The sequence below is a fragment of the Coriobacteriia bacterium genome, assembly GCA_018368455.1.
GTDB lineage: Bacteria > Actinomycetota > Coriobacteriia > Coriobacteriales > UMGS124 > JAGZEG01.
Window position 1 is genome coordinate 1 of sequence record JAGZEG010000009.1, and the last position, 57,671, is coordinate 57,671.

The window sequence follows — 57,671 nt, forward strand, 5'->3', positions numbered from 1 at the left end:
GTGGAGACGGCCGTCTCGCTCGAGGCGGAGGGCTGCCACCCCGAGGCCCCCGTGCCCGACTACGCCACCGAGTGCGTGTCCTCCAAGGTCGTCAGGATCATCCAGTCCTACACCGGCGTCGTCGATAAGATGGTGTGGAGGAAGAGCCTGTAGGACGAGCCGGCCATGTGCCGACCTCCATATAAGCTGCCAGTTGAAGGCGGTGGCCCAGGAAGCGTGAACTGCGCGCCGGGGCCACCGCCTTTTGCATAGTGGGCAGACTCGAAATGGCCCTGTGTTTGAGGCCATTGGCCGATCTCTCGTTTTTGCTTTGCGACTTTTTTTCGACGGGCGAGGTTCGCCTGTTTGATGCATCTTCGATGCTGCGCTTCCCAGTGTTTGGCTCATTGAGAGATACAGCTGTATTCCGCACGTTCTTTATCGATCACGGCGTTTTATGCTGGCGTGGGGGGACATCGACATCGCGCCCGAAACGGTGTATGTCGAGAGCTATGAGTACGAGCCTGCTGGGCTCGTGGTCGGATCGGGCGCGTTGGGGCTCTGATGCCTTGGCAGGTAGTTCTGTTGCTGGGGGCATTCCCGTTCGTCTGATGTTACTCGGTCATGTCCTTTTGCAGGCATCGGGCCCAAAGCTGGCCAAGATCCGGCGTCGTGTATGTGCCGCATGTCCGATCCGGGTGTTGTCGCGGGCTGCTGCTTGAAGAAACCGCAGGTAAAGCCGGTGTGGCGTTCCTCAGCTTAGCGACATGGGGAGACGGTCGGTTGAAGGGGGGATACACGACCTCGGATTCGGGCCAGAAAGGGCGCCGATCTGAGTGATTCGGAGGTCTTCCCAACTGCTGTGGGCGTAGCCGGCCGCCGCAGCCTGGTCGGGCCCTGCGCGCGAGGCGGGTGGCCCCCGATCTCAAGCCTCTCGTGGCGATTAAGTTAACGGCTGAAAGCTTACGAGGGAATTACGGTGCGCCGCCGTCATCAGCGTGTATACTAGCGAACGTTTCTACGTGGGGGACAACTGTCCCTTTGCGAGTAGCGGAATGAAGAGGAGTCCAACATGAGCACCCTGACTTTGAGGAGGAAGCTGGTCGCCTCTGCGTGCGCCGCTGTACTCGCACTCGGCGTCCCGGCGATGGCGTTCGCTGCGCCGAGCCCCAGCAACACCGGCACCCTCACGGGCACCAACAACGTTGTCATCAACGTTGGCGGTACGACGGTCTCCGGCGAGGCCCTGCCGTCCGACTTCTTCCTGATCGAGTCCGTGAGCAAGCTCGCCCCGAACACGCCGGCTGACGCCAACGTCCTGGCTTCGTTCGAGGTTACGACAAGCTATGACCTCGACGAGCTCGGCCGCGTCGTCCTGACGTTCAACGTCGGCTCGCAGTATGCCGGCGGCACTGCCATCGTGTACGTGCAGCACGAGGATGGCTCCGAGGAGACACTCGAGGCTGTCGTTGACTCCGACGGCACCATCACCGTCACGGTCGATCGTCTCTCCGTCTTCACGGTGACCATCGACCTGACGACTGTTCCCGAGGGCACGACGCCTAACGTGGACAAGGGTGCCACGTCGCCTCAGACCGGTGTGGGCGTCATCGCCATTGCCGGTGCCACGGGTGCCATGGCTGTCGCGGCCGGCGGTGTGGGTGCTGCCCTGCGCAAGAAGGTGCGCGGCTAGTCCTTCCTGCACACTGTGCGGGACACATGATCTGACAGTGACGCAGGGGCCCGTTGAGAGACGGGCTCCTGTTGTTTAATCAGGGGGAATCCCATGTCGCAGCAACCAGACTCTGACGCCAAGCACTCCGCCTCCGCGCTTGTCGACACGACGCCTGCCCGACGCTCCGCCAAGGACAAGGTCATCATCGCCGTGCTGGCCGTCGTGCTCATCGCGCTCGTGGTCGGTGTCGTGTGGGGCGTGCGCTATGTCGTGACAGCCATGACGGCCGAGCGGCAGAACGCGCAGGAGATGGCTGATCGCCCCATCCCCGCGACGCCTGGGGAGCTTGCTGCTGCGTCGTCGCAGGCGGACGCTGCCGATGACGTGAATGTGGCAGCCAATACGCAGTCAAACGATGCTGTCTCCGCTGGTGCCCTCACTGCCGAGGCCGGACAGGCGGTTCCCGAGGCCGATCCGCAGGTTGGCGACGCTACCCAGCAGGGCGCCGTCGCCCAGGGCGAAGAGGACGCCGCGGTTGCTTCCCAGGCTGCCGATCCCACGGAGGCGTCTGTCGATCCGGCCGCCCAGGGCGATGCTGATGCGCAGGCGGTAGACGCCGAGTCTGTCGAGGGGGCATCCGACCCTGTGGTCGCTGCCGAGGGCGTCGAGGCTGATCCTACTGCTCCGATTGACCCCGCTGCCGAGGACGCGCCTGATCCCGTGGCTGATCCTGCTGCCAAGGTTGACGCTGCCGAGGCGGGGGCCGATCCTGCGCAAGACCCCGCCGCGCAGGCTGACCCTGCCGCCGGTGACGCATCCGACCCAAATGTCGCTACCCAGGCTGATCCTGCCGGTCAGGCGGCAGAGGCCATCGGTGGCGCCTCCGAAACCGCCGCGCAGGCTGACCCAGCCGTTGAGGCCGCCGACCCCGCCGCCGGTGCGTCTGATCCCGCTGCTGCGGACCTCCCGGCCGCTGGCGCTCCCTTCGCGGCGGCCTCCGCAAGCACCGACGGCATCGCGTCCACCGCATCCTCCTCGAGCAGGGATGCCTCCGCCTCTGCCGACGCCCTCGCTAACCTGCCGGACAACCCGATCGACTTCGCGGCGCTGCAGGAGGACAACGAGGACATCTACGCATGGCTCTACATCCCGAACACGAGCATCAACCTGCCGGTTCTCCAGAGCCCGTTCGATGATGCCTACTACCTCACGCACGATCCCGACCGCAACGAGGACGTGTACGGCTCCGTGTTCTCGCAACTCGCCAACAAGAAGGACTTCACGGATCCCGTGACGGTGCTCTACGGCCACGATGGCGAGGGCCAGTTCAAGAACCTGCACTACTTCGAGGATGAGGAGTTCTTCGCTCAGAACGAGCTCCTGTACGTGTACACGCCGGGCCACATCCTGACGTATCGCGTCGTCGCGGCCTACAAGTACGACAACCGCCACATCCTGAACTCGTTCGACTTCGCCGACCCCGTCGTGCTCCAACAGTACTACGACTCCGTGCTCAATCCCGACTCACTGCTGCTCAACGTGCGCGAGGGGGCGACGCTCGACGCGACGAAGGACAAGATCATCCAGTTGAGTACATGCATGCTCGACGAGTTCCATGGCAGCAGCCGCTACGTCGTGACGGGGGTGCTTGTCGATGACGAGCTCACCAAATAGGCCGGGACGCCACTTCGCGAACGTGTCCTCGGACGACTCGTTCGACCCACCCGAGGGCCAGGCGGAGCGCGACGCTGCAAAGCGTGCTGCTTCCGAAGCCCCCCGTCATTTCGGGGGTGTGCCCGCGGCGTCGCAGGGAGTGGCGGATCCGGCATGGGCGGGAGAAGACAAGGCGGAACGTGAGGAGCGGGTGTCGGAGGCTCCAGAGGACGAGCCGCTGCTCCGGCCCCAACCGGGTGCTGCCTTGCCGTTTTCTGCTATTCCCGAGTGCGTGCCTGGTTCCGAGGGCCCCGAGAAGCCCGGGAAGTCTAAGAAGCCCAAGAAGCAGCGCTCGACCGGCGCAAAGATCGTCCGGGGCATTCTCATTGCCCTACTTGTCATCGTGCTGCTGCTCGTCATCGCGGCCGGCGTCCTCTTGCTGTGGCTGAATCGCTCCATGAGCGCGGGCGAGAAGAAGATTCTCGACGCGTCGCGTCCCTCCGCCGCTGCCAACAGCGCGCTGGCGGACAGTGCGACGGCTGATGCGAGCGCGCAGGCCGACGCCCCCTACGTACCGACGCTCGACAACACGATCACGTACAAGGGTCAGAAGTACGCGCCGAACGAGAAGATGATTTCCGTCGCGTTCATCGGCTTCGACAACGCGGAGACGGGTGGCACGGTGGGCCAGGCTGACACCGTCATCGTGCTCACGCTGAACCTCGAGACGGGCGCTGTCAAGGCTATCTCTATCCCGCGCGACACGATGGTCGACGTCGACGAGTACGTGGGCGACGCCTACATCGGTCAGCAGACGATGCAGCTGTGCCTGGCGTACAGCTATGGTGACGGCTCGTGGACGAGCTCGGAGCACGTGACGTCGCTTGCCTCGCGCATCCTGTACGACATCCCGATCTCGTACTTCTTCACGCTCAACCTCGAGGGCATCGGCCCCATCAACGACGCCATGGGCGGCGTGACGCTGACGCCGCTGCAGACGATCCCCAACACGGAGGTCTATGAGGGCGTCGAGACGACGCTGTACGGCGACGATGCCCTGCGCTACGTGCGCTGGCGCGACAGCGCGAACCCCGAGGCGGAAACGACGTCGTCGCTCGATCGCCAGAACCGCCAGCTTCAGTATCTGCAGGCCTTTGCGTCGCGGGTCATGCAGTATGCGGCGAGCGACCCCGCCGCGCTCGTGAACCTGTACAACACGGCCGTTCAGTATGCGTGGACGAACTTGGGCGTCGACGAGTTCACGTATCTGGCGACGCAGGTGCTCCAGACGGGCCTGAGCTCGCTCACGATGACGTCGCTGCCGGGCGAGATGGTTATGGGCTCCCAGTATGCCGAGTTCTACCTCGACAGGGACGGCGTGCGCCAGACGGTCATCGACACGTTCTACCACCCGGTGAGCGCCGGTTCCGCGGCGTCCGCCTCGTCGAGTGCTGATGCCTCTGCCGCATCGGCGGGCGCGACAGTGGAGGCGGATCCCGCTGTGGCTCAGCTTGCGGAAGCCGCTCCTGCGAATGAGGCTGTGCCGGCGGAGGGTGACGTCACAACCGAAGAGGTGGTGCCTCCCACCGAGGAGGCTATGCCGGTCGACGAGGGGGCGCTTCCGGCGGAGGAGCCCGTCGACGATGGCGGGGGAGAAGCGCTGCCTGCCGAGGGCGTCGCGGCGTAGTCGCTCGCGCCCCGGAAATCACCCCCAAAGGAAAAGAAGGCCTCGGCGGACCCCGGGGCCTTTTTCGTGCGAGGCTCTGGCGGGACGCTGCTCGTTCAGAGAAGCCGCCCTGCTTACGCGAGCCCCTCCCACCCGTCGATCGTGAGGTCGGCGGCGCCGCGAATGGCGTCGAGCCGCTGGTGCGACGAGCCGGTCGCCACGCCGATGGCCCGCATGCCGGCGCGCTTCGCCGTCTCCACGGCGGGCAGGATGTCCTCGAACACGGCGCAGCGTCCCCGTGCCTCGGCGGAGCCGGCGTCCATGCCGAGTCGGCGCATCGCCTCCAGGTAGATGTCGGGATCCTCTTTCGTGTGGCGCTCCACCTCGCAGCCGTGGATCCGCACGGGGAACAGCTCGCTCATGGGGATGCGCGGCTCTAGGGCGAGCACGACCTCGGGCGCGTTTGTCGTCGCCAGCGCGTAGGGGACGCCCGCTTCTTGCAACGCTCGCAGGTAGGCGGGCACTCCGGGGCGCAGCTGCACGCGCTCCCGATAGAGCTCGCGTCCCAGCTCGTTCCACTCGTCGCAGATGGCCTGCACGGAGTCGGTCAGGCCATACTCCTCGATCGTATAGCGAGCGCCTTCTTCGAAGCCCAGCACGGAGAGCCGCTCGGCATAGTCGGGCCCGTACGTGAGGCCGCGCCGCTCGAAGAAGATGCGGTCGACCTCCTTCCAGATGCCCGAGCTTTCGGCGAGCGTCCCGTCGAAGTCGAGGATGACCGCCTCGATGCCGGCTGCCCGCAGGTTTGCGGGCCGCAGGTCGCCGAGCGAGAGGGGGCGCATGTCTCCTGTCGTGCTGCTCATGGGGCTCCATCGGGTCGGGGCGAGCCGTTTGGGGCGCCGGCTTCTCGCGGGGCGTCGCCCGGCGCGTCGGGACACCATGGTATCAGGCGGGCGGTAGTGTGCGGGCGGCTGATTTGCTCTATCTTGGGAGAGATGAGACTATGCGATGTGGCATTCGGCCCACCTCTCAAGAGGGCTTGGGACCCGTCTGCCGCTCTCGCCCGATTGTGGAAAGGACGCACCATGAGCTGCGAACACGCGCAGAACGACGCTCCGACTGCCGTCATCGGTCCCGACAACGCCATCGCTCAGGTCCTGCCCGACATGCCGTCGCGCCAGGAGGTCATCGCCGAGATTGCCCGTCGCTGGCATCCGAGCCCGGCAGTCGAGACCATTCCCGTCGACGCCGCACTTGGCCGCGTCCTGGCGCGCGACGTCACGGCCGCCTTCGACTTCCCTCCAGCCCAGACATCGGGACGCGACGGCATCGCCGTGCGCTTCGACGACTTCGCGAACGGCATCCCCGACACTTCCGCCTGGGTGCGCGACCGGGACTATGCCACGGCTGACACCGGCGACGACGTGCCTGACGCTTTCGACACGGTCATCCAGGTTGAGGACCTGGTCTTCGCCGGCGCCACCGGCCTCAAGGACGGCGGCACGCCTGGCGGCCACAGCTTCGAGGACGGCTTTGCGATCTCCGTGGCGCCCGAGCAGCGTGGCCAGCACGTCAACGCCGCAGGCTCGGCTTTCCGCGCCGGCGATGTCATCGTCCCCACGGGCGTGCGCCTGACGCCTGAGCGCCTGTCGGCCGCTGTCGCCTGCGGCGCTACCCAGCTCGACGTTCTCGCACGCCCGCGCGTCGGCATCATCCCGACGGGCGACGAGCTCGTGCCCGCTGGCACGACGCCCGGGCGCGGCAAGACCGTCAACTCGAACGCTACGCTGCTCGCGGCCTACGTGCGCCTGCTCGGCGGCGAGCCCGTCGTTCACGACATCGTGCTCGACCGCCATGACCTGCTTGCCGAGGCGGTGGACGAGGCCCTGGCCTGCTGCGACATCGTGCTCGTCAATGCCGGCTCCTCCAAGGGCAGCGAGGACTGCGGGCCGCTCGTGCTTGCCGAGCGTGCCGAGTGCGTCATCCACCACAGCCAGCGCTGCGCTCCTGGCAAGCCCGCGATGTCGGCCCTGACGCCGGCCGGCCAGGTCATGTGCGTTATCCCCGGGCCTCCCATCGCCTGCGACTCCGCGATGCACTGGCTCGTGTTCTCGCTCGTGGCCCAGTGGTTCGGCCTCGACGCCCACGAGCGCCTGGCGAAGGCCGTTGTCGAGCAGGACATGCCGGCCAAGCCGTTCGAGGTCTGGCGTCGCTGCACGCTCGAGCGCGGGGAGGACGGCCGTCTCACGGCGCACCTCATGCCGATGGGCGGGGCGCCGGTGCTCGGACGCGCTGACGGCGTTCTGCGCACGCCGACCGTTGAGGACTACCACGCCGGCGACGAGGTGGACGTCCTGCTGCTCGACGACGGCTTCTCTTTGTAGGATTCGCCTGCTGCCCACCGGATCGGCGTGGCCTTTTCGAGGCTGTTAACCGTTTGGTACGCATGGGGCGCTACACTGCCCACGATGTATTGCACCCGATGTCGGGCCGTCCCGCTCCCGGGCGAGGTGGCCCGCACGACGACAAGGAGGCTTCTGCACATGGTTGACGAAGCGCTGCTCAAGGAGGTCGACGCCTACATCGACGAGGTGTGGCCCGACGTCCTCGACGACATGGCCGCCCTCATCAAGCACGACAGCGTCGCTGACGAGAAGAAGGCCGAGGAGGGCGCGCCGTTCGGCCCCGCCGCCCACGAGGCGCTGCTCTGCGGCCTGGGCATCGCCGAGAAGCTCGGCCTCGAGCCGCACGATTTCAAGGGCTACATGGGCTACGCCGACCTCAAGGGCGCCTCTGACAAGCAGATCGCCACGATCGCCCACGTCGACATCGTGCCCGTGGGCACCGGCTGGACGACCGACCCCTTCACGCTGACGAAGAAGGACGGCTACCTGCTGGGCCGCGGCGTCCTCGACGACAAGGGCCCGGCTGTCCTGACGCTGTATGCCGCCCACTTCTTCGCGCGCCGCGGCGAGCAGCTTCCCTACACGCTGCGCTGCATGCTCGGCAGCGACGAGGAAGTCGGCATGAGCGATATCAAGCACTACCTCGCCGAGAACCCCGAGCCGGACTTCCTGTTCACGCCCGACGCGGAGTTCCCCGTGTGCTGCGGCGAGAAGGGCCACTTCGGCGCGACGTTCACCTCGCCCAAGTTCACGAACGGCAACGTCGTAAAGTTCCAGGGCGGCACCGTCTCCAACGCCATCCCTGGTGAGGCGTCCATCACGCTGCGCGCCGACGCCTCTGCGCTGCCTGCGGCCGAGGGTATCGACATCGCCGCGGGCCCCAAGGGCACGGCCATCCTCGTCGCCCACGGCAAGGGCGGCCACGCCTCCCTGCCTGCGGGGACGAAGAACGCCATCGGCATGCTCGTCGACTACGTGCGCGCCAATGACTTGCTCGCTGACGAGGAGAAGCCGTTCTTCGAGCTGATGGCGGCCATCCACGGCTCGACGGACGGCTCGACGCTGGGCATCGCGGCAACGGACGACGTGTTCGAGCCGCTGACGTGCATCGGCGGTACCGTCTCGATGCGCTGTGGCAAGATCTCGCAGACGATCGACTCGCGCTATCCCAAGTCCATCACGTCGGACGAGATCGGCGAGCGCGTTACGAAGCTGGCGCAGGAGTGGGGCGCTACCGTCAAGATCGGCCGTTGCTCCGTGCCGTTCTTCATCGACCCCGACTCCGAGTGCGTCAAGGTGCTCATCGACTGCTACAACGAGGTGACCGGCAAGGACGCCAAGCCGTTCACGATCGGCGGCGGCACGTACGCGCGCAACTTCAAGAACGCCGTCAGCTTTGGCCCCGAGGAGCCCAGCGAGAAGAACCCCGACTGGGTCGGCATCATGCACGGCCCGGACGAGGGCGTGAGCGAGGAGCTCATGCGCCGCTCGCTCAAGATCTACATCCTGGCGATCGACAAGCTCATGGGCGTAAAGTTCTAGACGAGCCGCACATCTGAGGCACCCGACGCCGCGAAATCTCGCATGAGGTTTCGCGGCGTCTTTTTTAGATGCCCTCAGTTATTTTTTGATATGGCGAGATTGTTCTGATGGTAGCTGTCATCCCTTTGCGCAGATCACGGCGAGGGCTGAGGCGTAATCTACGCCGTTAACCTTGCGGCTAAGTGGGCTATGCGGCCGCGGCGGGGCTCTTCTGCCGGCCTGAGTGGCTGGCGAGCGCGGTGATAGCGGTACGCGAAAGGGAGTGACGTGCAGGCATGGGCGGTGCAGCAACAAACGTGCAGGCAGATACAGGGAGGGCCGCGGAGCTTATCCGGCGCATGGACTCCCTGCGGCCAACGGGAACGCTTCACAAAGTAATGGCGCTGACATGCGGTGGTCTGTTCCTTGACGCCATGGACGTCTATCTGGCCGGCGGCGTCAAGTCGACGCTCGTGGAGACCGGCTTCACGACGAGTGCTCAGGCGGCGGCGTTCCTCTCGGCAGGCTTTCTCGGCCTGTTTCTGGGCGCCCTCATCGCCGGCGTGACGGGCGATCTGCTCGGGCGCAAGAAGGCATTCCAGTACAACCTGCTGCTGTTCGGCATTGCAACGATTCTGGGCGCCTGTGCTCCCAACGCGACGTTCTTCGTTATCATGCGCTTCTTCAGCGGCCTGGGTCTGGGCTCGGAGATCGTGACGAGCTTCGCGATGATCAACGAGTTCGCGCCGGTCAAGCGCCGCGGGCGCTGGTGTGGCGTGGCCTCGGCGATTGCTAACTGTGGCTCGCCGCTCGGGATGTTCCTCTGCCTGCTGTTCATCAGCCTGTGGTCGCCGCTGGGGGATAACTCCTGGCGCCTGGTGTTCGGCGTCATTGGCGTGCTTGCCATCGTCGTGTGCATCGCGCGCCGCGAGATGCCCGAGTCGCCGCGCTGGGCTATCCAGCACGGCAAACTCGACCTCGCCGAGAAGATCATCGCCCAGTGCGAGGCGGAGATGAAGGCCAGGGGCCTCGAGCCCGCGATGGACGTCGTTGAGAAGGCCGAGGTCGTCCAGTCCGACAGGCACCTTGCGCGCAACCTTGCGCTCGCCATCGTCATCACGACGATCGTGTCGCTGTGCCAGTACACGTACACGACGTTTGGCCCCTCCATCCTCAAGGAGGTCGGTCTGGCAACGTCGACGTCGCTGGCCTCGACGACGGTCACGATGCTCGGTGCCCCTCTCGGTGCTCTGTTCGGTGCGCTCATGGTCGAGCGCGTTGGGCGCCGCGTCAGCATCACGGGCGCCTTCCTGTGGGTTGCCGTGTTCGCCGTCGCATATCTCCTTGCCCTTGGCACGATGAGCGTGCAGCTCGTGACCGTGCTCGGCTTTTTGCTGACCATCGGCTTCTACGTGTTGAACGCCACGGTCATCGCCGTGTATGTCAACGAGCTGTTCTCGACGCGCTTCCGCTTCCGCGGGGCGGGCATCGCGAACGGCGTGGCGAAGTCCGTCAACGTGGTCATGCCGTTTGCGGTGACGTGGGTGCTGGCGACGTTTGCGCCGACGGTCATCTTTGGCGCGATGGCTGTCCTCGCCGTGATAGCCGCCGCGCTCATGCTGGCCGTCGGGCCGGAGACGAAGGCCAAGCGCATCGGGTAGTGCCCGATGGGGCGAGGGTTTCAGGGGCGCGTGCCGTAGTCGGTGCCGTCCAGGACGTGTGCCGGGTGACGCGAGATGCCGTTTGGGCAGGCGTCGTCCGGCACGCTGCGCAGGTAAGGAGGTCTGTGTGGCATGGCGGGAATGAAGATGCTGCTCACTAGGCTGTTCTCGGGTCGCGGTGCCGCCGTAGAGGGCGGAGACGAGGTTGGGACGATGCCCGGCGTGCTCGTGGTGCCTGGCGTGGGTGATGCCCGGGGTAGGCTCGCCGCGCAGAAGGCCGGCTTTCCCGCCGTGTACCTGGCGGGTACGAAAGTTGCCGAGCGCATGCTGGGGGAGGCCGATGAGGGTCTCGTAAGCCCCTCGGAGATGGCGTGGGTGACGAGGCACGTCAAGGAGGCCTCTGGGAGCGTGCCCGTGCTTGCTGACGCCCAGTCGGGCTTTGGCAACCAGCTGACGGCGCACTTCGCGGTTCTGGATCTCGTGCGCGCCGGTGCCGACGGCGTCGTGGTGAGCGACCAGGCGTTCCCTGCGCACACGGACGTCGCGCGGGTGAGCGTGGGTGGTGCGGACGAGTTTGCCGCACGCCTTCGCGCAGCTCGTGACGCCTGCGAAAGCGCCGGAGAGTGCGCGGACCTGGCCCTTGTGGCCAAACTCGACGGCCTGGGCGCTGAAGGCGGATATGACCCCGTCGGTGCTGTCAACCGCGCGATGGACGTGTGCACACGGGGGCTGGCCGATGCCGTGCTTGTGAGCGTCCCCGCCGAGCAGTCGGTGCTTGACCAGTTGGGCGAACTTGTCGGAAGGCTTGGCCTGCCAGTGGGCGCTGCCGTACGCGGGGGAGTCACGGCCCGGGCAGATGAGCTCGTGGCGGCCGCGCGAGATGCGGGCCTGCGCTTCGTGGTGATGCCCAACGTGTGCACGGCGCGCGTTCCCGCGGGCGCGCTGGGTGCCGGGGACGCGGCCCTTTTGCTGTCGGATCCGGACGAGGCGTCCCGCTGTGGTGGCACAGGTGCGAAAGGCCCGGCAGATGCTCCGACCGCCCCGAACATCGTCTTGGGCCGCGACCCGAGCGACGCCGACAAGCCCGCGCGCATGCGCGCTGCGTTCAGGAAGATGTGCTTCTCAGGCGATCTCGTGCGCATGGTCGTCGCGCCGGACGCGCTGGCGGCGCGCATTGCCGAAAGCGTTGGCTTCAAGGCTATTTTCGCCGCGGGCTATGCCACCTCTGCCAGCCGCCTGGCCCTGCCCGACCGAGGCATAGCCGACTTCGGGCTGCTCGCCGACAACGCGCGCGCCATCATCGATGCTGTGGACATCCCTGTCTTCCTTGACGGTGACACCGGCTATGGCGACGAGGCCAACATCGCCCGCATGGTGCGCGTTTACGAGGACATGGGCGCCGCTGGCCTGTTCATCGAGGACCAGGTGTGGCCCAAGCGCTGCGGCCACATGGATGGCAAGGCTGTCGTGAGCCGCGAGGAGGGCGTCGCTCGCGTGGCCGCCGCCGCAGCGGCCCGTCGACACGATGACTTCCTCATCATGTCACGTACGGACGCCTACGCGAGCTATGGGCTGGACGAGGCTATCGAGCGTACGAAGGCGTATCATGAGGCAGGTGCTGACCTGTGCTTCATCGAGGCGCCCAAGACCGTCGAGGACATGTGCCGCATCCCCCAGCTCTTCCATGATGCACCCCTGATGGCCAATATGATAGAAAGCGGCAAGACGCCGCTGATGAGCGACGAGGAGATTCACGAGGCCGGCTTCACGATCGCCGTCCATCCCTGCGGGGTCGTCTACACAGAGGCGTTCGCCGAGCATCGCCTGCTGTCGGACATGGTGCGCTCCGGCGGAGACATGCAGGCCGATATAGACCAGATGATCACGTTTCCGCAGTTCAACGAGTTCGTGGGGCTCGACAAGATTAACGCGATGGAGCGGAGCTACGCCCAGGGGGAGTAACTGGGCGCAGGCCGAACCCGTGGCGCCGGGGTATATGCGAAACGCGCGTGATATGCACGAACGAGAACGGCCCCTCATTGCTGTGGTTGAGGCGATGCGGGGCCGCTGCGTGACGAGTCGACGAGGTGCTGGAACGTGAAGTTGTCGGCGCTGCGCCAGTTCGGGTCGGTGATGTCCTTGTGGCTTGCGCCGTCGTTCTAAGGTCTGCGTGATCTTTCTTGGCCCGAGCGACCTTCTGTGCATGGCGGCAGGTCGCTCGGGCCGTTTTTGTGTCGGGGTTTGCCAACCCTAGATGCGGTGGATGAACAGACCGCTGCGGAGCTTTGGCTCGAACCAGGTGGACTTGGGTGGCATGAGCAGGCCGGCGTCAGCGACGGCGAGCAGCTCGTCCATGCTCGTGGGGCGCATCGAGAACGCGACGCCTCCCGTCTCGGTGGCGCGGCGCTCGAGCTCGCCGAGGCCGCGGATGCCGCCGACGAAGGCGATGCGCTCGCTCGTGCGGGGATCGTCGATGCCCAGTACCGGCCCGAGCAGACGCTCCTGCAAGATGGAGACGTCGAGGCTCGCGACGGGGTCGGCCGCCTCCTTGGCGCCCAGCTCGGGTGCGTAGATGCGCCACCAGTTGCCGGCGAGGAACATGCCGACCGTACCCTTGGCGTCGGAGTCGCCCGGCTGCACGGGGTCGTCACTGGCCTGCACGGTGAACCCGTCGGTGCAGATGTCGGCCAGGAAGCGCTCGGGCGTGCGTGGCGCTCCCGTGACGACGTCGGTCCCCAGGTCGCGCACGACACGGTTGTACGGCAGGATGGCGAGCTGGTCAGCCGGGAACAGCACGCTCATGAAAAAGTTGAACGGCTCTTCGCCCGTGAGCTGCCGCCCGGCCGCCTGGGCAGCCTCGCGTCGCGCGATGCCCACCTTGACGGCGGAGGCGGCGCGATGATGCCCATCGGCGATGTAGGCGCACGGAACCTCGGCAAACGCCGCGCGGATGGCCTCGACTTCTGCCGGGTCAGCTACGCGCCAGACGGTGTGGCGCACGCCGTCGTCGGCCTCGAAGTCGTAGAGCGGTGCCTCGGAGCAGGCCCGCGCCGCGAGCGCGTCCAGCTCCGGTGTCGGACGGAACGCCAGGAAGATGGGACCGGTCTGCGCATCGAGCGCCTCGATGTGCCGGATGCGGTCGAGCTCCTTCTCGGCGCGCGTGTTCTCGTGGCGCTTGATGGTTCCGTCGAGATACTCGTCTATGGCGCAGCAGCTCACGAAGCCCGTCTGCGCATGCTCTCCCATCGTCAGTCGATAGAGGTAGTAGCAGGGTGCCTCGTCATCGACGAACGTCCCGTCCTCGACGCGAGCATCAAGCAGCTCGCGCGCCTTGGCGTACACCTCAGGCGCGTACATGTCTTGCTCGGGCGGGAACTGCGTCTCGGGCCGATCGATGTTCAGAAACGACAGCGGGTGCCCCTCGACGGCGGCCGCGGCCTCCTCGCGGTCATACACGTCATACGGCAACGCCGCGACCTCGCCCGCCACCCTCGCGGCCGGCCTCACGCACGCAAACGGACGAGCCTCCATAGGAATCTCCCTTATTTCCGAAGGGGCGCCCTGCCCCCAAAAGAACGATGTCGGTTAGTGCTCCCGTAATCTTACCCTGCTCTTTTCCCTCGATTGTCACGTGAGGGCAAGCCCTCTGACACGGCAAGGAACTCCTGTGCCCATGCGCCTGCTCTTTTCCGCCCGCGAGCGCAGCGAGAGAGACCCCGAGACGCCCCCAACCCGGCCCTGCCCTTCCTCCGTCCTCCGTGCGCCCGCAGGTAGAGGCCCCGCAGCGCAGCGCCCGGGGCCGCCCTCCCGGTGCCCGCGCTGGGCTCGGCCCTATGCCTCGGGCGCAGTTCTGCAGTGCTCGGGGCGGTCGGGGTGGCCGGCTCTTCTCCCGTATGTCCATCCCGACCGCCCCGAGCGGGACGAAGCTGTTTGAGCACCGAGGCATAGGGCCGAGCCCCCTACGCGACGCCCCCAACCCAGGCCAGCCCAAGGAAGCCTCCCAAGAGGGGCACCCTCCTACCTGATGACGCGCACCCTCCACATGCCGTCGATCCCCTTGAGCTTCTCGATCGCCGCTTCGTCGAGCTCCTCGTCCGTGTCGAACAGCGTGTACGCGTTCTCGCCGGCCGCGTCGTTGGCCATGCGTTGGATGTTGACGTGCGCCTCGGCGAGCACGGCCGTGAGCTGGCCGATCATGTTCGGAACGTTGGCGTGCAGTGCGGCGATGCGGCAGGCCCCGCGGCAGACGCCCAGGTTGACGGCCGGGTAGTTGACCGAGTTCGTGATGTTGCCGTTCTCCAGGTAGTCGCGCAGCTGATCGAGGGCCATGTGCGCGCAGTTCTCCTCGGCTTCGGCCGTGCCGGCGCCGGCGTGGGGCGTCACGATCGTGTTGGGCATCTTCATGACGCCGGGCGTGGCGAAGTCCGTGACGTAGAGGCGCACCTTGCCGCTCGCGAGCGCGTCGGCGATGGCCTGCTCCTGCACGAGCGTCTCGCGCGAGTAGTTGAAGAACGTGATGCCGTCCTTCATCTCGGCAAACTGCTCGGGCCCGATCATGCCCACCGTGTCGGGTTCGCTCGGCACGTGGATCGTGATGTAGTCGCACTCGCGGCACAGCTCGTCGAGATCGTCGACGCGCTGGACCTGGCCCGAGAGCGCCCAGGCGTCCTTGACCGCGATGTAGGGGTCGTAGCCGTATACGGTCATGCCGAGGTCCACGAGGGCGTTTGCCACCTTGGAGCCGACGTTGCCCAGGCCGATGACGCCGACGGTCTTGCCCTTGATCTCCCAGCCGACGAACGCCTTCTTGGCCTTTTCGACGTCCTTGTAGATATCGGGGTCATCCGCGTGGTCACGGCACCACTTGATGCCGCCGAGCACGTCGCGGCTGGCCAGCAGGAACATGCAGACCATGAGCTCCTTGACGGCGTTGCTGTTCGCGCCGGGCGTGTTGAACACGACGACGCCCTGCTGGGCAAAGCGCTCGATCGGAATGTTGTTGAAGCCGGCGCCGGCACGGGCGACGGCGCAGATGCCCTCGGGCAGCTCCATGTCGTGCATGCTCGAGCTGCGGATGAGGATGGCGTCGGCGGCGTTGACGTCGTCGACGAGCTGCAGGTTCTCGCCCAGGTCGGTGAGGCCCCTCTTCGTGATGTTGTCGATGGTCTTCACAAGGTGCATGGTGGTGTCCTTTCGGGCTAGCTTCTCGAGGTGCCGAGAGCGCGTGGGGGAGGGTAAACGACGCGTGGGGCACCCGCCCTTAGCGAATGTCCCACGGAAGGAGGCGCCGGTGCCGTGCCTGCGCGGGGTTGCCGTGCCGAGAAGGCGCGGGCGTCGCGGGCCGGGGCACCGGCTAGATAGACTGAGAGGAAGACGAGCAGGAAGGATTCTCGTGCTGGCTCTCGCCGGCATGCTCCTTCTCGAACGCGTCCATATAGCTGACGAGCTGGCGCACGCCGTCAAGCGCGACGGCGTTATAGAGGCTCGCGCGCATGCCGCCGACGCTGCGGTGGCCCTTGAGGCCCGTCATGCCCTGCTGGGCGGCGCCGGCCACGAAGGCGGCGTCGAGTTCGGCGTTGCCGGTCGTGAACGTCACGTTCATGAATGAGCGACTCCCGCGCTGGGCCGTGCCGTGGAAGAGCGCGCTGGCGTCGAGGCGGTCGTAGAGCAGCGCTGCCTTCTCGTGGTTGCGGGCGCCGATCTCCTCGAGGCCGCCCTGTTCGCGCAGCCACTTGAAGACGAGACCGCACACGTAGATGTTCCAGCACGGAGGCGTGTTGTACAGCGAGCCGTTCTTGGCAGCGACCTGGTAGGAGAGCACGGTGGGGCAGATGGGCAGCGGCTCGGTCACGAGGTCGTCGCGCACGACGACGATGACGACGCCGGCGGGACCCACGTTTTTCTGCACGCCGCCATAGAACAGACCGTAGCGCGTGACGTCCATGGGCTCGGACAGCAGACACGAGCTGACGTCGGCCACGAGGGGAGTGCCGCCTGTGTCGGGAAGCTCGCGGAAGGCCGTGCCGTTGACGGTCTCGTTCTGGCAGAGGTAGACGTAGTCGGCGCCGGTGTCCAGGGTCAGGCTGGCGCAGTCGGGGATGCGGTCGTAGCCGGTGTCCTTTGACGTTGCGACGATGCGGGCCTCGCCGTACTTGGCGGCCTCCTCCTGAGCCTTGAGCGCCCAGCGGCCCGAAACGATGTAGTCTGCAACGCCGTGGCGCATGAGGTTGAGGGGGACGGCGGCGAACTGGCCCGTACCACCGCCCTGCATGAACAGGACGCGGTAGGTGTCCGGTATGCCTGCCAGCACGCGCAGGTCGGCCTCGGCTGTCTCGATGATGTCCTTGAAGGCGGCGCTGCGGTGGCTCATCTCCATGACGGACATGCCGCAGCCGTGGTAGTCGAGCATCTCGGAGGCGGCGGTGCGCAACACACTTTCGGGCAGAGCCGCGGGCCCCGCATTGAAGTTGACGATGCGCATGCAAGCCACCTCCTCTCACGTGCTGCCCAGGCGTGTGCCCGGGCGAGGCAGGAACGTTGCTCGCGTACTCTAGCACGATAAAGTATGCCAGGGAAGTGTCCGCGGGTGCGGAGCGCGGCCTCCACGTAATGCGAAAAGTCGGGCGGTGCACTTTGGCCCGCGAACGGAGGCGCTGAGGTCTTACTCGCGAGTGGGGTGATCGGCCGATGACCCTGCCGGGCGCGGCCCCTCTGTACGCCGAGCGGGGAAAACTGGCCAGGAATCCGAGCCGTGTATGGCCTCTTCTCCGCGAGACGGGACAGAGGGCCGCATCCCTCCAGGCTACCGCTGCTCCCGACGTCGGACGAGGCGGCGTGGGCCTGTGGGGGCATACACGACCCGGATTCTCGTCCAGATTCGACGCCTTCCCGTGCGAAGAGGCGTCGGCGACTGCTGTCGCGGGCGCCTGCGGAGCGGCGATGGCGTGTGGGCGGCAGTTTCTCGGGCTGGGGATCGCTCGCTTTGTCGGGGGACGCGTCGCCTCCCGGGCGTGGCGGCCATGATCCGCAGGCGCCTGCGCACGAGCCCTCACCTGCGCCAATACTAAAGCGCGGCCCCGCGTCATCGGGCGAGCCAGACGACGCGGGGCCGCGTGCGTGCCGCCAGCCTACAAAGGCCGGTCGAGACTTACTTGTGATCGGCGACGAGCGTGTCGGCGGAGAGCTTGCCGAACACGACGGTGTCGACAACCGCGTTGCCGCCGAGGCGGTTGCCACCGTGAATGCCGCCCGTGACCTCGCCGGCTGCGTACAGGCCCGCGATCGGGGCACCGGACTCGTCGAGGACACGAGCCTCCGTGTCGATCGTCAGGCCGCCCATCGTGTGGTGCACGCACGCCTGGCGTCCCGTCACCACCCACGGGCCGTTCTCGAGCTTCGTGGAGAACAGCGTGCGCCCGAACTCGTCGCTACCCGCGTCGACGGCGGCGTTGAACGCATCAACGGTTGCTTGCAGCGTCGCTGGATCCATCTCGAGCTTGCCGGCCAGGCCCTCGAGCGTGTCGTCCCACACGATGTAGCCGTTCTCCTCGAGATACTGGAACGAGAAACCGTCGGCGCTCTGCCACTCGGGGCTCTTGATGTCGACGTAGCCCGCACCGTCGCCGGACTCAAGCATGTAGAAGTAGGCGCCGGGCTGCTCGATGACTGCGAGGCAGATCTGGTCGCGGCGCCCGTCCTCCTGCACGAAGCGCTCGCCATTCTTGTTGACGAAGATGAGCTGGTCGACGCCGTTTGCGCAGCGCGGTGGATACTTCGTCAGCTGGTCATCTACGAGGTTGCCCAGGTAAAGCAACTGAATCTGATCCATGTCCGTCGTGGAGGCGCCGACGGCCTTCGCCATCGTGATGCCGTCGCCCTGCGAGCAGGTGAAGCGGTTCGTCGAGGCGGTGTCGGAAAGGTCCGGCCACTTGCCGGTGTCGTTGTTCTCCTGCACCATCTTGCTGTTGGCTGCAAAGCCGCCCGTGGAGAGGATGACGCCGTCGGTCGCGCTGACCGTGAACGTCGATCCGCTGTGGTTGTCCGTGGCGACGACGCCGACGACCTTGCCGTCCTCGACGACGAGCTCCGTGCCGGTAGCTTCGGTGTACACCGCAATCTGGTCAGCGAACTTGCCGAGCTGTGCGCTGTACGTGCTGATGAAACCGGTGCCCATCTGCATCTTGGAGGTGTGCGTGCGCTGCCACAGGGAGCCGGCACCCTGGCTGATCGAGTCGGCGAACTCCATGTCGACGTCCTCGAGCCACTGCAGACCGTCGTAGGCGTTGTACGTGAGCACCTTGACGAGCTCGGGGTTGGCCACCATGTCGCCGTTGATCCACGTCTGGAGGGCGTACCACTCCTTCGTGTCGAACAGGTCGGTGCGGCCGGAGGCCTTGTACTCCTCCCACTGCTCCCTGACGGGGGCCTGCATCTCCTCGAGCGCCTTCTGCTTGTCGGGATCGTCGCTCGTCATCTCGAGCGCCTTCTCGATGGTCGTCTTGACGGCGTCCGTCATCTCGACGACGGACTGCAGGGCCTCGTCGGGGCAGTTGTAGATGGCGCCGCACACGAGCGTGTCGCCGCCGCACTCGCCGTTCTTCTCGAGGATGACGACGTTCTTGCCCTGCTGGGCTGCCACGATGGCCGCCGCGAGGCCTGCACCGCCGCCACCGACGACCACGACGTCTGCCGTGGTGTCCTCGCGAGTGGGATAGCTGACCTCTGCGGCGAAGTCGTCGGGGTTGCCGCCTGCCTGTTCGATGCAGTCCTTGACGGCGGAAACGATGGAGGCTGAGGTGATGGTCGCGCCGGTGACCATATCGACGGCCAGCGAGTTGTTCTCGACGATGAGCTGCGGGATGAGCTCGACGGGCGAGGCGCCGACCTCGGTGACGACCGTGCCGTTCTTGTCAGCAAGCGGGCCGCCGATGCCCCTCGTCTCCTCGTGACTTGTGACCTGCACGTCGGCAATCTTTCCGTCGGTAATGGTGACGGAGACGGTGATGCCGGCGTTCATACCTGGCTTCGTCGCCTCGTAGGTGCCGTCGGCGGCCGCGGAGGCGCCGGCCTTGTCGGAGGCGAATGCGCGACTGTTAAGGCTGAACAGCGAGGCGGTCGCCGCTGCGGCGAGCGCTCCGCCGATGACCTGACGCCTGGAGAGTGACGAGCCGAGTGCCGTGAGCTTCCGTTCCATGTGTGTCCCCTTTTCCCTGTGAGATGACTTGCACGGGCGTGTTCGCCGTGCGGGCGCGACGACGGGCGAGCCGGGTTCCCCCTCCGGCCCGTTGCTCTGCATCGCATCGCCGCTACCAATCATCACGATTTCTCGGGCAAGAACCATTTCTCAAAAGGGTTATGCCGCCTGTCGATCGGGGAACCAGAGGCTAAGCCTTTGGGGTATAGACAGATAAACTGCTGCTTGGACGCCTCACGGCTGTCCCCGTGAGATGGGGCCGGGACCGCAGGGCGCTCCATTGCGGTTTCGGAAGTCCGAAGGGGGAGGCTTCGCCGTGGGGCAGCGAAAAGGCGTGGAGGTATGGCTTGCGGTGGGGGCGAGCCTGTACTGGGCGGCCTACGCGTTCAGGATCATGGAGATGACGCCCGTGTATGCGTCGGCGATTGGGCCCGCCTGGCCCGTGGTGGCGAACTGCTTCATGCTGGCGTGGGTCATCCTCGCCTATCTGCTGTGTCGTCGGCGCGGCGTTAGCGGTGCGCGGGTGCCTATCGCCGTCATCGCCATCGTTTCGGCGACTGTCGTGCTCGTCTGTGACCTCGCGCGGGCCCCGATGGGGATCGCCGGTTCGCTCATCGTGTGCTGCCTCGACTACTTCACGCTCGCATCTTGCATGGTGCTATGGGGCTTGGCCTTCGCATCGCTTGAGAAGCACTTGGCGGCCGTCAACGTGACGAGCGCGGCGTTTATGGCCGTTACGCTTATCCTGGTGGGCATGGCGATTTCGGATTTCGCTCGCCTCTCGTGGCTGATGTGCGGCTGCACGATAGCATCGTCCGCCATCATGCTGAACGGCAGGGTCACCCTGCGCAACTGTGGCCGCCGCCAGCGACCGCGGCCTATTCGCGCTGTCGTCGCGTTCGTGGTGCAGCGCCTTGCGTATGGGATTGCCCTGGGCTTCTTCCCCGCGCTGGTCGGCGCATCTGTCGCGCTTGAGATGGACGGCGCGCTGCTCGCGTTTACGCTTGCGGGAATCGTCGTAGCTGCCGTGATGGCCGTGCGATCCGACGTGCCGCTCTACACGATTCTCCCGGCGCTCGTGTTCGTTGCCGCCATGGCTCTGTGCCTGCCCTTTGCGCATAGCGGCCTGTCTTCTCTGATGGTTGTGCTCATCGTTGACGTGTGGCTGGCGTGGCAGACGCTCTCTTCCGTGCAGCTCTCCGACCTCAAGGAGCGCTTTGGCCTGAGTGAGCTCGACATCTCGCTTGTTGACAAGGTTGCCATCGCGGTTTCGTTGCTGGTGGGGTTGACGCTGTGCCACGCGGTCGGAAGTGATGTGTGGCGCGACGTCCTATCGCCTGACTTCGTGCAGACGTCTCTGCTTGTCGTGTTCTGCGTGTTGATGCCGACGGCGGCATTCTCGTTGGCGCAGCTCGTGGGCGTCCATCAGGAGAGCGCGTTCAGTGATCGTGTGACACGCGAAGGCGAAGAGCGTCGCGAGCGGCTCTACGCGGGTATTGCGAGGGAGTTCAACTTGTCGCCGCGCGAGCGCGAGGTGTTCGAGATGCTCGCGCAAGGGTATTCTAGCGCGTTCATAGCCGACGAGATCGGCACGACGCGTGGTACGGCAAAGGCGCACGTTGCCCACATCTACCAAAAGATGGGCATCCATTGCAAAGATGACGTTCTCAACCTGGTAGAGTCTCGCTCTGCCCAACAGTGAGCGAGGGGAGGGGCCCATGCTGATCGGAGCTCACGTCCCGACGATGGGGGACTACCGCAAGATGGCTGCGTATGCCGCGCAGGTCGGCTGCGAGTGCGTGCAGGTGTTCAGCTGCTCTCCGCGCTCGTACGCCGTGCCGCCGGCGCCTGAGAAGGTGCTGCGCCAGCTTGAGGCCCTGCGCGCGCCCGGGGCTGATCCTGCGTGCCCGCCGATGCTCGTGCACGCGGGCTACCTCATCAACCTGGCGTCTGACAATCCCGAGCAGCTGGCGAAGTCGCGCGACTCGTTTGCCGGCGAGATCGTGCGCGCCCATGCGATGGGTGCTGCGGCGCTCAACGTGCATACCGGCTCGTCGAAGGAGCTGCCGCGCGAGGAGGTCGCGGGCCGTATCGCGCACGTGGTCGTCGAGGCGCGCGGACTCGCCGCGGAGATGGCAGGCCCGCAGGTCAACGAGCTGCCGGTCGTGTTCGAGGACACGGCGGGTGCTGGTGACACGTATGGCACGACCGTCGGGGAGCTTGCGGCCATTCTGCGCGAGCTGGCGGAGCTCGGTCGGCCTGACGCCGAGGCAGGCATCTGCATCGATACGTGCCACGCCTGGGCGGCCGGGTACGACCTCTCTTCGCATGCAGGCTGGGATGAGCTGTTGGGGGAGATTGATGGGCTCTGTGGGCTGGCTGGGGGTACTGGCGGCCTGGCTCGCCTGCGTTGGATCCACGCCAACGACTGCAAGTACGAGCGGGGGTCGCGCAAAGACCGCCACGAGTGGATCGGCCGGGGCTGCGTCGGTCTTGACGGCTTTGCTGACATGGTGCGCAGACCCGAGCTGAGTCACGTGAACGTTGTCGTGGAGATGCCGGGGGAGATGCCCGAAAAGGACGAAGTGAACGTGCGTTTGCTGCAGCGACTGCGTGACGAGCGCTAGGGGACGGGGCGCGGGATGGTGAGATTTGCCCGTGCATCCCGCCCCTAGCTGGCGTGGCGCCTACTCTTGGGTTGGCCCGGGATCGTCGGTGGACGAGGGAGCGTCCTCTTCGCTGGGCGCGTTCGACATGAACAGGACGTTGTCGGCGGCGAGCTCGTCGGGGCCGAGGCAGTCGACGCCTTCCTGCTTGCACAGGTTGGCGAGCGCCCTGTCGAGCGTGACGAGCGTGGCAGCGTTGTGCCGGGCGAGCACGAAGTAGAACATGTCGTACGGGGAGTGATCGAGCCTCAGCGACTCGGCGAAGGCCTCGGTGCGATCTTGTGCGATGCCGGCGTATGTATCTATGAGGGTGCTTGCGAGCTCCATTTTTGCTAGAGCTTCACGTTTGCTCATAAGTCCGGCGCGTACATATTTCCGAAGGGCGCTCGGCAGCTCTGCGTGGATAAGCGAGGAGCTGATGATGGGCTCACCGGTGGTGATGCGCTCGATGAGGAGCGCGCCATTCGGTGTATGCCGAACGATATCGATCAGGGCGCTACAGTCCAAAACGATCATCGGTTATCACGATCCTCCCGCACGAGTTCAACGGAGCTGGGAAAGTCTTTGGGATCAATGACGATGGGCTGTGCCCTCAGAGTGGCAAGAACTTCCGCCTGGCGCCGCTTCCGACTGTGTTCGGGGAGGTCCTTTACGTGACATGCGCTGTACTGGATCGTGTAGTAACTGTTTTGTGGCGCTTTCTGCTTGTCATCGGACGCCCCTTCCTTGGCGCCCTCCTCAAGATCAAGAAGTTTGAACGTATTCCCGGAGAGCAGATATTGCTTCACCGCGACGATGGTCTCTTGGGTGATGCTGCGGTGGTTCTCCTTGGCTTTTGCGCGAAGATCCTCGTAGAGGTCCTCGGGAAAATCGCGCACCTGCAGGGCTGGCATGGATGGCCTCCTTGTCTGTGGAGTGCAACTTTTCATGCACTATACATGTAGTATACATGCCATAAGCAAGCTATGCCACAGCAGAGGCCTATTTACTTTTTGTCGGCGAGACGCTTTCCCAGAAGAACGAACCACAGAAATATGCCGGCAGCCAGATCGGCCACGGGTATGAGGGCGCAGACCGTGAGCGCGCGTGACCAGCCGAGCGAGATAACGTGGGCTTCGCACGCCTCTCGTGCCGCGCCGATGACATGGACCGAACCGCCGAGAATGCCCAGGTAGAGTAGGGCGAGCAGGATGACCCACGTGCCGACCTGCACCTCGTAAGAGCCCATGGTTAGCAACGTGGCATACACCATGATGACGAGCACCTCAAGCGGCAGCGTCAGCGCTTTGATGATGAAGCCCTGCAGTGCTAGGTGATCGGCCCGCCGTTCGTCGGCCATGCGCATGCTGGCAAAGAACCAGGCGCACGAACCGACGAACAGCAGGCCCATGACGAGCGACGCGACCTGCGTGGGCAAAAAGAACGTGCAGGCATAGAAGCCGGCAACGTATAGCAGCGGAATGGCGATGCGGGCAACGGGCAGGGCAATCTCTCGCATGGGGCTCTACTTCTTGAACTGGCTCGGGTGCCTCTCGAAGAAGTCCGTGCGGGGCGGCAGCTCCTTCACGAGGTGCTCGCCGGGAGCCTCGCCGAGTTTCTCCGTGAGCTCGTCGAGCGTGAGCAGGGCGTTGTCCCAGCTGAAGAACGAGTCCTGGTCGAAGCCGAAGTAGTCGCACACCATCTCGCAGCCCTGGGGCACGGCGGGGTGCATGAGCAGGGTGGCAGCGCGCAGCGAGTGGAATGCGTCGCGCAGGGCTGCGATGTACGCCGCGTCGTCGCCGGCGTTCTTCGCCTCCTTGCTGGCGTCGCTCCAGCGCTTGTTCGCCGAGCGGATGAGCTCCTCGGCCACGCGCATGGCACCGGGGAAGTCGAGCACGTACATGCACTGCTCAAACGCCAGGATGGCCTTGCTCGCTTCTTCGACGACCTCGGGGGCCGCAGAGCCTGCCGGCAGGTGCAGCTCGCACGTCTGGGCGGCACCGTAGAAGCAGGAGCGCGCCAGGCGGTTGAAGACGTTCGTGAGCAGTGCCGACTCCTTGAGCGCGGGGTCGGGCACGCCGGGGTTGTCCTTTGTCTTGGGGTCGAGCGGCTTGGGCGAGAAGCTCGCGGGGCGCTCGCCGAGGCCCAGGCTCAGCCAGTGGGCGCGCAGCTGCTCGGGCATGTAGTAGTCGAGCAGCTCGTGGGCCATGGGCGGCTTGACGGCGCCGGAGCTCGACGCCTTCTTCCCCATGAACAGGATGTGGTGGTTGGCGACGGGTACGCTCTGGTCGAGGCCCCAGTCGAGTGCTTCCCACAGAGCAGGCTGTGCAACGCAGTAGAAGTAGATGTTGTCCTGCCCGATGAACTGGAACTGGGCGGCCTCGGGCGAGCACCACCAGTCGCGCCAGTCGTCCGAGGCGTAGCGTGCCGCGCCGCGCTCGGCGTCACTGGCGAGTACCGTCTGCGTGAACGAGATAGGTGCCCACAGCGACTCGGGCCAGCACCAGGTGGTGAGGCCTTCCTGGCCGTCGATGTCGGGGGCAGGCACGCCCCAGTCGATGTTGCCCGTGATGCGGAACGGCAGCAACGTCTTGCCCGTGCGCAGGTTGATTCCGGCGCTGGCGAGCAGTTCATGGGCACGGTCGCGCGCCTGCCAGTCCTCGAACGTCAGCGCAAACGACTCCTTGCCCTCCACGGGCGCCGCTGTGTGAGGAGGCAGCTGGTTGGCGACGGCCTCGTAGGCTTCGCGCAGGCTGTTCTTGACGTAGATGACGGGCGGCAGCAGCCACTCGGCGACGGTCGTCGTCACGATGGGGCGCACGCGGTCATCGCCCTCCTGGCGCGTGACCTCGCTGGCGATGAAGTCGCGATAAGCGGGCAGGTCGAAGTACCAGTTGCTCACGGGGCGCAGCTCGGGCGTGCAACCGGTGAGCTGAGAGACGGGCTTGATGAGGTCCTCGGGCTCGAACTGGTGGCCCAGGTCGCACTCGTCGGCATAGGCCTTCTCGGACTTGCAGCCCTCGACGGGGCAGTGGCCGAGCACCTGGCGGCCGTTGAGGAACGTTTGGGCCTGCGGGTCGTAGAACTGCTTCGTGGCGCGTAACGTGAGCACGCCGCGCTCGTGCAGACGGCGGATGACGCAGTCCGTAAGCGCGGCGTGGAACTCACGGGCGGGGTCGAGGGCGCTGCCCGCGAACAGATCGAGCGAGATGTTGTAGGCGCGCAGGGCCTTGGCCTGGCGCTCGTGGTTCTCCTCGACGTAGTCGGTGATGGAGCCGGCGTAGCCCTCGCCCTCGACCTTCTTGCGGAAGCCCTCCATGATGGGCGAGCCGTAGCAGTCGGTGCCGGAGACGAACACGACGTTGCGTGCGCCGATGCGGTCGCGCAGGAAGCGGGCGTAGAAGTCAGCGGGTACGAACACGCCGCTGATGTGGCCGAAGTGCAGGTCCTTGTTGCCGTAGGGCATGCCCGCCGTCACGATGGCGCGCTTGGGGAAGTGCGGGCGATCGATGACGGGCGTGTCGGTGGCGGTGGCGATGGGTTCGGACATGCGGCGCTCCCTTGTGCGTGATGCGGTGACGGGGTTCGTATGCTGCGAGATTATGGCACAAGGCGGCGTCTCTCGCCGTATGCCTCGCTGTCGTGTCGCGCATTCTCTATGGCGGGGGGATGGCGACGGGCCTCGAAAGAGACGACGGAGCGAGAAGGGGATGATCGCTCTTCTCGCTCCGCCTATACGTGATGCAACGATGGCCGTCAAAAGCTGGTGCGCACTGGCGACCGGGAACAGGCGATCGGTCTTGGTCGCCGACGCCTTGGCGGCGTGGAGCAGCGGGCGGGTGGCTATCCTTCGCTTGCCACCGGTGCTGCGGAGGAGGGCTCTGCCGGGTGGACCGTTCCGGGAGCCTCGGGGCTCTGGCCTGTAGCGCCCGCAGCGGCGGAGGCCTTCTTCTTGGCGGCTGCCTGCTCGCGAAGCTTGGCGGCGCGGGCGCGGCGCTCCTCCTCGGCTTTCTGCCGGGCGGCGCGCCCCTCGTCGCTCAGGGAGAACACGTCGATGTGCTTCGTCGTGCCACCGGGGGCGTAGGTATTGTCCATGGACAGGGCGTGTTCGACGCAGACGTTGATGCAGTTGCGGCACTGCACGCACTGGAAGCGGTTGATGGCCCACGTGAGCGCGTGGCGGTCGACCTCGATGGCGCCGGTGGGGCACAGCACGGCGCAGCTGCCATCGTAGCGGCACTGCTCAGGATCGATGACGACGTGCCCCTTCGTCTGCTCGTAGAACGTGCGGGGCTGCGCGGGGTAGGCCTCGGTGGCCGGCTTGGAGAAGAGGCTGCGCAGCGTCATGCGCCCTAGCTTGAATTCGCCCATCGGTCAGCTCCCTTCTATCGCTCGCCGCAGCTGATGCACGGGTCGATGGTCAAGATGATGTTGGGCACGTCGGCAAGGTCGCAGCCGCGCAGCGCCATGACCATGCCGGGGATGTTCGTGGACGTGGGCGTGCGCACGCGGAAGCGCTCGAGGAACTTCGTGCCGTTACCCTTGACGTAGTAGAACGCCTCTCCGCGGGGTTGCTCGACGCGCACGGCGGCCTGCGAGCCCTCGAGGGGATTGCCCTTGACGGGCGTGCGGATGTCGCCTTCGGGCATCTTGGCGACGAGCTGGGCGATGATGTCGATGGACTGGGGCACCTCCTGCACGCGCACCTTGCAGCGCGCGTAGCAGTCACCCTGGTCGTCGAGGATGGGCGCGAAGTCCGTCAACTCGCCGTAGGCGCCCTCGCCGATGAGGCGAACGTCGTTGTTGACGCCCGAGGCCCGCGCGAACGGGCCGACGGCTCCGTACTCGAGTGCCTGCTCCTTGCTTAGATGCCCCACGCCGACAAGGCGGCTACGCACGGACGTGTCCTCGAGGAACGTCGCCGCGATCTGCTCGTACTCGTCACGCAGCGTCGTGAGCTCGGAGACGATGGTGCGCAGCTCCGTGTTCTCGATGTCCTTGAAAATGCCGCCGGGCGTGGACATGGAGAGGATGACGCGGCCGCCCGTCGTGCGCTCGAAGATGTTGAGGATACGCTCGCGCAGTCGGAAGCAGTGCATGAACAGGCTTTCGAAGCCGAACGCGTCGGCGGCGAGTCCCATCCAGAGCAGGTGGCTGTGGATGCGCGACAGCTCGTGGAGGATGACGCGCAGGTATTGGGCGCGCGCTGGTACCTCGATGCCCATGAGGGCCTCGACGGCTTGGCAGTAGCCCATGGAGTGGCCGAAGCTGCAGATGCCGCAGATGCGCTCGGCGACGTAGACAAAACGCTGGTAGTCACGCTTTTCGACGAGTTTTTCCAGGCCGCGGTGGATGAAACCGACCTGGGGGATGGCGTCGATGACGCGCTCGTCCTGAAGGACCAGGTCCAGGTGGACGGGCTCGGGCAGGACGGGGTGCTGCGGGCCGAAGGGGATGATGGTCGTCTGTCCCACGGGTGGTCCTCCTTTCTAGTTCGCGTCGGGCGCAGGCTCGGCACCTGCGGGTTTTTTGGCGGGTGCTGCCTTGCGGGCGGCTTTCTCCGGTGTCTGCGCCATGGGCGCGGGGTAGTGCAGGTGGTAGAAGCCGCCCTGGAAGTCGATGGAGATGCCCTCGACGTTGATGCCGAACAGGTCGTGCATCTCGTTCTCGAACATAAACGCTGTTGGGAACAGGACGCTGACGCTGGGGACTGCCTGGTCCTGCGTGATGTTGACGCGGTAATTCAGAAGCTCGCGGGTGGCGTCGTTGGAAAACGAGTACGTGAGCTCGAACGTGGGGATCATGGCAGGCCCATCGGACTCGGTCGCAGGTTCCTGCTCGGGTGTCGCCTCGACTCCGGTGCCACGTGTCGCGTGGCACTGTACGAAGCGCCAGCCCTGCCCCTTCATCTGAGACGCCTGGCCAAGCAGCTCGGCGAGGGGGATCTCTACAAACACCTGCTGCTCGCTCATGCTAGCGGCTCCTTTGTGGTTGCAACGGCGGGGTCGTGCTGCGCGGGGGCGACGGGTCGAACGGGAGGTGCGGCCGGTGTTTGGGGCGCCTCCGGGGTCGGGGACGCATCGCTCGCATCTGCCGGCTGGGGGTCGCTCGGTGCGGTGCCGACCTGCTGGAGCGTACCGTTGACTGCGGGCGTGTGGAGTACGCGGACGGGCTCGGCGTCGCCGGGCATTGCCGGCACGGGGACAGGGAGCCCCTGGGCGAGTGCGGCGCGCTTCTGCTCGAGGATATCGAGTCCGCGCACGACGGCGTCGATGATGGCTTCGGGACGCACGGCGCAGCCCGGGGCGTAGACGTCGACGGGGATGACCTGGTCGATGCCGCCGAGCGTGTTGTAGCACTCCCTGAAGACGCCGCCCGAGCAGGCGCAGATACCGCAAGCGATGACGACCTTGGGCTCGACCATCTGATCGTAGATCTGCTTGATGACGGGTGCACACTGCTCGTTGACAGAGCCAGTCACGAGGAACAAGTCGGCATGGCGCGGGTTGCCGGTGTTGACGATGCCGAAGCGCTCCACGTCGTAGAGCGGGGTGAGGCTCGTGAGCACCTCGATGTCGCAGCCGTTGCAGCTTGCGGCGTCGTAGTGGATGAGCCACGGGGACTTGCGGGCGAACGATGTGCCGCCCAGCTTGGCGGCAAGCGTGTCGAGAATCGACATGGGCACCTCCCTAGAAAAAGACGACGCCGTTGCTGTTGATGAAGTAGAACAGCGCGAAGTTGACGAGGCCGGCCGCTGCGGCGACGATCCATGACCCTGCGAGCATCTTCTGCCACTTCATGCGGGCGAACGTGTTGTCTACCCAGATCTCGAGGAAGTAGACGACGGCGATCATGATGAGGGCAAGAAGCACGGACAGCGGGCTGGCCGTCAGGAAGAACATGCCAACCCAGCCGAGGAAGATGACGGTCTCGTACCAGTGCGTGACCTCGATGATGGCCAGGGACAGGCCGCTCATCTCCGTCGTGGCGCCGCGCACGATCTCCTGGTGGGCGTGGTGGCTCGACGCGATGTCGAACGGGGACTTGTGCAGCTTGATCGTCAGGACGAACAGCAGACCCAGGAAGATGAGCGGCTGCCATACGACCATGGGAACGTCTCCGTGGCTCAGGGCGGACACGTCGAACGAGCCGCTGAACAGGTACAGTCCCACGCCGACGAGCAGGACCATCGGCTCGTAGCACATGACCTGCAGGATCTCGCGCTGCACGCCCGTCTGGACATACGGCGACGGAATGACGGACGCCGCAAGCACGTAGAGCAGGCTTGACAGCGTGACGAGGAAGACGCACAGCAGGAAGCTGCCGCCCGAGAAGAACACGAAGCAGGCGACAACTGTGGAGAGCAGCCCAAGCACCAGCAGCATGAGCTGGGCGAGGTCGTTGGCGCGCCAGTCCTTCTCCAACAGTTTGCGCACGTCATAGTACGGCTGCAGCAGCACGGGGCCCTGGCGGCCCTGCATGCGCGCAGAGATGATGCGGTCGATGCCGGCGATGAGGCAGCCCGCGATAGGGGCGCCAACCACGAAGACGATGCCGAGCAGAATGCCGAGCCACGTCATTTACATCACGCTCCCCATGAACACGAGGGTCTCGCCCAGGGCGCAGGCTATGGCCATGCCGGCGATGAGGGCGCACAGGATGGTGCCGACGAGCCCGATGCGCTTCTCGCTGAAGAGGTCATCGAGATACCAGTTGCGCTGCTCGCAGGAGACGGGCGCACCGAGCGAGCCGGAGAACGACGAACCGTCGATGCCGACGCCGCCCATCATGACCTGGTGCTCCTGCATGCCCGCCTGCTTGGCGAGCGTCTTGCCGCGCAGGGCGAACACGGCCGGGATGGCGACCATGATGACGGCCATGACAGCCATGACGACCAGGTCGGCACCCGAGGGCTCGCGCAGGCGGCCGCCGACGAGCTGCGCGGCGTATGGGGACACGACGTCGCTGGAGATGAGCGGAAGGAATATGGAGCACAGCACGACGAGCGCGGCCATGACGCCGAGCGCGACCCATTCCGTGCGGTGGATTCCAGCCTCGACGTTGTTGGCGCTGCGCATGCCGCCGAGGATCTTCGTGAGCCACTTGGCCCAGAAGAAGAACGTGGCGGCCGAGCCGAACGCCAGCATGATGACGATGACGAGCACGCCGGAGTTCACGAAGGCGGACAGGGCTGCCCACTTGGAGATGAGCATGCCGAAAGGCGCGACGAACATGCCGCAGATGCCCAGCGCCATGAGGCACGTGAGCCGGGGCATGCGGGAGACGAGCGCGTCCATGCTCTCGATGTCGCGGCTGCCGATGTGGTGCTCGGCCGTGCCCACGCACAGGAAGAGCAGAGACTTGGCGGCGGCGTGGAAGACGAGCAGGAACGTTGCCGCCCAGATGGCCGCTGCCGTGCCGATGCCGGCGCACGCCACGATGAGGCCGAGGTTGGCGATCGTCGAGTACGCGAGCACACGCTTGGCGTTGCTCTGGCTGATGGCGATGAGCGAGCACAGCAGGAACGTCGTGGCACCGACAAGCATGACGCCCAGGCCGACGGGGTTGATACCCAGTCGGGGCAGGTCATTCACGAACGTGCCCATGAGCGGGGAGAGCTTGATGAGCAGGAACACGCCCGCCTTCACCATCGTCGACGAGTGCAGCAGGGCACTCGTGGGCGTGGGGGCGACCATGGCGCCGAGCAGCCACGTGTGGAACGGCATCTGGGCGGCTTTCGTAAGCGCTGCCAGCGCGAGCAGGGCGAGCGGGAGCATGGCGACGTTGGGAGCGAGCAGGCCGGCGTTGACGAAGCGGTCGAGTTCGATGACGCCCAGCGACGTGCCCATGAATATGAGCGCGAGCGTGAAGGAGATGCCGCCGATCATGTTCATCCAGATCTGGCGGAATGCGTTTGCCGTGGCTTCTTCGGTGCGCGTGTAGCCGATGAGGTAGAACGAGCAGACGGTCGTGACCTCCCAGGCGCACAGCATCCAAGCGAGGTCGTTGAAGAATACGATGCCGAACATGGCGGAAAGGAATGCGAGCATGACGGCGAAGAACACGGGCTGGCGGTCCGTGGCGTGCGGCTCGCCGGTCTGGGCGAGCTCGTCCTGGTGCGCCTGGAAGTCGTGCATATATCCGCAGGCGTATACGCAGATGCCGCTGCCGATGATGCCGATGACGAGCACCATGATGGCAGAGAGCGTGTCGACGCTGACGGCGCTGCGCACGTGCACGTTCCCGACGACGCCGAACTCGAGCACGCACACGAGCAGCGCCTGGATGCAGGCGAGCGCGAATATGGCGTGCCGCTTTGCCGAGAGGGAGCGCCACATGACGTAGGCGCACAGCGCGAGCTCGATGACGAGGAAGAGCCAGCTCAGGGCCTCGTTGTGATAGCCGTACGACAGTGTGCTGCCTCCTGTGAGGTGTCCGCCCGCAAAGGCGATGCTGGCGATGGCGATGACGACGGCTGCCGCGCATACGATGATCTCACGCGCCCTGCGCTCCCTCACGACGAGGCAGAGCCCCGCCGCGACGAGCGGAAAGACGATGAGGAACCAGATCATGCCCACGATGCCTCCGCTTCTCCTCGGTCGATGTTCACGGTTTCATACCACTGTTTCGTTCCCCCCGCTGTGTAGGGGCTGTGTGCGGGCGTTTTGCGGGGGTTGAGCGCCCGGTGGACGGATGCAGTGCCGTACGAATGTATGCCGAACCTGTGTTCGTTTCTGAGTATAGCACGATTTCTTGACAGCGGCGTACGAATCGCCACAATTGTGGTGGGGATGGAGAACGGCGCCGTGGATATACTTACGGACGCGAAGCGACGGCCGGAAGATATGGCAGGTGGGGTATGGAGAGAGACGAACGGGCGGGCGGTCTCACACTCGTGGGCACGCCCATAGGCAACCTGGGGGACATTTCGCCGCGCGCCCGCGCCGCGCTCGAACAGGCCGATGTCGTGCTTGCCGAGGACACGCGCGTCACGGGCAAACTGTTGGCGGCGTGCGGCTTGAGCGCCCGACTCGAGCGCTGTGACGAGAACGTCATTGGCGCGCGGGCGGCTGGGCTTGTCGAGCGCATGGCGGCGGGCGAGCGCATCGCGCTTGTGAGTGACGCTGGCATGCCGGCCGTGGCGGACCCTGGTGCTCGTCTCGTTGATGCCTGTCGCGACGCGGGCGTCCCTGTCGACGTCGTTCCCGGCCCCTCTGCCGTGACGTGTGCCATTGCGGCGGCGGGCTTTGCGTGCGAGCGGTTCTACTTCGGGGGCTTTTTGCCGCGTCGTGATGGCGAGCGCGATCGCCTGCTCGCGAGTCTGCGGGCGTTGCCGGCCGTGCTTGTGTTCTACGAGTCGCCGCACCGTACGGCGGCAAGCCTCGCGGCGATCGCGCGGGCGTTTCCGGGGCGTCGTGCCGCCATGGCGCGCGAGCTGACGAAGCTCCACCAGGAAGTCGTGCGTGACGCGGCGCCGGCTCTTGCTGAGCTCATTTCAGCGCGCGAGCTCAAGGGCGAGGTCGTGCTTGTTATCGACGCCCCGGGCGATGACGAGCTTGCGATGGCAGAGCCAATGGGCGCCTCGTTTGACCTCGATGCCGCCATCCGGGAGGGCCTGGAAGCGGGGACGCCCAAGAGCGCTCTGGCGCGCGAGCTTGCGACGCGCTGCCCGCTGTCGCGCGGTCAGGTCTACGACCGCATTCAGGAACTTGCGAGGGAAGCATAGGGGCGAACGTCGCGCCGCGTTACGCTCTTCGCTTTTTGCGTCGTGCCCATGGGGGCGTGGCCCGGGGGAACGTTTGTCGGGGTGCCCTGATGATACGATGGACGCCTCTTGAAAGCCGGTGGTTGCGTCTCGGCCGTCCGTGATTGTGCTGGGCGGCACGTGCGGGGCGCACTGAGATTGACCTGTGGATTTGCGGAAAGGGATGCACCCATGACCTGTGACTGCGGCTGCACCGGCGCCTCTGCGGCGCCCAAGGGCTCGTACTACATCACCACGCCCATCTATTACGTGAACGCTGCCCCGCACCTGGGCACGGCGTACTCCACGATCGTCTGTGACACGCAGGCGCGCTTCCGTCGCATGGACGGCTATGACGTGCACTTCCTCACGGGCCTCGACGAGCACGGCCAGAAGGTTGCTGACTCTGCCGCCGCGCACAACATGACGCCTCAGCAGTGGTGCGACTTCATGGCGCCGCCGTTCCAGGAGCTGTGGAGCCAGCTTGAGGTCACGAATGACGACTTCATTCGTACGACGCAGCCCCGTCACGAGCGCGCCGTGCAGCACTTCTGGGAGGTCCTCAAGGACAAAGGCTACATCTACAAGGGCGCCTACGAGGGCTGGTACTGCGTGCCTGACGAGACGTATTTCACGGAGACGGACGTGCGCCACGCCAACGAGGGCGACGACGCCGATCCCGAGCACCCGCTGTGCCCCGACTGCCACCGCCCGCTCGAGCGCATCTCCGAGGAGAGCTGGTTTTTCAAGCTCTCGGAGTTCCAGCAGCCGCTGCTCGACTTCTACGCATCCCATCCCGACTTCATCCAGCCTGAGACGCGCCGCAACGAGGTCATCTCGTTTGTCGAGGGTGGCCTCAAGGACCTCTCGGTGACGCGCACGACGTTTGACTGGGGCATCCCGCTGCCGTTTGACGAGAAGCACGTTACATACGTGTGGTTCGACGCGCTCATCAACTACTTGACTGCCGTGGGCTACGGCGACCCCGATCAGGCCGATGAGTTCGCCAAGCGCTGGCCTGCCCAGCAGCATGTCGTCGGCAAGGACATCATTCGCTTCCACTGCGTCATCTGGCCTGCCATGCTCATGGCGGCGGGCCTGCCCGTGACGGAGCACGTGCTTGCTCACGGCTTCCTGCTGGTGCGTGGCGCTGACGGCAAGGCCGAGAAGATGTCGAAGAGCCGTGGCAACTCCATCTTTCCGCAGCAGGTCGTTGACCTGCTGGGTGTCGAGGGCTACCGCTACTACTTTATGACGGACGTGACGCACGGCCAGGACGGAGCCATCAGCTTCGACCGCATGGCGCAGGTTTACAACGCCGATCTTGCCAACAGCTGGGGTAACCTTGTGAGCCGTACGCTCAACATGGCTATCAAGTACTTTGACGGCAAGGCGCCGGCGCGAGGCGAGGGGTATGCCGAGCGCGAGAGCCCACTTGCCCAGGTGGCTGCCGGCATCTATGAGCGCTATGCCGCAGCGATGTCCGGCTTTGACTATCAGGTCGCCGCGAAGGTTGTTGTGGAGCTGGCCGCCGTCGCCAACCACTACATCGAGGACATGGCCCCGTGGGCGCTTTCAAAGGCGGCTGCCGACGATGCCGTCAAGGCTGACGAGCTGCAGTTCGTCATGTGGGGGCTGTGCGAGGCCATCCGTATCATCGCCACGCTGCTGTGGCCGATCACGCCGGGCACGTCGGCCGAGGTCATGCGCCGCATGGGCCTTGCGACGGAGCCGACGCACGACCTCGAGGCCGCGTGCGTGTGGGGCCAGTTCGCCGGCGGCGAGGCCGTGGAGAAGGGCGATCCGCTCTTCCCGCGCCTCGACATGAGCAAGCTGCCCGCCGTCGGTGATGCTGTGCCTGCGCAGGCGTAGGAAGCTGGGGCGGATGGGGCCGATAGGACGAGAGGGGGCAACGCGAATGTCGGAGAGCCGCGAGGCCGAGCCCGAGCATGCGGATATGGAAGCGACGGACATGCCGGCGATCCCCACTACCTCGGGGTTTTATGGCCAGCCGTTCGACATCCCGACGTGTCCCGAGCCGACGACGTTCTTCGCGACGAAGAAGGGCGCGCCGTTTGCCTGCCCCGAGCCTGTCGGCCCTATCTCTGACAGCCATACGCACCTCACGAGCCTGCGCGCCATCCACCCGGCGATTGCGCTGGCTCGTGCGGCACTGGCGGGCCTCGACTTCATCGTGACGGTTGTCGACCCAACCGATGACGCGTGTGACCCGCAGTCCCTGTTCGCGCAGCTTGCTGACTGGCAGGTGCAGGCTCGCGCCGTGCTCGACGCGTGGGGGCTGTCCGAGCTTTCCGCACCCCGCGTCCGGATGCTGCCCGGGTGCCATCCTCACAACGCCCGCCTGTTCGATGGCGAGGCGCGCGCGGCGATACGGGAGTTGCTGGCGGATCCGCTCTGCTGCGGTATCGGCGAGATCGGCCTGGACTACCACTACGACCTCTCGCCGCGCGATGTTCAGCAGCGCGTTTTTGAGCAGCAGCTCCGACTTGCGTGCGAGCTCGATGCCCCCGTCTCGCTGCACATACGCGAGGCGCACGACGATGCCTATGAGCTGCTGTCGCGGGTGGGCATTCCGACGTCTGGTGCCGTGCTGCACTGCTTTGACCTGGGCCCCGAGGAGCTACGCCGCTTCCTTGACCTGGGCTGCTCGTTTGGTATCGGCGGTGCCGTGAGCTTCGCGAGCTGCGAGCCCACGCGCCAGGCCATGAGGGAGTGCCCCGCGGAGTGCATTGTCACCGAGACGGACGCTCCGTATATGGCGCCCGTTCCTCTGCGCGGGACGCCGTGCGAGCCAGCGCATACGGCCGTGACGGTCGACTTCCTGACGCGCCTGCGTGCCGAGGCCCGCGGCGAGGATGTGGCGTGGCAGTGCGCGACATACGCCGCCAACGCACGGACCCTGTTTGACGTGCGGGCAGGGTTCGCGCTGCCTGCCGACGCTCTGGCGCAAGATGTGCGCGGCGAAGCGTGCGCAGCGGCGGTGGAGGCCGAGCGCCTTGCCGGCTCAGCTGCCGAGGGCGCGTAAGCCGTGGCGGGCGTCGCGGGTAACGGCCTCTCTGTTGCCGAAGCCAGGCAGGACGAGCGCCTGCGTGTTGGAGTGCTTGCAGGATCGCCGCACCGGGGCAACTGCGCACATCTGGCGCGAGCGGTTCTGGCTCCGGAGCTTCAGACGGCCGGCTTTGACGTGTCGGTGCGCCTGCTAGCTGATTTTGAGATTGCGGGCTGCCGGGGGTGCAACGCCTGCGCGCATACGGGTACGTGCGTGCTATTCGCGGGGGAGCGCGGATCCCGTACGGCGCCGCGCAGCACGCTTCTCGACCTCATCTCCTGGCTCGATGGCCTTGACGCGCTCGTGCTGGTGGCGCCCCTGTATTTCGCGGGACCGCCGGCCCAGCTCAAGGCCCTTTTCGATCGCCTGCAGTTCCTCTGGGCTCGGCGTTATGTGCTGAAGGCGTGGCCTGCCCTCCCCGTTGATCGCCGTCGTCCCGTGCTTGTGCTTACTATTGGCGGGGGCGGCGACCCGTTCGGCTCGTCGGCCCTCGTGACGTGCGCCCACTCCGCGCTGCGTATGATGGACTTCGAGATGGAGCTGTCCGACGCGTATATAGGATATCGGAGTGGCCGATCCGACGCCTCGGGGGACGCTCTGTTTGAAGAGCGGGCCGTGGGGCGCGTTCTGGAACTCGCCGCCCTCCTGCGCGAAAGAGGCCTCTTTGCTCGTCGAGGGCAGATCGACCCGTTCACTCGTTTCGATCGCTAGCGCACGGCGAAATGTCCCTGGTCGGGGGTATTCTGCTACGTGGCGTTCTTATTCTCACTCTGTTCTTTGACCAGGAGGTTCTCGATGCCCTTCTCCCGCCTTGCCACTCCCACTGCGACTCGCGGTCTGCTTGACGAGTTCGGCCTGTCGGCAAAGTATGCGCTTGGGCAGAACTTCCTCGTGAACGACGAGGTCGTCGGTCGTATTCTCGAGCTAGCAGACCTGTCCAGCGACGACGTGGTTCTCGAGGTGGGACCGGGCATCGGCACGCTGACAAGCGCGCTGCTGCCACACGTGTCGGCTGTCGTTTCCGTCGAGACGGACAAGGACATGCAAGGGCCGCTCTCCGTGAGCTGCGCCGACTACTCCGAGCGCTTTGCCCTTGTCATGGGGGACGCGCTGCGCGTGACACCGCAGCAGGTGGGACGCGCTCTGACTGCCCTTCTGCCCGCCCCGTCGCGTCCGATGCCCAACCGGTGGGTGGCAAACTTGCCCTATGCCGTTGCTGCCACGCTCATTCTCAAGTGGTTCGAGTCGCCCGATTGGACGTGTCTCGACAGCGCGACGCTCATGGTGCAGAGCGAGGTGGCCGACCGCATCAGCGCAGAGCCGGGCAGCAAGATCTACGGGGCGTATACGCTCAAGCTGCAACAGTACGCGCGCGTCACGGGCCGTTTCCAGGTGGCGCGTACGTCGTTCTTCCCCGCGCCGCGCGTCGAGAGCGCCGTCATTCGGCTCGAGCGCCTGCCTGAGAGCGAGCGTGTGAGCGTGGAGGATGCGCGGGCGTGCACCGAGGTCATCGACGCGGCGTTCTCGCAGCGACGTAAGACCATCCGCAATGCGATGGCCGGCGCAAGCTATGCGACGAAGGAGCGCCTCGACGCCGCGTTCGAGGTTGCGGGCATCAATCCAGCCGCTCGCGCCGAGACGCTGACGCTCGCGGACTTCCGCCGGCTCACGGACGCCCTGCGAGAAGGATAGGGGACCGCGGATTGTAGGCGCTACGGGGCCCCGGGTCCCGGACGTGCGATGAGCGCCTCGGATGGCGGGCGCCAATTGTCCTGGAATGTCCCAAAGTGCATGGTTTTTAGCTTGCTTGCGTACAAAATGGGCGTGTAGTGCGCGATTCTTGGGGCGCATCTCGCGTCTGCAGGATGCGCTTGCGAGACAGGGAATAGCGTTCGGACGTCCTACCTGCGAGTTTGGCATCGCGTCCTCGGCGCGCCACCGCATGGGGTCCCTTCGGGGCACACCTGAGTCGTAAGAGACGTGCACTTAACGCCCGTTTTGCGCGCACGACCAGCAAGAACCGTGCACTCGAGGCGAAAACGTGCCGCAGGGCGTGCTCGGGCGCATTCTCGGCCGAATACGGGCTGCGACCAACCTGCGCTGTTCGGCAGGCTGGCCGCCTGTGCACCCGGTCGGCCCCGCAGCGTCCTTTCCTAGTACTGCGCCAACTCCTGCGTCATGTTTACGTGGATGTTGGTACGCGCTATCTGTATGGCGTAGTCAAAGCCGTCGAGGCCATCGAAGGAGTCGGCCGCCTCGAGCTCCTCGAGCGTGTACGCCCCTCCCGTCGAGAGGTCGATTACCTCGCGCGCCACGTCGTCGCCGGGGAAGAGGATGCCCAAGGTTTTGGTGCGCCACTCGCCTCCGCGCGCGGCCCACGCGTAGTTCTCCGCGTACTCGGCAACGACGTGTCCCCGCCCGTCTTCCGCGCTATAGACGATGGCGCCACTGATCTCGCCGCCCTCGCGGAAGCCGGAGACGTTGCTCGTCATGATCTTGATGAGGGGCAGTTCGGGATGGCCGTTCGGGTATACCGAGAGCTCGCCGTTGGGGGAGGGGCTGACGCTCACGCGGCCGCGCCACGCCTCGGGGATGTCAAACGTGTAGAGCGGCATCTCGACGCGCCAGAGATCCTGCGTGATGGCTGTCGCGCGGGCGGACGCCTGGCTGATGTCGGTCGAGACGCGGCTTGCCCACACCTGGGCCTGCTCGACGCTGCTGGCCCATTGCGGGTCTTGATCCCCGAGCTCAAACGTCGGCCCAAGGGAGCGCAACGCCAGGTCGCAGTAGCTGACGGGCGCCGATATGTCTACGGCAACGCGAGTGCTCGCTTCGGGGCCATCCGCCGAGGGGTAGTACATGTCGTTGGCGATCGTGGCGACAGGGCTGTCGGCCGCGCGTGCCTCGGGACTCTCGTAGATGCGCAGCTCCAGCGCGAGATCGCCGCTGCTGTAAGCGAACGACCATCCCTCCGGTAGCGCGTCGTCGGGGACGAACACGGAGTAGCGCGGCGCCATGATGCGCGTCCCACCGTTCTCACGCTGTGGGTAGGCGTAGCCGTTCGTCGAGACGAGTCGCTGCAGGCCGTGGGCCTCGGGCGTCGACCCGTCGTTCGTCGCCGCGTAGACCCCGGTCGTGTCCAGACGCTGGTAGGCATAGTCGTCGCCGAGGGGACATGGGCCGCTCCAGTACTTGTACTCATTGCTCGACTGCGTGTAGACCACGAACGAGACGGGCTGACCGAAGGCGTCGAGCGCGCCCGTTACGGTCAGGATGTTCCCTGCCGTGGCAGTGACGCTGCCCTGTGCCTCGGTCTCGTGCGTCGCCGTGTAGCTGGCCTGATCGTCAAAGCTCCAGGAAAAGCCGTCGCCGACCTGGGCGTCGGGCAACACGAGGGCGTAGCGCGGCGTGACGACGGCACGGTAGCCGTCGAGGTCGAGCTCGAGGGGCTCGGTGCCGGGCAGGGGAAGAGCGCCGAGGGCGGTGGCGTCGTAGCTCACCACGCCGGGCCTGTCTTGCGGCAGGACGCCGGTTGTCGCGAAGGCAGTCGTGGCTGCCACGACGAGCAGGGATGCTGCAGCCGTGGCGGCAAGGCGGGGTCGGTCGGGCCGTACGATGGCACGGACGCGCCGGCTGAGGTCGCTCTTTCCGAAGCCGACAGCCGCGGGAAGCAGGCCCGACGCGCACTCTGCCGCGTCGATGAGAGCGGTGGCGTATGCGGTGCGGCCTCGCGCATTGAGGCGACGCAGCACGCGTTCGTCGCACGAGAGCTCGAGGTCGCGATTTGCTAGGACGTACATCGCCCAGACAAGCGGGTTGAACCAATGCAGGCAGACGGCGACGACGAGCAACGCCTTGAAGGCGACGTCGAAGCGCCGGATGTGGACGAGCTCGTGCTCGAGCATGAGGCCTGCGCTCACGCGGTCGGTCCAGTCGAAGTCGGGCGGTACGAGGATCGTGGGCCGCAGCAGGCCGTATGTCATGGGCGTGCGCACGCGCTCGCACGTGCGGATGCGCACGCGGCGACGCAGCGGGTGGGCTTGCAGCCACGTCTTGGCAAACGGGTCGTCGACGGGGACGGCGAGATGAAACGCGCGGGTGAGACCCAGGTAGAGGACGGCTGCCGCGAGCAGGCAGACGATGGTCCCGCTGACCCAGATGACCTGCCAGGCGGGAAGCGCCCCGAGCGCCTCCCATGCCTCCGCTAGGATGGAGGGCTTGGAGGGGACGGCGGTGTCCGGGACGATCGTAGGGCTGGCGGCCTCTTTGCCGGGCTGGATGCCTACGGGGGAGGAGAGCGGCGCCGAAGCACTCGCGAAAGTTGCGGGGGCGCCGGCCGTGCTTGCGTCGCTGGCTGGCGCTTCCAGGGGCAAGACGCCGTTGTCGATGACGGCTTCGACTGCAACTGGTCTCGCCACCGAATCGTCGGCAAGGCTCGTTCCGGCGAGCGTCCACGCGCTGAGGGGAGAGGCGATGGAGAGCGGGATGAGCAGCCGCGCGAGCACGATTATCCAGAGCACGGGCAGCACGGCTTTGGGAAGGTGACGTCCGAATAGGGCGCGCACGAGCAAGACGATCACGATGAGGGCGGATCCCTGGAGTCCCATGTGCACGAGTTCCATGCTAACCTCCGTTCGCCGAAGGCTTGCCAGCCGCAGATAGTGCGGCGTTTCTGGCGTTCTGTGCGTGCTTCTTACCTGTTGTCGTCCTCCTGCGCCATGTCGTCGACAAGCGAGCGCAGCCGGGCGATCTCCTCGCGCGAAACCTTCTTGCGGCCGATGAGCGCCGCGAACAGCTTGTCGGCTGAGCCGTTGAACACGCGGTCGACAAGGCGGTCGGTCTCCTCGGCCTGAACGTCTTCGCGGCTCACGAGGGCGCGGCAGATGAAGCCCGGTTGGATGCGTTCGAGCGCGCCCTTCTTGATGCAGCGGTGGATGAGCGTGTACGTTGCGCTGGCGCTGTACTCGATCCGCACGTTCAGGGTCTCGGCGATCAGCTTGGCGCTTGCTTGCCCGCCGTTGTCCCAGACAACGTCCATGACCCGAATCTCGGAATCGGATAGTGCGGTGTCCATCGCAGCCTCCTCTCGATCCTTTCTACAAGTTTAGAATAACGGATTATCGGAGAATAAGCTAGCGCTGCGCACCATTTTGTCGAGAGGAGCCGCTGCCCGAGAAGCGACGTGAGAGGTGCCACGGCGCATGAAAAAGGGCGCGCAACGGCTCGGAAAGTCGTTGCGCGCCCTCGTAAACTCGGAAGCGCGAAGGAGGGACTCCTCGTGGGCGTCCCGCGATCTTGTTCTAGCGCTTAGGACAGCACGCGATACGTGTCGTCGCTCTCGGCCGAGTCGGCGGACGACTGGTAGTCCGTCGGCTTGTCAGCCATGAACTGGATGATGTCGTCACGCATCGTGGCGGTGGTGATGGCGTCCACCGGGACCCACTTGCCGTCGACGCGGGCCTCGTCCTTGATGCCGTCCGGCGGAAGGAACCAACGACGAACGTTCCAGCCGTGCAGCATGTAGTCGGCATGCGTGGAGTTGACGTCAACCTTCATGCGAATCTCCTCTTTTGAGTTCTTCACAGACTCCGGTGTTCCCATTTCAGCCCCCATGGCACATCATCGGGTCCGACGCGCCGCCCGCCGCCTCCGGCTTGATCAGGGCCAAAGGAACGGGGCGACGATCCCAACGGGTCATATGAAGCTGCTCTGAATCGTGGCGCGTCGGGAGGCTGACGTCAATCACCTATAGCGCTCGCGGTCGGGGCCCTACCAAGTTTTCATGTGCCGGACGCATCGGACAACGGTGGCCGACGGTGCGCAGGCTGCGGTGGGCCGATCGCGGCGGCTCCCCTCGGGCATATTGGGAGTATCATCGGCGCGATTCGCTGACTCAGGAAAGGAAGGCGTCCATGTCATCTGAGAGCACGATAACCGTTGACTACGCTGCCCGCCTCGCACGGGTGCGCGCGAACCTCGCCGCGATGGGCCTGGCCCAGATGCTCGTGAGCGACCCGATGTCCATCTGCTGGCTCACCGGCTTCTATGTCGATCCGGGCGAGCGCTTCCACGGGCTCGTTATCCGCGAAGATGCCGAGCCCGTGCTCGTCGTGAACGACCTGTTCCCCGCGCCGGCGGGGCTTGCTGTCGCCCAGCAGGGCTATCGCGACGAGGATGACCCGTTGGCCCTGGTCAGGGGCCTGGTCGACCATGCCGCGCCGCTGGGCTGCGACAAGGATCTCGCCGCGCGCTTCCTGCTGCCGCTGCGCGACGCTGGCGCTGCGAGCGACTTCGTGCTGGGGTCGGCAGCGGTCGACGGCGCCCGCTCTATCAAGGATGCCCAGGAGCAGGAGCTCATGCGCCGCGCGAGTGCCACGAACGACAAGGCCATGGGCGTGCTGCGCGGACTCGTGCACGAGGGCGTTACCGAGCGCGAGATTGCCGACCAGCTGCTCGACATCTATCGGTCGCTTGGCGCGCAGGCCCACTCGTTCCCGCCCATCGTGAGCTTTGGCGCGCACGGGGCGGACCCGCACCACGGGCCCGACGACACGCCGCTCGGCCCGCGCGATTCCGTGCTGTTCGACGTGGGGTGCGTCCAGGACGGCTACTGCTCCGACATGACGCGCGTGTTCTTCTTCCGCGACGTTACCGACGAGGAACGTACCGTCTACGAGACCGTGCGGCGGGCCAACGAGGCGGCTGCGGCCGTCGTGCGCCCCGGCGTGCTGTTCAGCGACGTTGATAAGGCTGCGCGCGACGCCATCGAGGAGGCTGGGTACGGCCAGTACTTCACGCACCGGCTCGGACACCAGATTGGCATGAACGACCACGAGCCGGGCGACGTGTCTGCGGTGCATCACGAGCCGATGCAGGCCGGCGTGTGCCACTCCATCGAGCCGGGCATTTACCTGCCGGGCAAGTTTGGCGTGCGTATCGAGGACCTGTGCATCGTGCAAGAGGACGGCGGCGAGATCATCAACCACTACCCGCACAACCTCGACGTGATCGCGTAGGGCGAGGATACAAGAAAGGCCGGGCGGCTTGCGATTCTGGAATCGCTTGAGCCGTCCGGCCTGTTTTGTTCGGATGGTGCCCGAGGTGGGACTCGAACCCACACGGGTTGCCCCAAAGGTTTTTGAGACCTCCGCGTCTGCCATTCCGCCACTCGGGCAGTGCATCCATGCATGATACCCGAAGTTCGCCTCGAGCGGGAGGCTCGCGGGCGTGCGAGGTTCGACAGGCTCGCTAGACCTCCACGTACGGTTTGACGTTCGGCGGCGCTGACTTGTGGGTTACGCCTGCGGGGCCCGTTTTGCGCGCAGGGATGCGTTTGGTGGCCAGGAATCCAGGCCGTGAATGGGGGAGACCGAGGCCGCACTGCCTTCTCGGATTAAAACTGCAGGTGGCGGTTGAGGCGGACGCTTCGCGGGGCTTCGAGGCAGTTCACGAGCTCGGTTTCTGGCCGCGGATCGCCCCTTCGTGTGTAGGATGCGTGCGCAAGAAGGTCGCGGGCTGCCCTTTCCCGTGGCGCGCGTGCCTTCGAGGCTGCCGGCTCGTCGTATCCTCGGAAGCCGCTGCGCCTAGCCGTACCCGGTGCCCTCGGGCCGCATGTCGTGCGACCCGAGGGCCTCCCGCTAGACCTCCATGCGCAGCGTGGAGCCGGTTCGCCCGTGCTCGACGATGATCTTGCGATCGATGCTCTCCTTGAGCTCCTCGACGTGGCTGATGATGCCGACGAGCTTTCCCCCGCCCGACAGCTCGCCCAGCGTCTTGATGGCAAGCTGCAACGACTCTTGATCCAGCGAGCCAAAGCCCTCGTCGATGAACATCGTGTTGAGCTCGATGCCGCCCGAGCGCGCCTGCACGACGTCGGACAGGCCGAGCGCCATGGCAAGCGACGCCTTGAACGACTCGCCTCCCGACAGCGACTTCGCATCGCGCTGCTTGCCGGTGTGGTGGTCGAGCACGTCGAGGTCGAGGCCGGCCAGCTTGTTCTTCGTGGCGGCCGTGTCGCGGCGCAGCAGCTCGTAGCGGCCGTCTGTCATGAGCGCCAGGCGGCGGTTCGCGGCGCACAGCATGCGGTCGAAGTACGTGGCCTGCAGATACGTCTCGAAGGCGATGCGGTCCTTGCCGCCGCGCAGGTTGCCGTTGGCGGCGTTGGCGAGCTCCGCGACCTCGTCGTAGCGCTGCGTGAGCCCCGCCCCCTCCTTCTCCACGCGCCGCAGCCTCTCCAGCACGTCGCTGTTGGACGACAGGTCGGCCGAGGCCTGCGTGAGCAGGGCGCTCGCCTCGTCGCGCAGGGTGGCGGCGTCGTTGAGGGCCGCCTGCGCCCGGTCCACACGTGCCTGAGCGCGGCCGAGCGGACTGAGCGGGGTGGCGTCGCAGGCGACGGGTGCGCTTCCGGCCGCAGGGAAGGCGGCTGCGCCACTCTCGAGCGCTTTCGCCTCGCGCGCGACGCCGTCTCCGTCCGCCGCCTCTATCTCGCTCGAGTCGCCGCCCTTGCTGGCCGCGTTGACGTTGCGCGCCTCGTCCGCCGCACCCGTGCCCGTCTCGGCCCCCTCCGCCTCGTCGGCGTCGTCGGGCTCCTGGCTCGCCAGCGTCTCGATCTGCGCCGTGAGCCGCGCGATGCCCGCCGCCAGCTCGTCGCGCCGCTTGCGTGCCTGCGCCAGCTCCTCGTCGAGCACGCGCACCCGGGAGGCGAGCCCCTCGACGCACGCCTGCGCTTCGTCGCGGCTCGCATGCGATAGTGCGCTTCCGATGCTCTCGACGCGCGCCGCAAGTCGCTCGCAGGTCGTGTGCGCTTCGGTGCGCTCCCGCTCGCAGGCGTCCGCCCGCTCCTGCGCCACGCGCGCTTGCTCGGCCAGTGCTTCGGCCTGCGAGCGCATCCCCGCGACGCGCTCGGCCAGCGTCTCGGCCGCCCGGCTCGCCGCCTCGGCCTCGGCAAGTGCTGCGTTGGCCGCCTCGGCCTCGGCTCGCGCGCCGTTCTCGTCGGCCAGCGCCAGGCTGCCCGCTAGCTGCTCGACGCTTGCGCGTGCCGCCGCCAGCTGGCGTCCGAGCTCTGCATGCGCCTCCTGAGCTGCCGTCAGCTCCGCGCGGCTGCGCGTCGCATGCTGTTCGGCCTGTGCCAGCTGCGTGCGCGCCTGCTCGTAGCGTGCTCGCTCCCGCGCGGCGTCGCTGGCCTGCGCACGCGTCTCGGCAAGCTGCTCCTCAAGCTCGTCGGCTCGCTGCTTGAGAGCCTCAGCGCTGCCGTGGGCGTCTTCGAGCTGCCCGACTGTCGCCGCGCGCTCCGCAAGGACGGCCTGGGCCTCCTGGCACGTTGCCGCGGCGCGCTGCATGGCGGCGCGGGCATCCTCGCTGGCCTGTTGGGCGGCGCGGTAGGCGTCTTCGCTGGGAACCTCGTCGACGCAGCTTGCGGGGTGGGGATGGGCAGTCGACCCGCAGACCGGGCACGGTTCACCTTCGACCAGGCGGCGCGCCAGAACGCCGGCCTGGCCGTCGAGAAACGCGCGCTCAACGCCGCGAGACGCCTCGTCTACCTGCGAGAACGTCGCCTGGGCCCGCTGGTAGGCCTCCTGCAGCCCCATCAGTTTGCGCTCGGCGTCCCCGCACTGTTCCGTGGCGCGCGCGAGCTCATCGGCGTGCGCGCGCACCTGGCGCAAGCGCTCTTCGAGTTCGCTGACGCGTCCCTGCTCCCGGGCCGCCCGCGCCGGCGCACCGGCGAGAGCCTCCTCGGTCGTCCGTAGCTCGCTCGCTTTGCCCTCGAGCGTCGCAAGCGCCTCCTGGACGTCGGCGGCGAGCCCTGCCGCCCGACTCTCTCGCTCGGCGAGCTCCTCGCAGCGCTTCCGGGCGGTTGCGAGCTTCTCGTGGGCCCGCAGCTGCTCGGCTGCCGCCTCGGCGCGCCCCTGGGCTGCCTGCTGCGCCGCCTGCGCGCGGGCGAGCGCAGCGTCGGCGTCGCGGTGCTCCTCGACGAATGCCTGCGCCTCCGCGAGCTTTCCCGCAAGCGCTTGGGCCTTCTCGGCAACCTGGGTCGCCTGTCGGGCCGCCCGCTCCTCACCTGCGCGCGCCTTCTCGAGTTCCGCGCGCGCGTCCTCGAGCTCGTCGTAGCGCGGCAGCGCCTCCTGCTCGGCTCCGAGCCGCCTCGCCAGCTCCTCGCGCTCGTCGCGCCGGCCCTCCGCCGCCGCGAGCGCCTCGTCGGCCGCGGGCAGCTGCCCCTGCAGGCGTCCCAGATCCGCCCGGGCGCCTTCGGCCTGCTCGGCGCGCGTCCGGGCCTGCTGCGCGCGCTCCAAGGCGGCGCTCGCGGCCGTGACGGCGGCGTTGCGCTCGTCGAGCAGGCTCTCGAGCTCCTTGACGCGCTGCCGTCCCTCGCGCACCAGGTCGCCGAGCACGTCGATGAGCTGACCACCGCCCGAGCCGCTCTCGCCGGCGCTCTCGCCCGCCGGCGCGTCGGCGTCCCGCGAGCTTCCCGCCACTCCCGTCTTGCCCGCAAGCGCCACGATGTCGGCGCGCGGGTCGTCCTCCGCCATGCGCACCTGCTTCGCGTAGAGCCGCACCTGCTCGCGCAGCTGCTGCGTCTGACCGTAGAGCTCCCTGCGCCGTGCGTCGAGGTTGTCCTGCAACTGCCGGTAGGGCGCTGTCTCGAACAGCTTGCGGAATATCTCGCTGCGCTCTGCCGTCTCAGCTGACAGCAGCTTGCGGAAGTCTCCCTGGGCGATCATCACGATCTGCCCGAACTCTTCGCGCGTGATGCCCAACAGCCCCTCGATGGCCTCGTTGACCTGCTTGACTCCCTCGTAGGGCGTCTCGCGCCCGGGCACGTGCAGCTCGGCGCGGGCGTCCTGCGTGGCGATCTTGCCCTTCTGCCGCAGGTGGGGGCGCTGGTATTCCGGATTGCGCCGCACGCGATACGTCTCGCCGTGGTATTCGAACGAGAGCTCGACGAACGTCTCGGTCGACGGGTCGGCAAAGTCGCTGCGCAGCGAGCGGGCCGTGCGATATGTGCCGCTGGGCTGGCCGAACAGGGCGAACTCGATGGCGTCGAACAGCGTCGTCTTGCCGGCTCCCGTGTCACCGGTCACGAGGTAGATGCCCTCGCGCCCCAGCTGTTCGAAATCGACCTCCACGACGCCGGCATACGGACCGAACGCGCTCATCGTCAGGTGTAGCGGCCTCACCTACATCACCCCCAGCTTCTCGAGCTCGTCGACGACGATGGAGCGCTGCTCCTCGCTCATCGGCGCCCCAACTTGTCGCTCGAAGAACTCCTCGAAGTGCTCGAGCGGGCTGCGGTTGCTGTCGAGCGAGGCTGTCTGCCCCTGGAGCCCTGCCGCCTTCGAGCGCGTGTTCTCGTAGCGAAAGCCCAGCAGCCGGGGATAGCAGGCGCGCAGGCGAGGCAGGGCTTCCACCGTCTCGCGCTCGTCGGTGAGCACGGCGTACACGTAGTCGTTCGGGTCGGCCGCTGCCAGCGTCTCGGGGGCGCACAGCTCGTCGAGCGTGCAGCGGGGCATGCGCACGTCGTGCAGCGGCGCCATGTCCACGAGCTCGATGCGCGCCGGCTCACCCTTGGGTCCCAGCTCCACGAGGGGCGCCGACTTGTGGTGGCTCGCCTCGTCGATGGAGTACTTGAGCGGGCTGCCGCTGTAGCGCACCTCGTCGCGCCCGACGCGCTGGGGGCGGTGGATGTGCCCGAGCGCCACGTAGTCGAACGTGTCGAACACGCTGGCGTCCACGTTGTCGAGGCCGCCGACGCTCACCTCGGAGCCTGCCATCTCGGGCGCCGATCCCCCCGCTGTCACGAACTGGTGGGCGAGCGCCACGTTGCGCTGTGCCGTGTCGATGTCGCAGGCCTCGATGACTGTGCGCAGGGCATCGGTGTACGAGTCGATGTGCGCTTCTGGGAAGAACGCTCGCACGGTGGCGGGGCGCAGGAACGGGATGAGCCAGAACGTCACCGGGCTGAACTCGTCCTCCAGCGTGTAGTGTGCGACTGTGCCGTCGTACACGGGCGAGATCATAACGTTGCGTTGGGCGAACAGGCTCGACCCGTACGCGACGCGCTCGGCCGAGTCGTGGTTGCCCGAGGAAACAAACGTCGGGACGCCCAGCGCTGCGGCGCGGGCGAGGAAGAAGTCGACGAGGGCCACGGCGTCGGCCGAGGGCGCGGACTTGTCGTAGACGTCGCCTGCCACGAGCAGGGCGTCGGCCTTGCGGGTGCGCACGACGTCGAGAATGGCGCTCAGGATGTGCCGCTGGTCGTCAGCCAGCGAGAACTCGCTGAGTCGCTTGCCGATGTGCAGGTCGCTGACGTGCAGAAACCGCATGGATCCTCCTTTGATGCGCCCCTTGGGGCCCACCGACTGCGCTTGGGACGTACATTGGGGACTACTCTACAATGAGGTATAGACGGAAACGCCCGCCGCAGTCCCGTCGCGTGGCTTTGACATGCCGGACACATGCGCGCAACGCGTCCGCCGTACGATGAGCCTGTTCAGAGAAGCGCGCGGGATTGCGTGCACGCAACGGTTGCAAGACGAAGGGGACGAGCGCGATGGCATACGACTTCACGACAAAGGTCGATCGCACGGGCTGCGGCGCGGCGAAGTGGGAGGGCATGTTCGCGTCGTGCCCGGACGTCCCGAAAGGCATCGTCCCCTTCTCGGTCGCAGACATGGAGTTCGTCGAGGCGCCCCAGGTGCGCGAGGCCATTCGCGGCGTCGCCGACACGGTGCTCGGCTACACGGAGCCGACGTCTGCGTACTATGACGCCGTCGTCGGCTGGATGAAGCGCCGTCACAACTGGGATGTCGAGAAGGACTGGATCGTCACGTCGCCGGGTGTCGTCCCGGCGCTCTACTGGATGGTGAAGGCGTTCACCGAGCCGGGCGAGGGCGTCATCATCCAGTCGCCTGTGTACTACCCGTTCAAGATGTCCATCGAGAACACGGGCCGCACGGTCGTCGAGAACCCGCTGACTCTCGTCGACGACGGCACGGCTAACGAGCATTACGAGATGGACTTCGACGACCTCGAGAAGAAGGCCGCAGATCCCAACGCCAAGATGATCATCCTGTGCAGCCCGCACAACCCGGTCGGGCGCGTGTGGACGGCTGACGAGCTGCGCCAGGCCATCGACATCTGCCTCGCGCACGACCTCATCGTCGTGTGTGACGAGATCCACAACGACCTCATTTTGCCGGGCCACGAGCACACGGTCAGCGCGACGGTCGTGCCGGCCGACAAGCTCGACCGCGTCGTCGTGTGCACGGCGCCGTCCAAGACGTTCAACCTGGCGGGCCTGCAGTGCTCCAACATCTTCATCCCCGGCAAGGAGCTGCGCGAGCGCTACATCAAGGTGGCGATGACGGAGAACGGCCTCATGGGGCTCAACGCCTTCGCCTACCCCGTGTGCGCGGCCGTGTACAACGGTGCCGAGGACTGGCTCGACGAGTTGCGCGACGTCCTGGCGACGAACCACCAGCTGTTCGTCGACATGCTGGGCGAGCGCGCGCCCAAGGCCCACGTGTTCGAGCTCGAGGGCACGTACCTGCAGTGGGTCGACTTCCGCTACCTGGGCATGAGCAACGAGGAGCTCGAGAAGTTCATGCATGAGAAGGCGTACCTGTTCCTCGACGAGGGCTACCTGTTCGGTGAGGCGGGCTCCGGCTTCGAGCGCTTCAACATCGCCTGCCCCACCGAGGTCCTGCGCGAGGCTCTCACGCGCCTGTGTGACGCCCTTGACGAGCTGGGCAAGGAGTAGCGAGCTCGTTTTCGTGCCATCCATCATTGCGACGCTTCCTATCGGGGCGCGGCATCCCTCTCAGGGGTGTCGCGCCCCCTTGCGTTTGCGCCGCTCGGTGCCGCGTGTGCCCGGGGCCCGCGTTTCGAAGCCTGACACCCCTCGTTAACAGGGGAGTTGGGTTTTCGCAACGCGATTGGCCTCGAACGTTACGCTGCTGGGAATGGGGCTGACACATGCGCGAAACGGGGCGCTCCTAGCATTGTTGTCGTAATCGGAGGCCAGCCGGAGCCCCCTCGGATGAGGTTCCGGCAGACCCAGACGATGTCGATGCAAAGGAGGGCCCCATGGACAACGCGGTGTATGGCGGCAAGAAGGGCTCGTGCGCAGAGGGACTGTCCCGTCGCGGCTTTCTCAAGGCTGCCGGGGCCACGCTGGTCGGTGCTGGCCTGATGGCCGTCCTGCCTGGCTGCGGCGCCGACACGTCGGGCGAGACGGCTCCGGCGTCCTCCGACAGCGCGACGGCGGGCTCCACGGGCGGCAAGGAGATAAAGATCGTCGTCATGAACGCCAACAAGCCGTTCTGCTACCTGGAGGCCGACGGCTCGACCATCGCGGGCTACGACGTCGAGTCGCTCAAGCTGTGCGAGGAGAAGCTCGGCGGCAAGTACACGTTTAAGTTCGATGCCATGGACTTCAACACGATGATCTCGTCACTGCAGTCCGGCTCGTGCGACATGGTGTCGTGCTGCCTCGTTCCCAACGACGACCGCCGCTCCAAGTTCCTGTTCCCCGACGAGCCCTATGTGCTGACGCCAATGGAGTTCGTCGTCGCCAAGGGCTCGGGCCTCAAGACCATGGAGGACATGGCGGGCAAGACGATCGTGACGTCGCCTGTGACGTACGAGTACGGCATGCTCAAGGCCTACAACGAGGAGAACCCCGACAAGGCCGTCGTCCTCAAGGAGTACGACTCCTCGACCGGGGCCGACTACATCCGCATGGTCGCCAACGGCCAGGCCGACGGCTACCTCGTGTACGAGGCGGGCTTCGATGACCTCGTCAAGGCGGCAAGCGTCGAGGTCGACCACACCGACGTCGTGCTGACCGAGTCCTGCTACTACATGGTGTCCCAGAAGAACCAGGAGCTCTGCGACGACTTGGCGGCTGCGCTCGAGACGGCCAAGGAGGACGGCTCGCTCGCCGAGCTCTCGCAGAAGTGGTTCGACGGGACAGACGTCTTCTCGAAGTATGCCGGCGTGCTCTCCGACAACGAGCTGCTCGCCCAGGCGAAGACGGCTGGCGCGGCCTCCTCGGCTGCGGACGGCGAGACGCGTGGCGCCTCTGCCTCGTCCGAGAAGGACGCCGCCTCCTCGTCGGCCGACTAGGGCTCGTCCGGCGACGTGTCGGTCGCGAGGTCCCGTGAGAGGATGTGACATCCCATGACGTACGTGGTGTACCCGGAGAGGATCCCGGGGTTCATCCTGAACGTGCTCCAAGCGTTTCCCACGACGATGGTCATCATGTTTGCGACGCTGGCGATCTCGCTCGTGCTCGGGTTCCTCGTGGCGCTGGCGCAGCTCAGCAAGAAGCGCTGGGCTCAGGTGATCGCCCGTGGCTGGATCTCGTTCATGCGCGGCATCCCGGCGCTCGTCATGATATTCCTGCTGTACTTCGCGCTGCCCCAGGTGCTGCTCGCGACGGTGGGCATCAACATCGCGAGCGCCACGAAGATGAACTTCATCATCGCCGCCCTTTCTCTCATCGCGAGCGCCAACATGGGCGAGATGATGCGCTCTGCTTACCTGACCGTTCCCAAGACGCAGATGGAGGCCTGCCTCGCGGTCGGCATGACGCCGGCCCAGGCCGTGCGCCGCGTCATCCTGCCGCAGGCCGTCGTCGTCGCCATCCCGCTGTTCGGCAACAACCTCATCATGCTGTTCAAGGAGACGTCGCTTGCGTTCTCCATCGGCGTCATCGACATGATGGGCCGCGCCAACGTCGTGTCGGCCGCCAACTACGGCGCCTATCGCCTCGAGCTCTACGTGGCCGTCGCCGTCATCTACTGGGTCGTGTGCGTCGTGATCATGCTCGTGTTCGCAGGCCTCGAGCGCGGCGCCACGCGCAGCCGCCGCCCAGCGCGGGCCTAGGCGAGAGGGAGGCTGATACCCATGACGTTTGACGCCGGCTTCATATTCGAGACGTTCCCGCTCGTGCTCCAGGCCGTGCCCGTGACGCTGCTCATGGTCATCGTGGCCGCGCCGCTGGGCTGGCTGCTTGGCTTCCTCATGGCCGAGTGCCGCGTGAACCACATCCCCGTGCTCGGCCAGCTCGTGACCGTCTTCGTGTCCCTGATGCGCTCCGTGCCCGAGGTCGTGCTGCTCTACGTGATGTACTACCTCATGCCGGTTGTGCTCTACAACTACTTCCTGTCCATCGGCCTCGAGGTCAACATCGCGGCCGTGCCCTCCATCGTGTTCGCCATCGTCACGTTCGTGCTCAACCAGTCCGCCTACGCCTCCGAGGTGTTCCGCGCGGCCATCGCCTCGGTCGACCGCGTCCAGCTCGAGGCTGCCTACGCGGTTGGCATGACGAAGTCGCAGGCCATGGTGCGTGTCATCCTGCCTCAGGCTATCGTGAGCGCCATTCCCAACCTCAACGGCCTGTTCGTCGGCCTGCTGCAGGGCACGTCTCTGGCCTACTTCGTCGGTGTCCACGAGATCATGGCGACGAGCATCGTCGCGGCGAACCAGAGCTATGCCTACTTGGAGGCATATGTGCTCACGACGATCATCTATGAGGTTCTGAGCTATATCATCAACCGCATCTTCCGCGTCATCGAGCGCAGGGCGGGCCAGTTCCGCACGGGCAGGTCCCAGCCCAAGGCCCTGGCGAAGAGCGCTTCCGGCACGGACGGCGGCGCGAAGCGTCCCGCGGCAGCGACGGCATAGAGAGAGGACGAAACCATGGCAGAGGACTACATGCTCGAGCTGCACGGCATCCGCAAGTCGTTCGGCGACAACCACGTGCTCAAGGGCATCGACCTGCAGGTGAAGAAAGGCGAGGTCGTCGTCATCCTCGGCCCGTCCGGTTCGGGCAAGACGACGTTTCTGCGCACGATCAACTTTCTCGACGAGGCCGACGAGGGCACGGTGACCGTCAACGGCTTCACGCTCGACGCGAAGAAGCATAGCAAGTCCGACGTCATTGAGCTGCGGCGCAAGACGGCGATGGTCTTCCAGAACTACGCGCTGTTCGCCAACAAGACCATCCTGCAGAACGTCATGGAGGGCCTCGTCACCGTCAAGGGCGTGCAGAAGGCCGACGCCGAACGTCAGTCAAAGGCCGTGCTTGACAAGGTGGGCCTGTCCGAGCGCTACGACTACTACCCCTCGCAGCTCTCGGGCGGCCAGCAGCAGCGCGCCGGCATCGCCCGCGCCCTCATCCTCAACCCCGACGTCATCCTGTTCGACGAGCCGACGTCGGCGCTCGACCCCGAGCTCGTCGGCGAGGTGCTCGGCGTCATCCGCGCCGTCGCGCAGACGGGCATCACGATGGTCATCGTCACGCACGAGATCGCGTTCGCCCGCGAGGTTGCCACGCGCGTCGTCTTTATGGCTGGCGGCGTCATCGTCGAGCAGGGCACGCCCTCCGAGGTGCTCGTTAATCCCAAGGAGAAGCGCACGCAGGAGTTCCTGCGCCGCGTCCTTCACCCGATGGAGATCGCCGACGCCGAGGCGACGCAGGTCGAGCTGTCGTAGTCGACGCGTTCCCACATCCTCTTTTTGGTTGGCGCTGGACCGAGGCAGGGCCTCCCGCGACGTGCGGGAGGCCTGGGCCCTGCGGCCCTGGGCGGGCCGTGCGCGTGCACGCCCGGCCGCCCGGTCTCGGACGTTTCGCTCGAAAGGAAGTGATCAGAGGTGCCTCACATCACTGCAGACACCGTCTGGATCGTGCTGGGCAGCGCGCTCGTCCTGTTCATGGTGGGCGGGTACCTGCTGTTCGATATCGGCTCGACGCGATCGAAGAGCACGCAGGGCGTCGTCGTGCGACACCTGCTCGTGACGTTCACGTCCATCCTGACGTTCATGTTCCTGGGATATGGCCTGTTCTTTGGCGGGACGGGCGGCTTCTTCGGCGTGCTCGACTTCTTCTCGCTCGGAAGCTACGGCCCGACGCTGCCCGACGGCGTGCCCTCGTCGCTGTTCGTGCTGAGCCAGGCGCTCGTCTGCGCCGTGTGCGCGAACATCGTGGCGGGCACGATCGCGGAGCGCGCGAGCATCGCGTGCCACGTGGTCTACAGCATCGTGCTCGCGCTGCTCATCTACCCTATGGCATCCAACTGGACGTGGGGCAACGGCTTCCTGGCCCAGATGGGATTCCACGACTTCGCCGGCACGGCGTCGCTCAACCTCGTCGGCGGGACGGTTGCGCTCGTCGCTGCCATGCTCGTGGGGGCGCGCTCCGGCAAGTACGACGACGCGGGGCGCCCGCAGGCCATCCCCGGGCAGAGCATCGGGCTGCAGGCCGTCGGCGTCTTCGTCATCTTTTTTGGCTGGTTTGGCCTCATGGGCGTGTGCACGCTGAGCTTTGGCACGGCGTCTCTCGATGCGCTGGGAGTCGCGTTCCTGAACATGGTCGTGGCCGCCGTCGTGTCGGGACTCACGGCGCTCATCGCGACGTCGGTGCGCTACGGCAGCTGCGACGTGCCCGTCGTGCTCAACGCGCTCATCGGCGGGCTCGTGGCCTGTTCTTCGGGCGCCGACGTCATGCTGCCGGTGTGGGCGCTGGTCGTGGGCGCTCTGGCAGGCCTCGTCAGCGTGTTCGGCATCGAGTACGTCGAGCGCCGCTTCCGGGTCGACGACCCGGTGGGCAGCGTCGCCGTGCACGGGTTCAGCGCCGTGCTCGGCCTGCTGGCGTGCGGCCTGTTCGCAAGCGGCTCTGGCCTGGTCATGGGAGGCGGCGCGGGGCTGTTCAGCGTCGAGCTCCTCGGGGCGGTCGTTGTGGCGGCCTGGGCCGCCGTCGTGGGCTGGGTGGCGCTCTCTATCACGAAGAAGGCCGGCTCCGTGCGCGTGACGGGCCCGGAGGAGGCCATCGGCCTCGGCATGTCCAACCCCTCGATCGACAACGCGTTCTCCGAGTTCCTGCCGGCGCTCGGCGGCGAGGACGGGACGTCCCCCAAGGTTGTGCGCGACGTGCCTCCCTCGCAGGCCATCCCGCTGGAGCTGGGCGCGCCTGCCGTTCCTGCGGGGGCCGCGGGTGGCCGCCCGCCGCTGCGCCAGGTGCGCATCATCACGAAGCCCGCGCGTCTCGGGGCGCTCAAGGAGGGGCTGGGCGAGATCGGCGTCACGGGCATGACGATCTCACACGTCATGGGCTACGGCGCCCAGCGCGGCGCCCGCGGCATGTACCGTGGTGTGCCGGTCGTCGATGACATGATCCCCAAGGTGCAGGTGGACATCGTCGTCGCGAAGGTGCCGGTGGAAGACGTTGTGCGCGCCGCGCGCCGCGCCCTCTACACCGGACACATCGGCGACGGCAAGATCTTCGTGTACGACGTGGCGGAGGCGGTCAAGGTGCGCACGGGCGAACACGGCTACGATGCGGTGCAGGGCATCGATTTGGTGTAGCCTCCGATTCGAAACACCCGCTCGAGTACACTGTGCAACGACAGGCCACGCGGGCCCGTTCCCCCGAGGGGGACGGGCCCTTTCTCACAAGGAGAGCCCCTATGAAGAACGCCATTGCTACGACGGACGCGCCCGCCGCCCTCGGCCCCTACTCGCAGGGCATCGACGCCGGCAGCCTCGTGTTCGTCTCCGGCCAGCTGCCCATCAACCCCGCGACGGGCGAGGTATCCGCCGACATCTCCGAGCAGGCAGAGCAGTCCATTTCCAACATCGAGGCCATCCTCAAGCAGGCCGGCCTGACGCTGGCCGACGTCGTGAAGACGACGGTGTTCCTGCACGATATGGGCGACTTCGCTGCGATGAACGCCGTGTACGAGGCGCGCTTCCCCAAGCCCTGCCCCGCCCGTAGCGCCGTCGAGGTCGGCACGATGCCGCGTGGCTGCCGCCTCGAGATCGAGGCCATCGCCGCCCGCTAGGGTCGTCTGCCGCATCGGCGGACCGTCCTGCCTTGCCCCGCCTCGCTAGTAAAGGAGCTCCGCCCATGGAGAAGAAGCCATTCGTCACGCTCGAGAAGGCCCGCGAGATCGCCGCGGAGATCCCGACGCCGTTTCACCTCTACGACGAGGCCGGCATCCGCGCCCGTGCCCGCGCCGTGAACGCCGCCTTTGCCTGGAATCCCGGCTTTCGCGAGTACTTTGCCGTGAAGGCCACGCCCAACCCCTACCTGCTCAAGATCCTGCAGGAGGAAGGCTGCGGCGTCGACTGCTCGAGCTACACGGAGCTCGCGCTGTCCAAGGCGTGTGGCTTCACCGGCCACGACATCATGTTCAGCTCCAACGAGACGCCGGCGCTCGACATGTACGAGGCCCATCGCCTCGGCGCCATCATCAACCTGGACGACCCCACGATGGTCGACTTCCTCGAGCAGGTCGCCGACGTTCCCGAGACGATCTTCTGCCGCTACAACCCCGGCGGCGTGTTCGAGCTGGGCAACGGCATCATGGACAACCCCGGCGAGGCCAAGTACGGCATGGGTGAGGCCGACATGATTGAGGCGTTCACGCGCCTCAAGGCCGCGGGCGCCAAGACGTTCGGCATCCATGCGTTCCTCGCGAGCAACACCGTGACGAACGACTACTACCCTGAGCTTGCCTCCCAGCTGTTCGAGCTGGCTGTGCGCGTGGCCAAGGCGGCTGACGTGCACATCGGCTACATCAACCTGTCGGGCGGAGTGGGCGTCGACTACCGCCCCGACCAGCCGGCCAACGACATCGCCGTCATCGGCGAGGGCGTGCGCAAGGCTTACGAGCGCATCCTCGTGCCGGCGGGCATGGACGACATCGCCATCCTCACGGAGCTTGGGCGCTTCATGCTCGCGCCGTTCGGGGCGCTCGTGACCCAGGCCATCCACGAGAAGCATATCTACAAGGAGTACATCGGCTGTGACGCCTGCGCCGCCAACCTGATGCGCCCGGCTATCTACGGCGCCTACCACCACATCACGGTGCTCGGCAAGGAGAACGAGCCGTGCGACCACACGTACGACATCGTGGGCGGTCTGTGCGAGAACTCCGACAAGTTTGCCATCGACCGCCAGCTGCCCAAGATCGACATGGGTGACCTGCTGTTCATCCACGACGCAGGCGCGCACGGATTTGCGATGGGTTACAACTACAACGGCAAGCTGCGCTCGGCCGAGGTGCTGTTGCAGGAGGACGGCTCGTTCAAGATGATCCGCCGTGCCGAGACGCCGGCCGACTACTTCGCGACGTTCGACGAGACGCCGTTCTTTGGGGACATCCTCACCGAGGTCGAGGCGTCCGAGGCCGCCTTCGCCGCCAGCAAGGCCGCCGATTGGAAGCCGGGCAAGTAGAGGAGACGCCGCGGCTGGGTGGCGTCCCTGCGCGCCGCGCGGCGTTTCGCGGCCAGCAATCGCGCTCGTGAACGGGTGGAGGCGCCTTCGGGGACCGCATCGCGGCTCCCGGGGGCGCCTCCGTCGTGAAAGCCGCAGGCAGTCGTCTTGTGGGCGAGCGCCGATGACCTCTCCGGGGAGTGTGCGCGATACACGAGCCCGATTTCCGGCCGTGGATTCCC

43 protein-coding genes, 1 tRNA gene and 1 pseudogene are annotated in these 57,671 nt (G+C 66.3%); 25 read left to right on the plus strand and 20 right to left on the minus strand.

What is annotated here, in order from left to right:
- The 5 genes from KHZ24_06815 to KHZ24_06835 form a co-directional block, all read left to right on the plus strand.
- Positions 1-153: UDP-N-acetylglucosamine 2-epimerase (non-hydrolyzing) (locus KHZ24_06815; GenBank protein MBS5450909.1), on the plus strand; the 153-nt coding region annotated here is incomplete at its 5' end.
- A gap of 134 nt (positions 154-287) precedes the next feature.
- Complete coding sequence (locus tag KHZ24_06820; GenBank protein MBS5450910.1) at positions 288-701, plus strand: DUF2442 domain-containing protein; 414 nt, start codon at positions 288-290, stop codon at positions 699-701.
- 350 nt (positions 702-1,051) lie between these two features.
- On the plus strand, positions 1,052-1,672 hold the full coding sequence (locus KHZ24_06825; GenBank protein MBS5450911.1) for a hypothetical protein: 621 nt from the start codon (positions 1,052-1,054) through the stop codon (positions 1,670-1,672).
- Between the two features lie 291 nt (positions 1,673-1,963).
- Complete coding sequence (locus KHZ24_06830) at positions 1,964-3,328, plus strand: sortase (GenBank protein ID MBS5450912.1); 1,365 nt, start codon at positions 1,964-1,966, stop codon at positions 3,326-3,328.
- A gap of 190 nt (positions 3,329-3,518) precedes the next feature.
- Positions 3,519-4,994, plus strand: coding sequence for an LCP family protein (locus KHZ24_06835; GenBank protein MBS5450913.1), 1,476 nt, complete (start codon positions 3,519-3,521; stop codon positions 4,992-4,994).
- A 113-nt stretch (positions 4,995-5,107) separates the two neighbouring features.
- Here KHZ24_06835 and KHZ24_06840 read toward each other — a convergent pair whose 3' ends face one another.
- Positions 5,108-5,836 carry an HAD family phosphatase gene (locus KHZ24_06840; GenBank protein ID MBS5450914.1) on the minus strand — a complete coding sequence of 243 codons (729 nt, stop codon included), beginning with the start codon at positions 5,834-5,836 and terminating at the stop codon, positions 5,108-5,110.
- A gap of 222 nt (positions 5,837-6,058) precedes the next feature.
- On the opposite strand from KHZ24_06840, the gene KHZ24_06845 reads away from it, so the two are divergent.
- From KHZ24_06845 to KHZ24_06860, 4 genes are all read left to right on the plus strand, one after another.
- Positions 6,059-7,357 carry a molybdopterin molybdotransferase MoeA gene (locus KHZ24_06845; protein ID MBS5450915.1) on the plus strand — a complete coding sequence of 433 codons (1,299 nt, stop codon included), beginning with the start codon at positions 6,059-6,061 and terminating at the stop codon, positions 7,355-7,357.
- Between the two features lie 159 nt (positions 7,358-7,516).
- Positions 7,517-8,920, plus strand: a complete 1,404-nt coding sequence (locus tag KHZ24_06850; GenBank protein MBS5450916.1) for a Sapep family Mn(2+)-dependent dipeptidase — start codon at positions 7,517-7,519, stop codon at positions 8,918-8,920.
- Between the two features lie 377 nt (positions 8,921-9,297).
- Entirely contained in the window at positions 9,298-10,560 is a 1,263-nt protein-coding gene (locus tag KHZ24_06855; protein MBS5450917.1) for an MFS transporter, read from the plus strand.
- A gap of 132 nt (positions 10,561-10,692) precedes the next feature.
- The gene (locus tag KHZ24_06860; GenBank protein MBS5450918.1) at positions 10,693-12,522 is read left to right on the plus strand and encodes an isocitrate lyase/phosphoenolpyruvate mutase family protein; all 1,830 of its coding nucleotides are present in this window, start codon (positions 10,693-10,695) and stop codon (positions 12,520-12,522) included.
- Positions 12,523-12,810: 288 nt separating this feature from the next.
- Here KHZ24_06860 and KHZ24_06865 read toward each other — a convergent pair whose 3' ends face one another.
- The 4 genes from KHZ24_06865 to KHZ24_06880 form a co-directional block, all read right to left on the minus strand.
- Positions 12,811-14,091: a DUF1015 domain-containing protein gene (locus tag KHZ24_06865; protein ID MBS5450919.1), complete on the minus strand. Its 1,281-nt coding sequence runs from the start codon at positions 14,089-14,091 to the stop codon at positions 12,811-12,813.
- Positions 14,092-14,577: 486 nt separating this feature from the next.
- The gene (locus tag KHZ24_06870; protein ID MBS5450920.1) at positions 14,578-15,741 is read right to left on the minus strand and encodes a phosphoglycerate dehydrogenase; all 1,164 of its coding nucleotides are present in this window, start codon (positions 15,739-15,741) and stop codon (positions 14,578-14,580) included.
- Between the two features lie 172 nt (positions 15,742-15,913).
- A complete protein-coding gene (gene serC / locus KHZ24_06875; GenBank protein ID MBS5450921.1) occupies positions 15,914-17,041 on the minus strand; it encodes a 3-phosphoserine/phosphohydroxythreonine transaminase in 1,128 nt (375 codons plus the stop codon).
- Between the two features lie 666 nt (positions 17,042-17,707).
- Positions 17,708-19,753: an FAD-dependent oxidoreductase gene (locus KHZ24_06880; protein MBS5450922.1), complete on the minus strand. Its 2,046-nt coding sequence runs from the start codon at positions 19,751-19,753 to the stop codon at positions 17,708-17,710.
- 316 nt (positions 19,754-20,069) lie between these two features.
- Here KHZ24_06880 and KHZ24_06885 point away from each other — a divergent pair, with 316 nt between their 5' ends.
- Positions 20,070-21,455 (plus strand): helix-turn-helix transcriptional regulator, encoded by a 1,386-nt coding sequence (locus tag KHZ24_06885; GenBank protein MBS5450923.1) that lies wholly within the window; start codon positions 20,070-20,072, stop codon positions 21,453-21,455.
- Between the two features lie 16 nt (positions 21,456-21,471).
- Positions 21,472-22,380, plus strand: a complete 909-nt coding sequence (locus tag KHZ24_06890) for a deoxyribonuclease IV (GenBank protein MBS5450924.1) — start codon at positions 21,472-21,474, stop codon at positions 22,378-22,380.
- Between the two features lie 60 nt (positions 22,381-22,440).
- Here the strand turns inward: KHZ24_06890 and KHZ24_06895 are convergent, their stop codons facing one another.
- The 9 genes and pseudogenes from KHZ24_06895 to KHZ24_06935 form a co-directional block, all read right to left on the minus strand.
- Positions 22,441-22,935: a type II toxin-antitoxin system VapC family toxin gene (locus KHZ24_06895; GenBank protein ID MBS5450925.1), complete on the minus strand. Its 495-nt coding sequence runs from the start codon at positions 22,933-22,935 to the stop codon at positions 22,441-22,443.
- Complete coding sequence (locus tag KHZ24_06900) at positions 22,932-23,312, minus strand: hypothetical protein (protein MBS5450926.1); 381 nt, start codon at positions 23,310-23,312, stop codon at positions 22,932-22,934. Before KHZ24_06900 ends, KHZ24_06895 begins: the two co-directional genes overlap by 4 nt.
- A 92-nt stretch (positions 23,313-23,404) precedes the next feature.
- Positions 23,405-23,917, minus strand: coding sequence for a hypothetical protein (locus KHZ24_06905; GenBank protein MBS5450927.1), 513 nt, complete (start codon positions 23,915-23,917; stop codon positions 23,405-23,407).
- A gap of 6 nt (positions 23,918-23,923) precedes the next feature.
- Positions 23,924-25,948, minus strand: coding sequence for a class I tRNA ligase family protein (locus KHZ24_06910; protein ID MBS5450928.1), 2,025 nt, complete (start codon positions 25,946-25,948; stop codon positions 23,924-23,926).
- Positions 25,949-26,241: 293 nt separating this feature from the next.
- A complete protein-coding gene (locus KHZ24_06915) occupies positions 26,242-26,769 on the minus strand; it encodes a 4Fe-4S binding protein (GenBank protein ID MBS5450929.1) in 528 nt (175 codons plus the stop codon).
- Positions 26,770-26,783: 14 nt separating this feature from the next.
- Complete coding sequence (locus KHZ24_06920; GenBank protein MBS5450930.1) at positions 26,784-27,872, minus strand: nickel-dependent hydrogenase large subunit; 1,089 nt, start codon at positions 27,870-27,872, stop codon at positions 26,784-26,786.
- Between the two features lie 15 nt (positions 27,873-27,887).
- Complete coding sequence (locus KHZ24_06925; protein ID MBS5450931.1) at positions 27,888-28,307, minus strand: NADH-quinone oxidoreductase subunit C; 420 nt, start codon at positions 28,305-28,307, stop codon at positions 27,888-27,890.
- Positions 28,308-28,366: 59 nt separating this feature from the next.
- Positions 28,367-29,077 carry an NADH-quinone oxidoreductase subunit NuoB gene (gene nuoB, locus KHZ24_06930; protein MBS5450932.1) on the minus strand — a complete coding sequence of 237 codons (711 nt, stop codon included), beginning with the start codon at positions 29,075-29,077 and terminating at the stop codon, positions 28,367-28,369.
- Positions 29,078-29,087: 10 nt separating this feature from the next.
- A pseudogene (locus KHZ24_06935) lies at positions 29,088-31,976 on the minus strand (NADH-quinone oxidoreductase subunit H).
- A gap of 281 nt (positions 31,977-32,257) precedes the next feature.
- On the opposite strand from KHZ24_06935, the gene rsmI reads away from it, so the two are divergent.
- The 5 genes from rsmI (at position 32,258) to rsmA (ending at position 37,904) form a co-directional block, all read left to right on the plus strand.
- Positions 32,258-33,124: a 16S rRNA (cytidine(1402)-2'-O)-methyltransferase gene (gene rsmI / locus KHZ24_06940; protein MBS5450933.1), complete on the plus strand. Its 867-nt coding sequence runs from the start codon at positions 32,258-32,260 to the stop codon at positions 33,122-33,124.
- A gap of 210 nt (positions 33,125-33,334) precedes the next feature.
- A complete protein-coding gene (gene metG, locus KHZ24_06945) occupies positions 33,335-35,014 on the plus strand; it encodes a methionine--tRNA ligase (protein ID MBS5450934.1) in 1,680 nt (559 codons plus the stop codon).
- Between the two features lie 46 nt (positions 35,015-35,060).
- A complete protein-coding gene (locus KHZ24_06950) occupies positions 35,061-36,188 on the plus strand; it encodes a TatD family hydrolase (protein ID MBS5450935.1) in 1,128 nt (375 codons plus the stop codon).
- Between the two features lie 3 nt (positions 36,189-36,191).
- On the plus strand, positions 36,192-36,923 hold the full coding sequence (locus tag KHZ24_06955; GenBank protein ID MBS5450936.1) for a flavodoxin family protein: 732 nt from the start codon (positions 36,192-36,194) through the stop codon (positions 36,921-36,923).
- A gap of 84 nt (positions 36,924-37,007) precedes the next feature.
- Complete coding sequence (gene rsmA, locus KHZ24_06960) at positions 37,008-37,904, plus strand: 16S rRNA (adenine(1518)-N(6)/adenine(1519)-N(6))-dimethyltransferase RsmA (protein ID MBS5450937.1); 897 nt, start codon at positions 37,008-37,010, stop codon at positions 37,902-37,904.
- A 461-nt stretch (positions 37,905-38,365) separates the two neighbouring features.
- Here rsmA and KHZ24_06965 read toward each other — a convergent pair whose 3' ends face one another.
- The 3 genes from KHZ24_06965 to KHZ24_06975 form a co-directional block, all read right to left on the minus strand.
- The gene (locus tag KHZ24_06965) at positions 38,366-40,834 is read right to left on the minus strand and encodes a hypothetical protein (GenBank protein MBS5450938.1); all 2,469 of its coding nucleotides are present in this window, start codon (positions 40,832-40,834) and stop codon (positions 38,366-38,368) included.
- A 71-nt stretch (positions 40,835-40,905) separates the two neighbouring features.
- On the minus strand, positions 40,906-41,286 hold the full coding sequence (locus tag KHZ24_06970; protein ID MBS5450939.1) for a BlaI/MecI/CopY family transcriptional regulator: 381 nt from the start codon (positions 41,284-41,286) through the stop codon (positions 40,906-40,908).
- A gap of 233 nt (positions 41,287-41,519) precedes the next feature.
- The gene (locus tag KHZ24_06975; protein MBS5450940.1) at positions 41,520-41,768 is read right to left on the minus strand and encodes a hypothetical protein; all 249 of its coding nucleotides are present in this window, start codon (positions 41,766-41,768) and stop codon (positions 41,520-41,522) included.
- Positions 41,769-42,124: 356 nt separating this feature from the next.
- Here KHZ24_06975 and KHZ24_06980 point away from each other — a divergent pair, with 356 nt between their 5' ends.
- Complete coding sequence (locus KHZ24_06980) at positions 42,125-43,228, plus strand: aminopeptidase P family protein (protein ID MBS5450941.1); 1,104 nt, start codon at positions 42,125-42,127, stop codon at positions 43,226-43,228.
- Between the two features lie 74 nt (positions 43,229-43,302).
- Here the strand turns inward: KHZ24_06980 and KHZ24_06985 are convergent.
- The 3 genes from KHZ24_06985 to KHZ24_06995 form a co-directional block, all read right to left on the minus strand.
- Positions 43,303-43,386, minus strand: a tRNA-Leu gene (locus KHZ24_06985).
- Between the two features lie 463 nt (positions 43,387-43,849).
- Complete coding sequence (locus KHZ24_06990) at positions 43,850-47,386, minus strand: SMC family ATPase (protein ID MBS5450942.1); 3,537 nt, start codon at positions 47,384-47,386, stop codon at positions 43,850-43,852.
- A complete protein-coding gene (locus KHZ24_06995; GenBank protein ID MBS5450943.1) occupies positions 47,387-48,532 on the minus strand; it encodes an exonuclease SbcCD subunit D in 1,146 nt (381 codons plus the stop codon). It lies immediately after the preceding gene.
- Between the two features lie 227 nt (positions 48,533-48,759).
- Here KHZ24_06995 and KHZ24_07000 point away from each other — a divergent pair, with 227 nt between their 5' ends.
- The 8 genes from KHZ24_07000 (at position 48,760) to KHZ24_07035 (ending at position 57,450) form a co-directional block, all read left to right on the plus strand.
- Entirely contained in the window at positions 48,760-49,968 is a 1,209-nt protein-coding gene (locus KHZ24_07000; protein ID MBS5450944.1) for a pyridoxal phosphate-dependent aminotransferase, read from the plus strand.
- Positions 49,969-50,294: 326 nt separating this feature from the next.
- Positions 50,295-51,335 carry a transporter substrate-binding domain-containing protein gene (locus tag KHZ24_07005; GenBank protein MBS5450945.1) on the plus strand — a complete coding sequence of 347 codons (1,041 nt, stop codon included), beginning with the start codon at positions 50,295-50,297 and terminating at the stop codon, positions 51,333-51,335.
- Positions 51,336-51,389: 54 nt separating this feature from the next.
- On the plus strand, positions 51,390-52,097 hold the full coding sequence (locus KHZ24_07010; GenBank protein MBS5450946.1) for an amino acid ABC transporter permease: 708 nt from the start codon (positions 51,390-51,392) through the stop codon (positions 52,095-52,097).
- Positions 52,098-52,118: 21 nt separating this feature from the next.
- Positions 52,119-52,898, plus strand: a complete 780-nt coding sequence (locus tag KHZ24_07015; GenBank protein ID MBS5450947.1) for an amino acid ABC transporter permease — start codon at positions 52,119-52,121, stop codon at positions 52,896-52,898.
- A gap of 30 nt (positions 52,899-52,928) precedes the next feature.
- The gene (locus KHZ24_07020) at positions 52,929-53,708 is read left to right on the plus strand and encodes an amino acid ABC transporter ATP-binding protein (protein MBS5450948.1); all 780 of its coding nucleotides are present in this window, start codon (positions 52,929-52,931) and stop codon (positions 53,706-53,708) included.
- 159 nt (positions 53,709-53,867) lie between these two features.
- Complete coding sequence (locus KHZ24_07025; protein MBS5450949.1) at positions 53,868-55,577, plus strand: adenylate cyclase; 1,710 nt, start codon at positions 53,868-53,870, stop codon at positions 55,575-55,577.
- A gap of 101 nt (positions 55,578-55,678) precedes the next feature.
- Positions 55,679-56,053: a RidA family protein gene (locus KHZ24_07030; protein ID MBS5450950.1), complete on the plus strand. Its 375-nt coding sequence runs from the start codon at positions 55,679-55,681 to the stop codon at positions 56,051-56,053.
- Between the two features lie 65 nt (positions 56,054-56,118).
- Complete coding sequence (locus KHZ24_07035) at positions 56,119-57,450, plus strand: diaminopimelate decarboxylase (GenBank protein MBS5450951.1); 1,332 nt, start codon at positions 56,119-56,121, stop codon at positions 57,448-57,450.
- The last annotated feature ends 221 nt before the right edge of the window (positions 57,451-57,671 follow it).

Excerpts from the sequence above, each read along its gene's own strand:
- KHZ24_06825 (MBS5450911.1), top strand. The coding sequence starts at position 1,052 with ATGAGCACCCTGACTTTGAGGAGGAAGCTGGTCGCCTCTGCGTGCGCC.
- KHZ24_06830 (MBS5450912.1), top strand. The coding sequence starts at position 1,964 with ATGGCTGATCGCCCCATCCCCGCGACGCCTGGGGAGCTTGCTGCTGCG.
- KHZ24_06840 (MBS5450914.1), bottom strand. The coding sequence starts at position 5,836 with ATGAGCAGCACGACAGGAGACATGCGCCCCCTCTCGCTCGGCGACCTG.
- KHZ24_06845 (MBS5450915.1), top strand. The coding sequence starts at position 6,059 with ATGAGCTGCGAACACGCGCAGAACGACGCTCCGACTGCCGTCATCGGT.
- KHZ24_06850 (MBS5450916.1), top strand. The coding sequence starts at position 7,517 with ATGGTTGACGAAGCGCTGCTCAAGGAGGTCGACGCCTACATCGACGAG.
- KHZ24_06855 (MBS5450917.1), top strand. The coding sequence starts at position 9,298 with ATGGCGCTGACATGCGGTGGTCTGTTCCTTGACGCCATGGACGTCTAT.
- KHZ24_06860 (MBS5450918.1), top strand. The coding sequence starts at position 10,693 with ATGGCGGGAATGAAGATGCTGCTCACTAGGCTGTTCTCGGGTCGCGGT.
- KHZ24_06865 (MBS5450919.1), bottom strand. The coding sequence starts at position 14,091 with ATGGAGGCTCGTCCGTTTGCGTGCGTGAGGCCGGCCGCGAGGGTGGCG.
- KHZ24_06870 (MBS5450920.1), bottom strand. The coding sequence starts at position 15,741 with ATGCACCTTGTGAAGACCATCGACAACATCACGAAGAGGGGCCTCACC.
- serC (MBS5450921.1), bottom strand. The coding sequence starts at position 17,041 with ATGCGCATCGTCAACTTCAATGCGGGGCCCGCGGCTCTGCCCGAAAGT.
- KHZ24_06880 (MBS5450922.1), bottom strand. The coding sequence starts at position 19,753 with ATGGAACGGAAGCTCACGGCACTCGGCTCGTCACTCTCCAGGCGTCAG.
- KHZ24_06890 (MBS5450924.1), top strand. The coding sequence starts at position 21,472 with ATGCTGATCGGAGCTCACGTCCCGACGATGGGGGACTACCGCAAGATG.
- KHZ24_06895 (MBS5450925.1), bottom strand. The coding sequence starts at position 22,935 with ATGATCGTTTTGGACTGTAGCGCCCTGATCGATATCGTTCGGCATACA.
- KHZ24_06900 (MBS5450926.1), bottom strand. The coding sequence starts at position 23,312 with ATGCCAGCCCTGCAGGTGCGCGATTTTCCCGAGGACCTCTACGAGGAT.
- KHZ24_06905 (MBS5450927.1), bottom strand. The coding sequence starts at position 23,917 with ATGCGAGAGATTGCCCTGCCCGTTGCCCGCATCGCCATTCCGCTGCTA.
- KHZ24_06910 (MBS5450928.1), bottom strand. The coding sequence starts at position 25,948 with ATGTCCGAACCCATCGCCACCGCCACCGACACGCCCGTCATCGATCGC.
- KHZ24_06915 (MBS5450929.1), bottom strand. The coding sequence starts at position 26,769 with ATGGGCGAATTCAAGCTAGGGCGCATGACGCTGCGCAGCCTCTTCTCC.
- KHZ24_06925 (MBS5450931.1), bottom strand. The coding sequence starts at position 28,307 with ATGAAGGGGCAGGGCTGGCGCTTCGTACAGTGCCACGCGACACGTGGC.
- nuoB (MBS5450932.1), bottom strand. The coding sequence starts at position 29,077 with ATGTCGATTCTCGACACGCTTGCCGCCAAGCTGGGCGGCACATCGTTC.
- rsmI (MBS5450933.1), top strand. The coding sequence starts at position 32,258 with ATGGAGAGAGACGAACGGGCGGGCGGTCTCACACTCGTGGGCACGCCC.
- metG (MBS5450934.1), top strand. The coding sequence starts at position 33,335 with ATGACCTGTGACTGCGGCTGCACCGGCGCCTCTGCGGCGCCCAAGGGC.
- KHZ24_06950 (MBS5450935.1), top strand. The coding sequence starts at position 35,061 with ATGTCGGAGAGCCGCGAGGCCGAGCCCGAGCATGCGGATATGGAAGCG.
- rsmA (MBS5450937.1), top strand. The coding sequence starts at position 37,008 with ATGCCCTTCTCCCGCCTTGCCACTCCCACTGCGACTCGCGGTCTGCTT.
- KHZ24_06965 (MBS5450938.1), bottom strand. The coding sequence starts at position 40,834 with ATGGAACTCGTGCACATGGGACTCCAGGGATCCGCCCTCATCGTGATC.
- KHZ24_06970 (MBS5450939.1), bottom strand. The coding sequence starts at position 41,286 with ATGGACACCGCACTATCCGATTCCGAGATTCGGGTCATGGACGTTGTC.
- KHZ24_06975 (MBS5450940.1), bottom strand. The coding sequence starts at position 41,768 with ATGAAGGTTGACGTCAACTCCACGCATGCCGACTACATGCTGCACGGC.
- KHZ24_06980 (MBS5450941.1), top strand. The coding sequence starts at position 42,125 with ATGTCATCTGAGAGCACGATAACCGTTGACTACGCTGCCCGCCTCGCA.
- KHZ24_06995 (MBS5450943.1), bottom strand. The coding sequence starts at position 48,532 with ATGCGGTTTCTGCACGTCAGCGACCTGCACATCGGCAAGCGACTCAGC.
- KHZ24_07000 (MBS5450944.1), top strand. The coding sequence starts at position 48,760 with ATGGCATACGACTTCACGACAAAGGTCGATCGCACGGGCTGCGGCGCG.
- KHZ24_07005 (MBS5450945.1), top strand. The coding sequence starts at position 50,295 with ATGGACAACGCGGTGTATGGCGGCAAGAAGGGCTCGTGCGCAGAGGGA.
- KHZ24_07010 (MBS5450946.1), top strand. The coding sequence starts at position 51,390 with ATGACGTACGTGGTGTACCCGGAGAGGATCCCGGGGTTCATCCTGAAC.
- KHZ24_07015 (MBS5450947.1), top strand. The coding sequence starts at position 52,119 with ATGACGTTTGACGCCGGCTTCATATTCGAGACGTTCCCGCTCGTGCTC.
- KHZ24_07020 (MBS5450948.1), top strand. The coding sequence starts at position 52,929 with ATGCTCGAGCTGCACGGCATCCGCAAGTCGTTCGGCGACAACCACGTG.
- KHZ24_07030 (MBS5450950.1), top strand. The coding sequence starts at position 55,679 with ATGAAGAACGCCATTGCTACGACGGACGCGCCCGCCGCCCTCGGCCCC.
- KHZ24_07035 (MBS5450951.1), top strand. The coding sequence starts at position 56,119 with ATGGAGAAGAAGCCATTCGTCACGCTCGAGAAGGCCCGCGAGATCGCC.